This is a genomic window from Arthrobacter sp. P1_A5, from assembly GCF_056406825.1.
Window position 1 is genome coordinate 1 of record NZ_JBFTZL010000014.1, and the last position, 43070, is coordinate 43070.

42 protein-coding genes are annotated in these 43070 nt (G+C 68.0%); 18 read left to right on the forward strand and 24 right to left on the reverse strand.

The genetic code is table 11. The annotated features are described in order from the left end of the window. Positions 1-85 precede the first annotated feature (85 nt). From AC1D1S_RS04745 to AC1D1S_RS04755, 3 genes are all read right to left on the reverse strand, one after another. Positions 86-403, reverse strand: a complete 318-nt coding sequence (locus AC1D1S_RS04745; protein ID WP_243181720.1) for a hypothetical protein — start codon at positions 401-403, stop codon at positions 86-88. 63 nt (positions 404-466) lie between these two features. Then, positions 467-772, reverse strand: coding sequence for a DUF1508 domain-containing protein (locus AC1D1S_RS04750; RefSeq protein WP_028276137.1), 306 nt, complete (start codon positions 770-772; stop codon positions 467-469). A gap of 154 nt (positions 773-926) precedes the next feature. Then, on the reverse strand, positions 927-2714 hold the full coding sequence (locus AC1D1S_RS04755) for a glycoside hydrolase family 15 protein (RefSeq protein ID WP_028276136.1): 1788 nt from the start codon (positions 2712-2714) through the stop codon (positions 927-929). Positions 2715-2817: 103 nt separating this feature from the next. Between AC1D1S_RS04755 and AC1D1S_RS04760 the strand changes: the two genes are divergently transcribed. Both AC1D1S_RS04760 and AC1D1S_RS04765 read left to right on the forward strand, forming a co-directional pair. Next, entirely contained in the window at positions 2818-3573 is a 756-nt protein-coding gene (locus tag AC1D1S_RS04760) for a DUF72 domain-containing protein (protein ID WP_476942828.1), read from the forward strand. 75 nt (positions 3574-3648) lie between these two features. Further along, the gene (locus tag AC1D1S_RS04765) at positions 3649-4716 is read left to right on the forward strand and encodes an App1 family protein (RefSeq protein ID WP_476993856.1); all 1068 of its coding nucleotides are present in this window, start codon (positions 3649-3651) and stop codon (positions 4714-4716) included. 42 nt (positions 4717-4758) lie between these two features. Here the strand turns inward: AC1D1S_RS04765 and AC1D1S_RS04770 are convergent, their stop codons facing one another. Then, the gene (locus AC1D1S_RS04770) at positions 4759-6276 is read right to left on the reverse strand and encodes a glycoside hydrolase family 1 protein (protein ID WP_476993857.1); all 1518 of its coding nucleotides are present in this window, start codon (positions 6274-6276) and stop codon (positions 4759-4761) included. Between the two features lie 123 nt (positions 6277-6399). Between AC1D1S_RS04770 and AC1D1S_RS04775 the strand changes: the two genes are divergently transcribed. Then, a complete protein-coding gene (locus AC1D1S_RS04775) occupies positions 6400-6945 on the forward strand; it encodes a TspO/MBR family protein (RefSeq protein ID WP_476942830.1) in 546 nt (181 codons plus the stop codon). 17 nt (positions 6946-6962) lie between these two features. On the opposite strand, the gene AC1D1S_RS04780 is transcribed toward AC1D1S_RS04775, so the two are convergent. Both AC1D1S_RS04780 and AC1D1S_RS04785 read right to left on the reverse strand, forming a co-directional pair. Beyond that, positions 6963-7328 (reverse strand): J domain-containing protein, encoded by a 366-nt coding sequence (locus tag AC1D1S_RS04780; RefSeq protein WP_243181715.1) that lies wholly within the window; start codon positions 7326-7328, stop codon positions 6963-6965. Between the two features lie 65 nt (positions 7329-7393). Further along, positions 7394-7822, reverse strand: a complete 429-nt coding sequence (locus tag AC1D1S_RS04785) for an Hsp20/alpha crystallin family protein (protein ID WP_476942831.1) — start codon at positions 7820-7822, stop codon at positions 7394-7396. Between the two features lie 136 nt (positions 7823-7958). Between AC1D1S_RS04785 and AC1D1S_RS04790 the strand changes: the two genes are divergently transcribed. Next, a complete protein-coding gene (locus tag AC1D1S_RS04790) occupies positions 7959-8246 on the forward strand; it encodes a MerR family transcriptional regulator (protein ID WP_243181714.1) in 288 nt (95 codons plus the stop codon). A gap of 6 nt (positions 8247-8252) precedes the next feature. Here the strand turns inward: AC1D1S_RS04790 and AC1D1S_RS04795 are convergent, their stop codons facing one another. After that, the gene (locus AC1D1S_RS04795; RefSeq protein WP_476993858.1) at positions 8253-9035 is read right to left on the reverse strand and encodes a phosphatase PAP2 family protein; all 783 of its coding nucleotides are present in this window, start codon (positions 9033-9035) and stop codon (positions 8253-8255) included. Positions 9036-9278: 243 nt separating this feature from the next. Here AC1D1S_RS04795 and AC1D1S_RS04800 point away from each other — a divergent pair, with 243 nt between their 5' ends. From AC1D1S_RS04800 to AC1D1S_RS04810, 3 genes are all read left to right on the forward strand, one after another. Beyond that, positions 9279-10928 (forward strand): purine-cytosine permease family protein, encoded by a 1650-nt coding sequence (locus tag AC1D1S_RS04800; protein WP_476993859.1) that lies wholly within the window; start codon positions 9279-9281, stop codon positions 10926-10928. After that, positions 10925-12091, forward strand: a complete 1167-nt coding sequence (locus AC1D1S_RS04805) for a cyclase family protein (protein ID WP_308197252.1) — start codon at positions 10925-10927, stop codon at positions 12089-12091. Before AC1D1S_RS04800 ends, AC1D1S_RS04805 begins: the two co-directional genes overlap by 4 nt. Positions 12092-12293: 202 nt before the next feature. Continuing rightward, on the forward strand, positions 12294-12503 hold the full coding sequence (locus AC1D1S_RS04810; protein ID WP_028276129.1) for a hypothetical protein: 210 nt from the start codon (positions 12294-12296) through the stop codon (positions 12501-12503). A 139-nt stretch (positions 12504-12642) separates the two neighbouring features. On the opposite strand, the gene manD is transcribed toward AC1D1S_RS04810, so the two are convergent. From manD to AC1D1S_RS04845, 7 genes are all read right to left on the reverse strand, one after another. Continuing rightward, a complete protein-coding gene (gene manD, locus AC1D1S_RS04815; RefSeq protein WP_476993860.1) occupies positions 12643-13872 on the reverse strand; it encodes a D-mannonate dehydratase ManD in 1230 nt (409 codons plus the stop codon). A 157-nt stretch (positions 13873-14029) separates the two neighbouring features. Continuing rightward, a complete protein-coding gene (locus AC1D1S_RS04820; RefSeq protein WP_476944941.1) occupies positions 14030-15061 on the reverse strand; it encodes a sugar kinase in 1032 nt (343 codons plus the stop codon). After that, the gene (locus tag AC1D1S_RS04825) at positions 15061-15732 is read right to left on the reverse strand and encodes a bifunctional 4-hydroxy-2-oxoglutarate aldolase/2-dehydro-3-deoxy-phosphogluconate aldolase (protein WP_476944942.1); all 672 of its coding nucleotides are present in this window, start codon (positions 15730-15732) and stop codon (positions 15061-15063) included. The genes AC1D1S_RS04820 and AC1D1S_RS04825 overlap by 1 nt, the downstream gene beginning before the upstream one ends. A 77-nt stretch (positions 15733-15809) precedes the next feature. After that, positions 15810-16958, reverse strand: a complete 1149-nt coding sequence (gene dgoD / locus AC1D1S_RS04830; protein WP_243181709.1) for a galactonate dehydratase — start codon at positions 16956-16958, stop codon at positions 15810-15812. Between the two features lie 7 nt (positions 16959-16965). Then, positions 16966-17859 carry a carbohydrate ABC transporter permease gene (locus AC1D1S_RS04835; protein ID WP_243181708.1) on the reverse strand — a complete coding sequence of 298 codons (894 nt, stop codon included), beginning with the start codon at positions 17857-17859 and terminating at the stop codon, positions 16966-16968. Further along, a complete protein-coding gene (locus AC1D1S_RS04840; RefSeq protein WP_243181707.1) occupies positions 17856-18824 on the reverse strand; it encodes a carbohydrate ABC transporter permease in 969 nt (322 codons plus the stop codon). The genes AC1D1S_RS04835 and AC1D1S_RS04840 overlap by 4 nt, the downstream gene beginning before the upstream one ends. A 132-nt stretch (positions 18825-18956) precedes the next feature. Next, a complete protein-coding gene (locus AC1D1S_RS04845) occupies positions 18957-20252 on the reverse strand; it encodes an ABC transporter substrate-binding protein (RefSeq protein WP_243181706.1) in 1296 nt (431 codons plus the stop codon). A gap of 140 nt (positions 20253-20392) precedes the next feature. On the opposite strand from AC1D1S_RS04845, the gene AC1D1S_RS04850 reads away from it, so the two are divergent. Then, positions 20393-21157, forward strand: coding sequence for a FadR/GntR family transcriptional regulator (locus tag AC1D1S_RS04850; RefSeq protein WP_243181705.1), 765 nt, complete (start codon positions 20393-20395; stop codon positions 21155-21157). 76 nt (positions 21158-21233) lie between these two features. Here AC1D1S_RS04850 and AC1D1S_RS04855 read toward each other — a convergent pair whose 3' ends face one another. Next, entirely contained in the window at positions 21234-22265 is a 1032-nt protein-coding gene (locus AC1D1S_RS04855) for an aldo/keto reductase (RefSeq protein ID WP_028276120.1), read from the reverse strand. A 19-nt stretch (positions 22266-22284) separates the two neighbouring features. Then, a complete protein-coding gene (locus AC1D1S_RS04860) occupies positions 22285-23157 on the reverse strand; it encodes an NAD-dependent epimerase/dehydratase family protein (RefSeq protein WP_243181704.1) in 873 nt (290 codons plus the stop codon). Between the two features lie 175 nt (positions 23158-23332). Here AC1D1S_RS04860 and AC1D1S_RS04865 point away from each other — a divergent pair, with 175 nt between their 5' ends. Continuing rightward, entirely contained in the window at positions 23333-23803 is a 471-nt protein-coding gene (locus AC1D1S_RS04865) for a universal stress protein (protein WP_230012441.1), read from the forward strand. A 10-nt stretch (positions 23804-23813) separates the two neighbouring features. After that, on the forward strand, positions 23814-24500 hold the full coding sequence (locus tag AC1D1S_RS04870) for an SRPBCC family protein (RefSeq protein WP_253906714.1): 687 nt from the start codon (positions 23814-23816) through the stop codon (positions 24498-24500). 63 nt (positions 24501-24563) lie between these two features. Here AC1D1S_RS04870 and AC1D1S_RS04875 read toward each other — a convergent pair whose 3' ends face one another. Further along, the gene (locus AC1D1S_RS04875) at positions 24564-25928 is read right to left on the reverse strand and encodes a phosphoribosyltransferase family protein (protein ID WP_476993861.1); all 1365 of its coding nucleotides are present in this window, start codon (positions 25926-25928) and stop codon (positions 24564-24566) included. A 118-nt stretch (positions 25929-26046) separates the two neighbouring features. Beyond that, complete coding sequence (mgtA, locus tag AC1D1S_RS04880; protein ID WP_476944945.1) at positions 26047-28782, reverse strand: magnesium-translocating P-type ATPase; 2736 nt, start codon at positions 28780-28782, stop codon at positions 26047-26049. A 243-nt stretch (positions 28783-29025) separates the two neighbouring features. On the opposite strand from mgtA, the gene AC1D1S_RS04885 reads away from it, so the two are divergent. Then, positions 29026-29760 (forward strand): GAF and ANTAR domain-containing protein, encoded by a 735-nt coding sequence (locus AC1D1S_RS04885; protein WP_028276114.1) that lies wholly within the window; start codon positions 29026-29028, stop codon positions 29758-29760. Positions 29761-29785: 25 nt separating this feature from the next. Here the strand turns inward: AC1D1S_RS04885 and AC1D1S_RS04890 are convergent, their stop codons facing one another. From AC1D1S_RS04890 to AC1D1S_RS04905, 4 genes are all read right to left on the reverse strand, one after another. Then, positions 29786-30580 (reverse strand): alpha/beta fold hydrolase, encoded by a 795-nt coding sequence (locus tag AC1D1S_RS04890; protein WP_243181700.1) that lies wholly within the window; start codon positions 30578-30580, stop codon positions 29786-29788. Between the two features lie 170 nt (positions 30581-30750). Then, a complete protein-coding gene (locus AC1D1S_RS04895; RefSeq protein ID WP_243181699.1) occupies positions 30751-30960 on the reverse strand; it encodes a hypothetical protein in 210 nt (69 codons plus the stop codon). 95 nt (positions 30961-31055) lie between these two features. After that, the gene (locus AC1D1S_RS04900; RefSeq protein WP_028276112.1) at positions 31056-31469 is read right to left on the reverse strand and encodes a VOC family protein; all 414 of its coding nucleotides are present in this window, start codon (positions 31467-31469) and stop codon (positions 31056-31058) included. 205 nt (positions 31470-31674) lie between these two features. Next, the gene (locus AC1D1S_RS04905; RefSeq protein WP_243181698.1) at positions 31675-32241 is read right to left on the reverse strand and encodes a type 1 glutamine amidotransferase domain-containing protein; all 567 of its coding nucleotides are present in this window, start codon (positions 32239-32241) and stop codon (positions 31675-31677) included. 174 nt (positions 32242-32415) lie between these two features. Between AC1D1S_RS04905 and AC1D1S_RS04910 the strand changes: the two genes are divergently transcribed. From AC1D1S_RS04910 to AC1D1S_RS04935, 6 genes are all read left to right on the forward strand, one after another. Beyond that, complete coding sequence (locus AC1D1S_RS04910) at positions 32416-34284, forward strand: Na+/H+ antiporter (RefSeq protein WP_476993862.1); 1869 nt, start codon at positions 32416-32418, stop codon at positions 34282-34284. Positions 34285-34433: 149 nt separating this feature from the next. Then, positions 34434-34679 carry a DUF2630 family protein gene (locus AC1D1S_RS04915; RefSeq protein WP_243181696.1) on the forward strand — a complete coding sequence of 82 codons (246 nt, stop codon included), beginning with the start codon at positions 34434-34436 and terminating at the stop codon, positions 34677-34679. A 44-nt stretch (positions 34680-34723) separates the two neighbouring features. Continuing rightward, positions 34724-35731, forward strand: coding sequence for a CapA family protein (locus tag AC1D1S_RS04920; protein WP_476993863.1), 1008 nt, complete (start codon positions 34724-34726; stop codon positions 35729-35731). A 105-nt stretch (positions 35732-35836) separates the two neighbouring features. Beyond that, the gene (locus tag AC1D1S_RS04925; RefSeq protein WP_476993864.1) at positions 35837-37084 is read left to right on the forward strand and encodes a multicopper oxidase domain-containing protein; all 1248 of its coding nucleotides are present in this window, start codon (positions 35837-35839) and stop codon (positions 37082-37084) included. Between the two features lie 239 nt (positions 37085-37323). Then, positions 37324-38691, forward strand: a complete 1368-nt coding sequence (locus tag AC1D1S_RS04930; protein WP_476993865.1) for an ammonium transporter — start codon at positions 37324-37326, stop codon at positions 38689-38691. Positions 38692-38975: 284 nt separating this feature from the next. Further along, complete coding sequence (locus AC1D1S_RS04935; protein ID WP_476942843.1) at positions 38976-40256, forward strand: S8 family peptidase; 1281 nt, start codon at positions 38976-38978, stop codon at positions 40254-40256. 117 nt (positions 40257-40373) lie between these two features. On the opposite strand, the gene AC1D1S_RS04940 is transcribed toward AC1D1S_RS04935, so the two are convergent. After that, entirely contained in the window at positions 40374-41054 is a 681-nt protein-coding gene (locus AC1D1S_RS04940; RefSeq protein ID WP_243181691.1) for a response regulator, read from the reverse strand. Further along, entirely contained in the window at positions 41047-42387 is a 1341-nt protein-coding gene (locus AC1D1S_RS04945; protein ID WP_476993866.1) for a sensor histidine kinase, read from the reverse strand. Before AC1D1S_RS04945 ends, AC1D1S_RS04940 begins: the two co-directional genes overlap by 8 nt. A gap of 122 nt (positions 42388-42509) precedes the next feature. Here AC1D1S_RS04945 and AC1D1S_RS04950 point away from each other — a divergent pair. Next, a partial coding sequence (locus AC1D1S_RS04950; protein ID WP_476993867.1) for an LssY C-terminal domain-containing protein occupies positions 42510-43070 on the forward strand: 561 nt, incomplete at its 3' end.

Here is a 43070-nt window from a genome sequence, read left to right on the forward strand (position 1 = left end):
GCTTTAGCCCGGCTGCGGGGCGGACGGCCGAGCGGCGGGAGGCGCTTCAGCCCGGCTGCGGGGCGGACGGCCGAGCGGCAGCCGCCTAGCGGGAGTCGTCGCCGCGGTCCCGGGCCTGCCGGCCCGTGCGGTAGCCGGACCAGAACGCCAGCAGGAGCAACCCGGTGCTGATCAGCGCGACCCCTGCCCAGATCCACGGGCCCATGATCATGAGCCCCTGCAGCACGACCGGCCCCGTGGCCAGCGGAGCATACGCGACCCAGCCAAAGTCCTCCTGCGTCCCCGGCCGGGCAAGAAGGGCCAGCCCGGCGAGGAGCATGGCCGCGGCAGTGAGCGGCACCGCCACACGGCCCAGCAGATTCTTGCGGGCACGGCCGGAGTTCCGATTCCCCCGCTGCTCCATGGCCATACTGTAACCGTTCGGCGCGGCGAACCGGCTGGGGAAACGGCCTACTCGATGATCAGGTCAGGTACGGGCCTGCGCCCTCTTGCCCGCCAGCGAGCCCCCCAGGGTGGAGTTTGAGCGCCCGGCACCGCCGCGCCGCCCCCTGATCACCCGGGCGGACGATCCGGGCACGGCGGCCCGGCCATCGGCGCTGCGGTCCCTGATCAGGCCGGTTCCGGCGATTTCCCTTGCCTGGGCGACGCCGGCAACGGCGGCTTTCTTGGTGGGAAACGTCACTGAGACTGCCATCAGTTGCCCTGCCCCGTCCATCATCCGAATGCGGTAGCCGCCGTCGGGCGCGTCCACGAGCTCAAAATATCCCGCCATTTGCAACACTCCTAGTTCCCTCGTATCCCCCGCCGGGATATTAGTAAGTGTACTTATTTTACGGTGCGGGGAAAGTGCTGAAGGTCCCGCTCTTCGTCCGTCGGCGGTCGCCGCGGCGGGGCCGCGGGGGCCACTGAGGGGCCGCGGGCGCGGATCACGGAAGCGGGGTGTCGCTACGGCGGACGCCGTCTTCATGCAGTTCCAGCGCGCTCATGACGAGGGCGAAGTGGCTGAAGGCCTGCGGCGTGTTGCCCAGCTGCCGACCGGTCTCGACGCCCCACTCCTCGCTGAGGAGCCCGACGTCGTTGCGCAGCGCCAGCAGGCGCTCGAACAGCTCCCGGGCCTCGTGGCGCCGGCCAGCCCCGATCAGGGCCTCGACCAGCCAGAAGGAGCATGCCAGGAACACCCCCTCCTCGCCGGGCAGCCCGTCATCGCTCTGTGCCGGCAGGTAGCGGCGCAGGAAGCCGTCGTGCGTCAACTCGCGCTGGACCGCGTCGATGGTTCCGATGATGCGCGGATCATCCGGCGGGAGGAACCCCACCCGGGGCAGCAGCAGGAGGCTCGCATCCAGCTCCGGCCGCCCGTAGGACTGCACGAACGTGTTGCGGTCGGCGTCGAACCCGTTGGCCATGACCTCGGCGTGGATGGCGTCACGCAGCTCCTCCCAACGGTCCGCCGGGCCGGTCAGGCCGAAGTCCCGGACGCCCTTGACCATGCGGTCCGCCGCCACCCAGGCCATCACCTTGGAGTGCGTGAAGTGGCGTTGCGGGCCGCGCATTTCCCACAGCCCGTTGTCCGGCTGGCGCCAGGCCGTCTCCAGATGTTCCATGAGGGCCACCTGGACGTCCCAGGCGTCGTCGGTGTGTTTGAGCAGGGAGTTCCGGGTCAGGGACAGGCAATCGAGGACCTCGCCCCAGACGTCGAGCTGCAGCTGGCCGGCCGCACCGTTACCGGTCCGCACCGGAGCGGAGTTTTCGTAGCCCTTCAGCCACGGCAGTTCGAGCTCCGGCATCCGGCGTTCGCCGTGGAGCCCGTACATGATCTGCAGATCCGCCGGGTCCCCGGCGATGGCGCGGAGCAGCCAGTCGCGCCACGCGCCGGCCTCCTCCGTGTAGCCCGCGGCCAGCAGCGCCTGCAGCGTGAGCGTGGCGTCGCGGAGCCAGCAGAAGCGGTAGTCCCAGTTCCTGGTGCCGCCGATCTCCTCCGGCAGCGACGTCGTGACGGCGGCCACGATCCCGCCGGTGGGGGCAAACGTCAGGGCCTTGAGCGTGATCAGCGAGCGCTGGACGGCGTCGCGGTAGCGCCCGGTGACCGTGCACTTCGCCGACCAGCGAAGCCAGAACTCCTCGGTGGACGCCAGGACCGTTTCCGGGTTCACCGACCGCGGCCGGCGGAGGTGGCTGGGGCTCCAGGTCAGCACGAAGGGCACACGCTCCCCGGCCTTGACCGTGAAGTCGCTGACGGTATGCATCCGCTCACCGCGCAGCGGCGCCTCGGTCACCAGATAGGCGGCATCGGGCCCGGCGACGGCGTGGATCCCGAGCTCGTCGTGGCGGACCCACGGCACAATATGGCCGTAGTCGAACCGGAGAGCCAGTTCGCCGCGCATCCGCACCGTGCCGCGGACACCGACCACGATCCGCACGATATCCGCCACCTCGTCCCGGGGCGGCATGAAGTCTATGATCCTGACCTTGCCCTCGGGCAAATCCCACTCGGTTTCAAGGATCAGCGTGCCCTTCCGGTAGCGGCGGCGCGTGCATTCCCCGCCGCCCGCCGGCGCCAGGAGCCACCGGCCGGCCGCGGGGGAATCGAGGAGGGCGCTGAAACAGGCCGGCGAGTCGAAGCGCGGCAGGCACAGCCAGTCGATGGAGCCTTCGGTGCTGATCAGGGCAGCGGTGTGCAGATCGCCGACCATTGCGTAATCCTCGATGCGTACCATGACACTTACAGTGCCACACGGCCGTCGCCCCGGCAGGGTGGAGGGAGCACGGTGGAGGGAGCACGGTGGAGGGCGCACGGCGGAGGGCGGAAGGGGAAGGGGCATGGCAGGGCACGTGGCCGCTGTGCGGATCGGCACTTCCGGCTGGAGCTATGACCACTGGGACGGGGTCCTCTATCCGCCGGGCCTGCCGGCCCGGGACAGGCTGGCATATTACGCGGCCCGCTTCGACACCGTGGAATTGAATGCCAGCTTCTACCGCTGGCCGAAAGAGGACTCGTTCGCCAGCTGGCGCCGCCGCCTGCCCGACGGTTTCGCCCTGTCCGTCAAGGCGCCCCGCGGCCTGACGCATGCCAAGAAGCTTTACGCCCCCGAGGTCTGGGCGGACCGGATCACCCGGTGCTGGCACGAACTCGGCGACAAGCGGGCCGTGCTGCTCGTCCAACTGCCCCCGGGTTTGGCGCGCGACGACGCCCGGCTGGACTACTTCCTGTCGGCTCTGCCCGGCTGGATCCGCGTGTGCGTGGAGTTTCGCCACCCCAGCTGGGACGACGACGCCGTATACGACCTGCTGGAACGTCACGGCGCGGCCTACTGCATCATGAGCGGCGCCGGGCTACCGTGCGTCCTGCGCGCCACCGCGGCGTTCGTCTATATCCGGCTGCACGGCCCCGACCACGACGTCCTGTACGGCGGGTCCTATTCCGATGACGACCTGCGCTGGTGGGCGGACCGGATCCGCGAGTGGCAGGCCGGCGGCAAAGACGTCTACGCGTATTTCAACAACGACGGCGGCGGCAACGCCGTCCGCAACGCCGCCACACTGCGCGGGCTGCTGGGTCAGCCGCCACGCTGGTAATCCGGCGCGGCGGGGGCCCGGGTCCGGGGACCCCGCCGGCACGGCCGGAGCCCGGCACTGTGGGAGAGTGGAGGCATGGAATTGGCCTCGCAACCAGCGCAGCAGCTGCCCGTGTCCGGCAACAGGGCCTTCCGGCTCGCCCACTGGGTGTCGGACACCGTCAACGGGTTCCGGCTCAAGACGGCCCGGCGCTGGAAGTTCAGCCCGCAGACAGTCGCCTATCAGGGCTACGGCTCGACCGAGTGGGTCAGGGTACTGGGCCGGGTGGTCCTCACCAGCCGGCCGGTGCCCGGCGGCAAGGCGGAGCGGCTGGCCCTGAACGGCAACCAGAACTTCCGCGGCTGGCGTGCCTTCACGAGCGTCCCGGTCCAGTTCACCGAGGTGGAGATCCAGATCGGCGGCGTCGCCACCCGCGTGCATGCGGACCGCGGCGGCCTGGTGGACACCCTGGTTCACGTGGCGTTGACCCCGGGCTGGCATACGGCCGTGCTGCGCGCCGAGGGAACGGAACCGGTCGAGGCCAGGATTTTCGTGATCTCGCCGGACACCAGGCTGGGCATCGTCTCGGACATTGACGACACCATCATGGTCACCGCCCTCCCCCGGCCCTTCCTGGCGCTGTGGAACACCTTCGTCCTGAACGAACGSGCMCGGATGGCGACRCCCGGCATGGCCGTYCTGMTGGAYCGGCTCAAGGTGGAGCACCCGGAGGCGCCGGTGATCTACCTGTCCACGGGGCCGTGGAACGCAGCTCCCACCCTGGCCCGTTTTATTGCCCGGAACCTCTATCCCTCCGGCGCGCTGCTGCTCACGGACTGGGGACTGACGCACGACCGCTGGTTCCGCAGCGGCCAGGAACACAAACGGCGGAACCTTGAGCTGCTGGCCCAGGAGTTCCCGAACATGCGCTGGCTGCTGTTCGGCGACAACGGCCAGCACGATGAAGAGATTTACTCCGGCTTCGCGCAGAAGCACCCGGACCAGGTGGCCGCGATCGGCATCCGGCAGCTCTCGGCCAGCGAGGCCGTCTTCGCCGGCGGCCACTCCGACACCGGAGACCACTCGGAGTCCTCCGTCCCGTGGTTCTATTCGCCCGACGGCGCGGGGCTCGCCAAGGGCCTGCAGGACCTGGATCTGCTCTAGGTTGACCCGGCTTGAGGGGCGTCAGGCTGCCGGGTGCGGCTCTCAGACGTCGGCGGTTTCGTCCTGCCTGCCGGCGCCGCCGGGCTGCGCGGCGCTGCCCGGCTCTCCGGCGGACGCCGCGCTGCGGGCCGCAATGACCTCCTGGAGCCAGTAGTAGGAGGCCTTCGGCGTGCGGACCTGGGTATCGAAATCGACGTGCACCAGACCGAACGGCTGCTTGTAGCCGGCGGACCACTCGAAGTTGTCCATGAAGGACCACACATAGTAGCCGCGAAGGTCGATGGCCTCGGCGGCGCCGCCGGGACGCGTCGCTTCCAGGGCCGTGCCGATGTGGTCTGCGAGGTAACGCAGGCGCCGTTCGTCCGGGATTATCCGGCGGTCCGTCCCGACAGGCTGGACCACGACGTCCTCGAAACTGGCCCCGCCCTCGGTGATGAAGACCGGGGGCAGATCCGGGTAGCGGTCGGCCATCTCGGCCAGGGCGACGGATATGAATTCGGGCTTGACCGGCCAGCCGTAGGCCGTGGTCTCGGTGTCCGGGAACTGCGCGATGTGGAAGGGCGCACCGGGTGTCCCGCTGAGGTCGTCCCCCATGGCCTCGGCCATTCCGGGCGGCACGGCCCCCTCACCCGGACCCGCCCCGACAAGGGTGGGCATGTAGTAGTTCAGGCCATAGAAATCCAGGGGCTGGGAAATCAGCTCCATGTCTTCGCTGGACGGGCTGAAGGACGACGAAAAGAAGGTGGCGGCCCGGATAACATCCGGGTATTTGCCGAGCAGCACCGGATCGGCGTAGAGCCGGTTTTGCGCCACATCCATGAGTCCGGCACTGACCTTGTCCAGCGGGTTCGCGGTGGCCGGGACCATCGGTGAGTAGACGTTGGTGATGCCGATGTCGCCCGGCACCTTGGCGGCACGCAGCGCCTGGAGCGCCAGGCCGTGGCCCAGCAGCTGGTGGTGCACGCTGGGGAGGGCCTTGAGCATGAGGGCCTCCCCGGGCGCGTGCATGCCCAGGGCGTAGCCGTTGGTGGTGACCGTGGCGGRCTCGTTGACAGTCACCCAGCGCCTCACGCGGTCCCCGAAGGCAGACGCGGCGATGGCGGCGAAGTCCCCCAGCCGGTAGGCCGTGTCACGGTTCATCCAGCCGCCGGCCTCGTCCAGGGGCAATGGGGTGTCCCAGTGGTAGAGCGTGGCCATCGGGGAAATGCCGTTGGCGAGCAACAGGTCGATCAGCCGGTCGTAGAAGTCCAGCCCGGCAGGGTTCGCGGGTCCGCTCCCGCCGGGCTGGATCCTGGACCAGGACAGCGAAAACCGGTACGAGTCGATCCCCAGCTCCTTCATCAGAGCCACGTCCTCGGGCATCCGGTGGTAGTGATCGCAGGAAACGGCCGGGCTCTGGTCCTCCACGATCGACCCCGGCTTCGCGGCGAAGACATCCCATCCGGAAGGGCCGCGGCCGTCTTCATCGAGTGCACCCTCGATCTGGAAGGCGGAGGTCGCCACACCCAGGGTGAAGCCGGGCGGAAGAAGGGAAGCCAGATCCTTGGCGGAAGCGTTCATCGACGGGGACCTCTATGTAGTTTCGGTGGTTGGTTGACTGATCTTAGGCTCCCCCGGGGGTGAGCGCCACGACCCTGGCCGTTTGACGGACGCGATGCCAACGGCCACTGTTGATCGGTGCACGTGAAAATTGAACAGGGCGTCAACCGCCGGCCGCCGGCGCCGCCCAGCCCCGGCCGGCAGGCGGCAGCCCTCCTTTGCTTCCTGGCGGTTTCCCATGGGGTGTCCTTCGTGGCGTCGCTGGTCATTATCGGCAACGCCGGCGGCTGGTACGCGGCGGCAGAGAAAGCTCCTTGGACTCCGCCGGGCTGGGCCTTCGGAGCGGTCTGGACGGTGCTCTACACGACCATGGCAGTGGCGGCGTGGCTGGTCTGGCGCCGGGGAACAGGACTTCGCTCCGGGCGCGGCCGGGGGGCCATGACCGTCTACGCCATCCTGCTGCTCGTCAACCTCGCCTGGGCGCCCCTGTTCTTCGGCATGTACCCCATGGCCGGCGGGGCCGCGCTCTGGCTGGCCCTGCTGCTCATCGCCGTCCATACGGTGGCTGCCGCCGTCACGGTGGTCCGGTTCGGCCTGATCAGCCGGGCGGCGGGACTGCTCATGCTGCCGTACCTCTCCTGGATCGTGTTCTCGCTGAGCCTGAACGCCTATGCCGCCGCCAGCAACTGATCCCAAGTGTTTCCCGGTCACGGCCCGGGTTCCCAGCGGACGGGGAGCACGCGCACAAGGGGATCCCGACGCCGGATGATGTGCACCGGGATGTCGCGGCTGCCTTGGCCGGCATGGTCGTTCCGGTGATGGAAGGTGTCGTCCTCGACGGCGGGACGCCAGCCGCCGGCGTCGTAGTCCGCCCGGCTCCTGGCGTCCCGCAGCACGGCGAAAGCGTGCAGGATGGCGCCGACATCGGGAGGGTCGGGGTCAGACTGGCCGACGTCGGGATGGTGCCGGCGCATCAGCGCCCGGAAGGCGCGGCCAATCTCCTGCCGGCCCGCCTCCGGCGAGACGTGCAATAGCGCGTAGTAGCCTCGGGGATCAGGGTTCCTGCCGGCCATGGTCGGTCTCCGTTGCCTGCAGCCGGAGCCGGAGCGACGCTGCGGGCGCCGCGCCGGCCCGGGGGCTACTTCCCGATCTCCTGCATCTTGTCCTGCGAACGGGTGACTTCAATCTTCCGCGGCTTGGCGGCCTCCGCCACCGGGATGCGGAGCGTCAGGACGCCGTCGGCGTAGTTTGCCTTGACGTTCTCCGTGTCCAGGGTGTCGCCGAGGATCAGCTGGCGGCTGAACACTCCACGGGGGCGCTCCGAGACCGTCAGTTCCACGTCGGGCCGCGCCGGGTCCCGCCGTTCCGCCCGGACCGTCAGGACGTTGCGCTCAATGTCGAGTCCGATCGAGTCGACATTGACGCCCGGAAGATCGAACGCGACGACGAATACGCCGTCTTCCTGCCACGCGTCCATGGGCATGGGCGCCGGGCGTGCCACCGTCCCGAACACCTGCTGCGCAAGCCGGTCGAAGTCACGGAACGGGTCCGTCCGAATCAACATCATTTCCCACTCCTTCAGCGAGACTTGATCTGCATTCCTTCTACAGCCCACCACAATTTTTGTGTGGTAGTGGGTATAGATTTTTTATAGCACCGGTGAAACACTGATGCAAGGGAATTTCCGGAACGGGAGGAAGACCATGGCGGACCGAGGCGCGAATTCAGGCCTGTACGCCATCTCGGTGGTGGCGCAGCTGGTGGGCACGGGGCAGCAGAATATCCGGCTCTACGAGCGCCGGGGGCTCCTCGCGCCGGACCGCACTGCGGGTGGCACCCGGCAATACAGCGACGCAGACCTTGTGGTGCTGCGGCGGATCGGCCAACTCCTGGCAGAGGGGCTTAACCTGGCCGGCGTGGCCAAGGTGATGGAACTCGAGGCCGCCAACGCCCGGCTGCGGACCGAACTCAAGCGGGCGCGCAGCCGCTGACGGTGCTCAGTCCTGGCTGGTGTCGGCGGTGGAGAGCGTCCCGGTGACCTGTTCGCCCGGAATCCGCGCCGTCCGCCAGGTGTCCAGCGCAATGACGCCGCCCAGGATCACGAGCGAGATCGAGAAGGCGCCCAGGGCATCGGTCATCCAGTGGTAGCCGAGGTAGAGGCGGCTGACGGCGGCGAAGAAGATGCCGATCCCCGCCACGATGAAGGCGATGACAGCGGACATGGGGTTCTTCCGGCGCGAAAAGACCAGATACGTGGTGACCAGCAGGAAGTCGCACGCGCCAAGGACGTGGCCGGACGGAAACGAGAACGTGGAGTCGGCGCCGAAGAGCATGAGGTCGATCGGAGGCCGGTGGCGTTCGACGATGTGGCCGATGACCTGCGCCAGAATGACGCCGGTCAGCATGGCGCCGGCCAGGAGCATCGGCCGCCAGGCGTGCTTGGCGAGCAGGCCCCAGGCCACCGTCACGATTAGGACGATGATTGGCAGGCCGATAGGGCCGAAGATGATCGCAAGGATGATCATGATGATGGTGGTGGGTTCCGCGCGCAGGGTCAGGAGCCAGGTCCGCACGGGCTCATCCGCCGCCGAGATGCCGCCGTGCTGCAGGACTCCGGCGAGGATTACCACGAACAGCACGGCGCCCGCGATCATCAGGAGGACGGCGGTCCGGTAGAGATTCCGGCGCGCCGTCACGCTCATGAAGCGCTCCTCCACGACGAACTTTTCGTGGAAGGTCCGCCACCGTCCCTGGGGTTTGCCTGCTTGAGCCTGTGCCATGTCGCTGTGCCGCCTTTGCGCCGTGTTGTGGATGGTCCCCGTTGAAGATTATCCCTGTTATTCACCGGGCGGCGGGCACATCGGCCGCCCGGGCTTCCCGCGGCAGGGTCCCGGTCCGGCGGCCGGTTGCGTAAACCGCCGGCCGGACAGGGCAGGGCCTTGCTGTGAGCCGCTTCACAGTGTAGCCTCCAACACAACTTGTGATGCTTATAAAGCAACTCTTAGGAATCAATGATGAGCTGGATGGAGAACGACATGGTCGAGGAAAAGCCTGACGGCGCCGGCGCAGGGCGGAACCGCGGCAAGGTCACGGACGTGGAGACCTACGGCATTGAGCGGATCCCCGAAAAGGACCGCAATGCCAGCGCCTTTGACTTGTTCAGGGTTTCGTTCGGCGGTGCCAACACCTTTGCCACCGCCTTCCTGGGCGCATTTCCGATCCTGTTCGGCCTGTCGTTCTGGCAGGGGCTCGCCGCGACGGTGACGGGCCTGGTTGTCGGCGCCCTCCTGCTGGCGCCCATGGCCGTCTTTGGCCCCACGAACGGAACCAACAACGCGGTGTCCTCCTCCGCCCACCTGGGCGTGCACGGCCGGGTGGTCGGGTCATTCCTGTCACTGCTGACCGCGCTGGCATTTTTCTCCATCTCGGTCTGGAGCTCCGGCGATGCCCTGGTCGGCGGGCTGAACCGGCTGGTCGGCCTGCCGCAGGACATGGGCTCGTTCGCCGTCGCCTACGGCCTCTTCGGTGGACTCGTTCTGGTGGTCTGCGTCTACGGGTTCAAGTTCATGCTGCTGGTGAACAAGATTGCCGTCACCGCGGCCACCCTGCTGTTCGTTGTCGGCTTCATCGCCTTCGCGGGCGACCTCAACCTGAACTTCGAGGGTGCCTTCGGAACCGGATTCGACGGCGTCGGCGTCGCAGGGTTCATCCCGGCGTTCATCGGCGCGGCCCTGATCGTCATGTCCAACCCCATCTCCTTCGGCGCGTTCCTGGGCGACTGGGCGCGCTACATCCCGACCGCCACCCCGAAGCGCAAGGTCATGGGCGCGGCGCTGCTGGCCCAGCTGGCCACCCTTATTCCGTTCGTCTTTGGCCTGGCCACGGCGTCCATCATCGCCACCAAGGCGCCGGAATTCATGGACCCGGCGGCGCCGAACTACGTCGGCGGCCTGCTGGCGGTCTCCCCCGCCTGGTACTTCATCCCGCTCTGCGCCATCGCCCTGATCGGCGGCATGTCCACCGGGGCGTCCTCGCTGTACGGGACCGGCCTTGACTTCAGCAGCGTCTTCCCGAGGTTCAACCGGGTCCAGGCCACCCTGTTCATCGGGGTCCTGGCGATCGCCTTCATCTTCGCCGGCCGCTTCGCCTTCAACCTCGTCCAGAGCATTTCCACGTTCGCCACCCTGATCGTGACCTGCACCGCGCCCTGGATGGTGGTGATGATCATCGGTTTCATCACCCGCCGCGGCTGGTACGACGCCGATGCCCTCCAGGTGTTCAACCGGCGCCAGACCGGCGGACGGTACTGGTTCAACCACGGCTGGAACCTGCGCGGCATGGCGGCCTGGCTGGTCAGCGCCGGCGCCGGGTTGAGCATGGTGAACATGCCCGGCCAGTTCCAGGGGCCCCTGGGCAACCTGGCCGGCGGTGTGGACATCAGTCTGCCGGCATCGCTGGGGCTTGCAGCCGTCCTCTACCTCGGGCTGCTGTGGATCTTCCCGGAGCCGCGCGGAGTGTTCCCGGCCGCCGGGCCGCGCTGGATCCCCGCGAAGGACACCCCGGTGCCGCCGGTCATCGATGCGGCTGGAAACACGGTCGCCGCCGGAACACCGGAGGCAGCCGCGCCGGACCTGCACGGCGACTTCGACACGGAACTGGTGGGCCAGCGGTGACGTGGTTCGATCTCAGCGTCCCGCTGCGCACGGGAATGCCTGTCTATCCCGGCGACCCGGAGGTCCGGATCGCATCGGCACTGACCGTGGAGGCCGACGGCGCCAACGTGCTCTCGCTCGGACTGGGCTCCCATTCGGGTACCCACGCCGACGCACCGCTGCATGTGGGCAACGGCTGGGCAGCTTTGGACGAATTGCCGCTGTCCCTTTTCGGCGGCGTCGCCGAAATCGTGGACGTCCGGGACGTGGCCCGCGGCGGCGCCATCACCGCCGCGCACTTGGCGGGAATCGCCCCGGCGGGCTCAGCCGGGGAGCCAGGGAAACCCGGGTATCCGGGCAGTCCAGAGAAGATCCTCCTGCTGCACACCGGCTGCGCTGCGGCGTGGGGAACGGAGGAGTACCTCAAGCACCCGTGGCTGGAGGCTGCGGCGGCGCAACTGATCGTGGACCGCGGCTACCGCGCCGTAGGCCTGGATGCCCTCAGCGTGGATCCCACCTCCCCCGGCGCCACGCACGGCGACCAGCAGGGCAACCAGGACGGCGGCCCGGCCGGCGGCGGTTTCCCCGCCCACGACATTCTGGCCGGGAACGGCTGCATCATCGTGGAAAACCTCACCGGACTGGAGCAGGTCCAGCGGGCCACAGACGCAGGATCCGACGTCGAGCTCTTCCTCTTTCCCCTCCGTATCCCCGGGGCCGACGGCGCCCCGATCCGGGCCGTGGCCCGGCCGCTGCCGGCAGCGGTGCTGCGGCCGGCAGCGCCCCGCGACCTCAGCCGCGAAGAGGTCCAGGAGGCAGCCGACCGCCTGGTCGCCGCCTTCGCCGCCACGGACACCGAGGCCTACTTTGCGGCCTTCAGCCCGGAGGCGACCTTCATCTTCCATCCGGAAGCCCAGCGCCTTGGGTCCCGCTCCGCCTACCGCACCCTGTGGGACAGCTGGCTCGCCGGTGGCTGGCGTGTGCTCGAATGCCGGAGCAGCGAGCAGGATATCCAGCTCCTCGGGGCTACCGCGGTGTTTTCACACCGCGTGGCCACGACGGTCCGGGTTGACCGGGACGGTGGCCGCGATACGAGCGATGAACGGGAGACCATCATCTTCTCCCGCGCCCCCGACGGCGGCATTGTTTGCATGCACGAGCATCTTTCGGCCTGCCCGCAGTGATGCCGGGTGATTAGACTCACTGGGACCACCCGGGCCTGGGTGGATCTGCAGGTCAGCCGCCCGGGCCGCAATGTGCGGGCATTTGGCGTCCGCACGGGCCACGCGCTCATGCGGCGTGGTGATTTGACGGGCCAATAAATATGACGTTACTGTTCCTGAATCCATTGGGGCCGACTAGAAGTACTCCAAGAAAGACAGAGCGATGACCACCATTACCGAGCCCATTGAGATCCAGGTCGACAACCGGCGCGTGCTCGACGACCGACTCAACGACGCCGTCCGCGGGCTGCAGCAGCTCGCCATGACAACCGGGACGCACGGCATTTTGCTCACGCGGCACAAGCCGGGCCACTACACCGCGGCCCTCTCCGACCAGGTCCCCTTCGGCATGACCCGGGAACAGGTTCACTAAGCAACCAGCACACCGGACGCTGAGAGCCGGACTCAAAAGAGCCAGGTCCCGGGCGGCTGAGCATCGACTCGCCGCCCGGGACCTTTTTGGTGCTTAAGGCACTGCCAGCCGCCAGTGCCGGTTACCTGTCGTGGCCGGGTTACCAGTCATGGACGGTGCCGTCGACGAGGCGGTTGTAGGGCAGGTAGGCCTKCTGGTAGGGGAACGCGGCGGCGGCTTCTTCGTTGAATTCGACGCCGATGCCGGGCTTGTCGCCGGGGTGCAGGTAGCCGTCGACGAAGGTCATGGATTGTTCGAAGACCTCGTTGGTTTTGTCCGAGTGCTGCATGTATTCCTGGATGCCGTAGTTGTGGATCGCCAGGCCCACGTGCAGCTGCGCGGCGAACCCGACCGGGGAGATGTCGGTGGGGCCGTGGAAGCCGGACTTGATCTGGTACTGCGCGGCGTAGTCCATCACCTTCTTCAGCGGGCTGATCCCGCCGAAGTGGGTGGAGGCTGCCCGCACGTAGTCGATCAGCTGTTCCTTGATCAGGGCCTGGTAGTCGTAGACGGTGTTGAAGATTTCCCCGATCGCGAGCGGGGTGGTGGTGTGCGCCCGGACCAGGCGGAGGGCTTCCTGGTTTTCGGCCGGGGTGCAGTCCTCGAGCCAGAACAGGTCGTAGGGTTCGAGCGCCTTGCCCAGCTTCGCGGCCTGGATCGGGGTCATCCGGTGGTGCCCGTCGTGCAGCARCGGGAYGTCCGGGCCGAACTCGTTGCGCACGGCCTCGAACACGGTGGGCAGGTGGCGGAGGTAGGCGCGGGTGTCCCAGTCCTCTTCCTGCGGGAACGCGCCGCGTCCGGCCGGTTCGTAGTCGTAGCGTTCCCCGGAGGCCTGGGCCTGGGCCGCGACGCCGTAGACGGCCTTGATCCCGGGCACGGCGGTCTGGATCCGGATCGACTTGTAGCCGAGCTCCAGGTGCTCACGGACCGAATCGAACAGCGAGGGCAGGTCCGCGCCGGAGGCGTGCCCGTAGGCGCGCAGCCCGTTCCGGGACGCCCCGCCCAGGAGCTGGTAGACCGGCATCCCGGCGAGTTTGCCCTTGATGTCCCACAGCGCCATGTCCACGGCCGCGATCGCGGCCATCGTGACCGGGCCGCGGCGCCAGTACGAGGACCGGTACAGGAACTGCCAGGTGTCCTCGATCCGGTGCGGGTCCTTGCCGATCAGCAGCTGCGCGACGTGCTCCTTCAAATAGGCGGCCACGGCGAGCTCGCGCCCGTTCAGGGTCGCGTCCCCGATCCCGGTCACGCCGTCCTCGGTGGTGATCCGCAGGGTCACGAAATTCCGGGAGGGGCTGGTGACGAACACTTCAGCGGCAATGATTTTCACAACAGGTCCTTTTCTGCTCTTACAGGGGGTGTCTTAGTTGCCCGGCGCCAGCGGCCCGGCGCCGGCGGGAACGGTGGGAGCGCCGCCGGCGGCGCCGGACGGCCGGACGCCGGCCGAAGAACCGTCAACGCCGGTACGGCGGGCTTAAAGCGGGGGCTTAGCGCTGGGTGGTTCCGCCCGGCGTGGTCCCGAGCAGTGCCAGCTCCGCACGGCCGGGCAGGCCTTCCCAGTCCCCCGCGGTGCTGACGGCGAAGGCTCCCGCCAGGGCGCCGCGCTGCAGGCGGCCGGCGACGTCGGCGCCGTCGAGCAGGGCGGACAGGTAGCCGGCGGTGAAGGCATCCCCGGCGCCCACGGTATCGATGCTGGTCACAGGCACGGCGGGCACTTCCCACCGCCCGTCGGCGGTGTGGACACCGGCACCGGCGGCGCCGCGCTTGACCACGACTTCGCGGACGCCGCGCTCCAGCAGTTCGGCGGCCATGGCTGTTTCGGCGGCATCTGCATCTGTATCGGCATCGCCGGGGTGCGGTGATCCCTCCGGGCCAGCTCCCACCGGGGCCGCGACCAGCCCGAGCTCATCGTCGGAGGCGATCACGATGCTGGCGTGCCGGGCAAGCGGCGTGAGCGCGGCGCGGGCCTCCTCCCGGGTCCAGAGCTTGCTGCGGTAATTGACGTCGAGGGAGACCTCCATGCCTTCGGCGGCGGCGCGCTCGGCCGCGTAATCCACGGCCTTGCGGGCGTCGGGGCTGAGGGCGGCGGTGATGCCGGTCAGATGCAGGATCCGGGCCCCTGCCGCCAGGGCACGGTCCAGGTCCTCCCGGCCGAGGGTGGACCCGGCGGATCCGGCGCGGTAGTAGAAGGCCCGGGTGACATCCGCGGTGCGCTGTTCAAGGAACATCACCCCGGTGTTCCTTGCCGCGTCAATCCGGTGCCGCAGCCCGATTCCCTCGGCGCGCAGCTGCCGCAGAATGTACTCCCCGTGCGGGTCGGCGCCGACAACCCCGGCCCAGGTGACGCTGTGCCCGAGCCGGGCGACCCCGACGGCCACGTTCGATTCGGCCCCGGCCACGTGCATGCCGAGGCTGCCGCCGGCGGACAGCGGGCCGGTGGACCGCAGCGAGACCATGGACTCGCCAAACGTCAGCAGGTCGACGCCCTCCCCGGCCAAAGCCGGGCCGACGGCGGCCATCACCGCAGGCTCTCCGCGCGCGGGCGGCCGAACCCGGCGGCCAGGGTCACGAAACCGCGGGCCCGCTCCCGCATCGGGGCGAGGTCGCCGCCGGAGCCGGCATCGCCGAACAGCGGTCCGCCGAGCCCCACGGCAATGGCGCCGGCTTCCCAGTAGCCCTCGGCTTCATCCAGCCCGACGCCGCCGACGGCGACGAACGGGATCCCGGGGAACGGGTCGCGGAGTGCCTTGAGGTAGCCCGGACCGCCGATGGAAGCGGGGAAGAGCTTGACGGCCGTGGCGCCGCGGTTCATGGCTTCGTGGGCCTCGCTGGGTGTCAGCGCACCGGCGAGCACAGGCAGTGCCAGCCGGGCCGACTCGGCAATCGACTCTGCCAGCGACGGGGTCACCATGAACTGGCCGCCCGCCTCGGCGACGCGGGCAACGTCCTGGGCCGTCAGCACCGTTCCGGCACCGACGAAGCAGCCCGCGGGGGCGGCCGCGCGGACTTCCCGGATGGCTTCAAGGGCCCGGGGTGTGGTGAGCGCTATTTCGACATACCGGAAGCCCTCCTCCATCGCCGCGAGGGCTGCCTTCGCGGCGGCCGCGCCGTCCGTGCCGCGCACAATGGCCACCAGCCGGCTTTCCTGGATCCCGGCCAGCAGCAGTTCGGGCGTCAGGGTGTTCTCCATGTCAGGCTTCTCCTTCAAGGCAAATACGTCGGGGCAAATACGTCGGGGCAACAGGTCCGGTCCCAGCATTCCGGCGTTCACCACTCGGCGAAGGCGCCGTCGGGGTGCCGCCAGACGGGACCGCGCCAGGCATGCCCGCGCTTGTCCGCGGCCCGGACTACGGCCTCGTCGATCTCGATGCCCAGGCCCGGGCCGGTGAGCCGTTCGATGTGTCCGTCCACGAACTTCAGCGGGGACTTGTCCACCACGTAGTCCAGGACTTCGGCGCCCTGGTTGTAGTGGATGCCGATGCTTTGCTCCTGGATCAGGAAGTTGGGCGTCGCGAAGCCCACCTGCAGGCAGGCGGCGAGCGCCAGCGGGCCCAGCGGGCAGTGCGGGGCGAGCTGGACCTCGTAGATTTCGGCGAGCGAGGCGATTTTGCGGACCTCGGTGATGCCGCCGGCGTGGGAGAGGTCCGGCTGGGCCACGGCGATGCCGGCCTGCAGCGCGGGCAGGAATTCCTGCCGGCTGTAGAGCCGCTCACCGGTGGAGACCGGCGTCGTCGTGGAGGACGTGAACTCGCGCAGCAGGTGCGTGTTTTCCGGGACCACCGGCTCTTCGAGGAAGAACGGCCGGTACGGTTCCAGCAGCGGCGCCACCCGGCGGACGTTGGCGAGGCTGAAGCGGCCGTGGAAGTCCACGGCGACGTCGCGGTGGTCGCCGAGGACCTCGCGGGCGGCGGCGACGCGGCGGACGACGCCGTCGAGCTCGGCCACGGAGGCGATGGGGCTCATCCTGCCGCTGGCGTTCATCTTGACCGCCGTCAGGCCGACCTCCAGCTGCGCGCTGATCTGGTCCGCCACCTCATTGGGCTCATCCCCGCCCACCCAGCCGTACATCCGGATCCGGTCCCGGACATGGCCGCCGAGCAGCTGGTGCACGGGCGTGTTGAAGTGCTTGCCCGCGATGTCCCAGAGCGCCTGGTCCAGGCCGGACACGGCGCTGGCCAGGATCGGCCCGCCGCGGTAGAAGGACCCCTTGGTCATGACCTGCCAGTGGTCCTCGATCCGCAGCGCATCGTTGCCTATGAGCAGCTCCGAGAGCTGGTCGACGGCGGTGCGTACGGTTTCGCTGCGGCCTTCGCAGCTCGCCTCGCCCCAGCCGACGATCCCGCTCTCGGTCTCGACCCGGACGAAGAGCCAGCGCGGCGCGACGAGGAACGTTTCAATCCTGCTGATGAGTGTCATCTGTTGCCTAGCCCTTGGTCGCGCCGGCGGTCATGCCGGAGACGATGTACTTCTGCGTGAAGAGCGCAATGATCATGATCGGAATGGTGACCACGGTGGCGGCCGCCATGAGTCCGCCCCAGTCGATGCTGGCGTAGGAGACGAAGTCGAAGATCGCGACCGGCAGGGTCTTGGTCTTGGAGCCGGAGAGCACCAGGGCGAACATGAAGTTGTTCCACGAGAAGATGAAGGACAGGATGCCGGCGGTGGCCATGCCGGCGACGGAGAGCGGCAGGGTGATGCGGCGGAAGGCGCCGATCGGGGTGAGGCCGTCCACTTGGGCCGACTCCTCCAGCTCCAGCGGCAGGGAATCGAAGTAGCTCATCATGATGTACACGATCAGCGGCAGCGCGACGAACATGTGGCTGAGGATCAGCACCTCGAAGCCGCCCACCATCTTCAGGTTGGAGAAGACGTAGTACCAGGGCACCAGCAGGGAAACGCCGGGGATGACACGGGCCATCAGGACCACAAGGGCCGAGCGGTGCATCGTGAACCGGCTCATGGCGTAGGCGGCGGGCACGCCCAGGACCAGCGACAGGGCAGTGGAGACGAAGGCCACCCAGAAGCTGTTGAAGATGAAGACGAAGTAGTTGTTCCGCTGCAGCACATTGGCGTAGTTCTCGAACGTGGGGGTGAACAGGAACGACTTGCCGGTGTCGTAGATGTCCACGTTGGTCTTGAGGGATGCCAGCAGCATCCAGAACAGCGGGGCGATCAGGAACAGCACCACGGCCACCAGTGCCGCCACGCGGAACACCTTGTACGCGCGGGTGCCCAGCGGCTTCCGGGGGCGCGGCGCGATCTTGGCCGGCACGGCGGCGACCGTTTGGGGTTCGGTGTTTTCGGACACTACGGTCATTTGCTTACCGCTTTCTTGCGCATGGTCAGCAGCCACATGGAGCCGATGATGATCATGAAGAACAGGATCAGCACCGCGGAGGAGAGCCCGTACTGGTTGTAGTCGAAGCTCAGCCCGTAGGCGTAGACGTTGAGCGTTTCCACTTCGTGGAAGGACCCGCCGCCCTTGCCCTTGGTGGCGTAGAGGATGTCGAAGGTCTTCAGGGCGTCGATGCCCCGGAGCAGGATGGCGACGATCACGGTCGGCATCATGAGGGGCAGCGTGATGAAGAAAAAGCGCTGGAAGGCGTTGGCGCCGTCCATCCGGGCCGCCTCGTCGGGTTCCTCGGAGAGCGAGGTCAGTCCGGCCAGGAGGATCAGGACCACCATGGGGGTCCACTGCCACACGTCCATGAAGATGGTGGTGCCGAGCGCCGTGTCCTGGCCGGAGAGCCAGGGCTGGCCGGGAATCCCGACCATGCCGAGCAGCTGGTTGACGAAGCCGATGTTGGGATCGAAGATCAGCCGCCACATCATGCCGACGGCCACGGGAGTGGCGACGAGCGGGAGCAGGATGGCCACGCGGACCCATTTTTCGCCGCGGAACGGGCGCCACAGCAGCAGCGCAATGCACATGCCGAGGACCACTTCGCAGACAAGTGCAACGCCGGTGAAGCTCAGCGTGCGGCCGACGGCGGGCCAGAAGCGTTCGACGTCGGAGAGGACCGTGAGGTAGTTCTGCACGCCGACAAACTCGGAGGCCGCCCGGACGGAGCCCTGTGAATCGGTCAGGCTCAGGTACAGGGTCCAGCCGAGGGGGAAGACGATCAGGACGCCGACAAAGATCATGGCGGGGGCGGCGAAGAGCCATTTGCGGTGCCGGTTGGCCCAGCCGGAGAAGTTCTCGCGTGCACCGGGGGTGCGGGCGCCCTTACGGCCGGACGGCGGCTGGGTCTGGGCGCTGCGGGGAGTGGTCAATACAGACATGGTTCACCTAAGGAGTTGGGGGTGAAGTGAAAAGCTGGCCGCGGCGGGAYGGCATCGGACCGCCGTCCCGCCGGGCTGTTTGGTGCTCAGGCGCAGTGCTCAGGCGCGAAGCCTGGCTGGCGCGCTGGGGCGTTACTTCTTTTCGCTGTCCAGGAACTTCTGGAAGGCGTCGTGCGCCGTGTCGGCTGCGGCGGACGAGTCAGAGCCGGTGATGGTGGCGACGATCGGGCCGCCCACGATTTCGCGGGCCTTGCCTACGGTGACAACCTGGGGACGGTCGTGCCCGACGCCGTTCTTGGCGCTGGCGGAGATGGCCTCGGCGAGGTCCTTCGGGTAGGTGGAGGTGCCGGCCTGGTCAGCCCAGACCGACGCGCGGGGTCCGGGGACTCCGGCCTTCTGTGCCTCGAGGGTGCGTTCCTTGCTGGTGGCCCACTGGATGAACTTCCAGGCGTTGTCCTGGTTGCTGGATGCCTGGTTGATGGCGAGGCCCCAGGACGGGATGTTGTACGGCTTCGAACCGGCGGGGCCGGCGGGCAGTGCGGCGAAGCCGACGGTGTCGGCGACCTTGGACTTGGCCGGGTCGGTGGCGTTCTTGTAGAGCGAGTCGGCCTCCGTGTAGAAGGCGGCCTTGCCCTGGGTGAAGATCGCCATTGCCTCGGGCCAGCTCATGTCGGTGCTGACGTTGTCGGGGCCATAGTTCTTGATCAGGCCGCCGTAGAACGCGTAGGCCTTCTTCGCGGCGTCGGAGTTGACGGCGGACTTGCCGCTGGCGTCGGTGAAGTCGCCGCCGAAGCTGTACAGGAAGCTGGAGAACTGGGTGACGGCGGCGGACTTGCCGGTGCGGGCCACGAAGCCGGCCGTGCCCGGGGAGGCAGCCTTGATGGCCTTGGCCGCGGCCTCGAGCTCGTCCATCGTCTTGGGAACCTCCAGGCCGGCGGCCTTCAGCAGGTCCTTGCGGTAGTAGAGGACTTCGCGCTCGGTGATGATCGGGACGCCGACCACCTTGCCGTCAGCGGTGGTGGCCTTGACCGGGCCCTCCTGGTAGTCCTTCCAGTCCCACGCGGCGTCCGAGGAGACCTTGGACGTCAGGTCCGCGAGGTAGCCGTTCTTCGCGAACGCCTTTCCTTCCTGGAGCGGGCGGTACATCATGACGTCGATCTCGTCGCTGCCGGCGTTGAGCTTGACGTTGTACTGGTCCGAGAGCTGGTCTTCGCCCAGCTGGGTCAGTTCGACCTTGAGTCCGCTGGACTTCTCGAATTCCGGAATGGCTGCCTTGATGCCCTCGGTCCAGACGTGGTTGGCGAGGGTGACCCGGACGGTGCCGGAGGTCTTGGCGTCGGCGCTGCCGCTGGCCCCGCCGCAGGCGGTCAGGCCCAGGGACAGGACGGCGGCGACGGCCGCGTACTTCGCAATTGAACGTCGCTTCATTACGACTTCCTTTGGTTTTCAGGGCTGGGCGTCTCTGTCCAGCCGGCTGCAAATGCATCTTTACATCTGCTCTGGAAGTGATCTTAGGTAAATAAAGCAGATTTATACAAGACCTTGTGGGCCGCCAGTATGATTTATTTATGAAAACTCCAAAGGCGGAGCCAACAGCAGACCTGCATGCCGTGCTGCTCCAGAACCTGGGGCTTGCCATCGCCGAAGGGACGCTGGCACCGCACTCGATCCTGCGCCTGGACGAGATCGAGGCCCGGCACAACGTCTCCCGGTCCGTGGTGCGGGAAGCCACCCGCGTGCTGTCCTCCAAGGGGATGCTGGAGTCGCGGCGGCGGCTGGGGACGGTGGTGCAGCCGGAGGAATCGTGGAACGCGTACGACCCGCAGGTAATCCGCTGGCGGCTGGCCTCGTCAAAGCGGCTGGAGCAGCTGCAGGCCCTGAACGAGCTCCGCGGGGCAATCGAACCGGCGGCCGCCCGGCTCGCTGCCGGGAGGGCTTCCTGGGATGCCGGGAGCGACCTCGTCTCGCTGGCCGCACGGCTGTGGGCATCCGGCCAGCGCGGAGACCGGGACGAGTTCCTGCGGCTCGACATCGAATTCCACGCGTCGGTACTCCGGGCCTCCGGCAACGCCATGTTCGCCCAGCTGCATAACCTGGTGACCGAGGTGCTGACCGGGCGCACCCAGCACGGACTCATGCCGCACTTGCCACACCACGAGGCCCTGCAGCTGCACGTCGATGTGGCCAGCGCCATTCAGCGCGGCGAGGCGGACGCCGCGCACGCCGCCATGAGCAGGATCGTGGAGCAGTCCACGGAGGAAATGGGCGACATCTGGTCCAGCTATCATGCCGGCGGCCCCGCCTCCCCCGAAGGGCAGCGCTTCCCCGAATGACAACGCGGGGACACTTCCGGCCCATCCCCGGACCGGCGCTAAGTGACCCCGCGTTGCCTTGTTAGCCCGTTGCCTGTTAGCGGCCGCCCTCGAGCTTCCGGCTGCGCTGTTCCTGGGCCATCGGCCCGTACGGATAGACGCCGACGCGCGGCCGGCTGGCCTCGGTCAGCCGCTCCGTCTCCTCCGCGGTGAGCCGCAGATCCGCGGCTGCGAGATTGTCCGCCAGCTGCGCGGTGGTGCGGGCGCCCAGGATCACCGAGGTGACCGCCGGCCGGTCCGCCAGCCAGGCCAGCGCCACCTGGGAGGGGCTCACGCCGTGGCGTCCGGCGGTCTGCTCCACCTCGGCAATCACGTCCCAGGTGCGCGGATCGGCGTTGCGGGCCTCCCAGGCCTCCATCCCCCGCTTCGGGTTTTCGCCCAGACGGGTGGCCCCGGCCGGCGGCTGGTCGCGCTTGTATTTGCCGGACAGCCACCCGCCGCCCAGCGGCGACCATGGCAGGAGCCCGATCCCGGCGTCGAGTGCGGCCGGCACAATTTCCGACTCGATCTCACGGACCAGCAGGCTGTACTGCGGCTGCAGCGTCACCGGGGCGCTCCAGCCATGGGCCTTCGCCACATGGACGGCCTTGGTCAACTGCCAGCCCAGGAAGTTGGAGAAGCCGTAGTAGGCGATTTTGCCGCTGGTGACGGCGTCGTGCAGGAACCGGAGGGTCTCCTCGAGGGGCGTGACAGGATCCCAGGCGTGCAGCTGGTAGAGATCGATCTGTTCTACGCCGAGCCGGCGCAGCGAGTCATCGAGTGCCCGGACCAGGTGCCGTCGGGAGGTTCCGACGTCGTTGGGGGCCTGGCCCATCGGGAAGCGGCCCTTCGTGGCCACCACCGCCCGGTCCCGGACCTCGGCCCGGTCCGCCAGCCACCGGCCGATGATTTCCTCCGACACCCCCGAGCTGTAGACGTCGGCGGTGTCGATGAAGTTGCCGCCCGCCGCGAAGTAGTCATCCAGGATCGCGCGGGATTGCTCCTCGGTGGCCTCGGCGCCAAAAGTCATGGTGCCCAGCGCATAGTTGGAGACGACGGCGCCGCTGTTGCCCAGGGTGCGGTATTGCATGGAGCTCCTCAAGTTGGGGTCAGTCTTCCGTGGGGGTGGTGCGCAGCGGGTGGTAGTTCCGCCAGGTGTGCTCCGGCGCGTAGCCCAGCAGCCGCTTGGCCTTGTCGATCGACAGCATGGTCTCGTGCTCGGCCAGGTCCTTGACCACTTTGACGTTCGGGAACACCTCGGCGGCCAGGCTTGCGCTGGAGCGGCTCATCACCGTGTCCTCGTTGGCGATGATGAACGCCTCGAACCCGGGCTTGCCGTGCTCCAGGGCGCGGGCCACGGCCTGGGCGCCGTCCCGGCCGTCAATGTAGCCCCAGAGATTCCATTTGCGCGCCCGCGCGTCGTGGTCGAAGGAGGGGAATTCCTCATAGTCCTCCGGGTCCATCACATTGGAGAACCGCAGGCCGGTGATGCTCAAGGCCGGGTCCCAGCGGGTCAGCTGGATGGCCATCTGCTCCTCAAGATGTTTGACCAGGGAGTACGTGCTTTCCGGCCGGGCGGGGTAGTCCTCATCGACCGGGATGTAGGGAGGGTCGACGTCGAAAGGCAGCCCCAGCACCGTCTCACTGGACGCGTAGACGATTTTCTTGATCCCGGCCCGCCGGGCAGCCTGGAACACGTTGTAGGTGGACTGCATGTTGTTCTCGAAGGTGGCGGCATCCGGGGCATGGCCCGGGGCAGGAATCGCGGCCAGGTGCACCACGGCGTCAAAGCCGGCATGGCGGTCCTCCAGGCCGAGGAACACGTCCACCACCTGGCCGTAGTTGCGCAGGTCCACCTCCGTGAAGCCGCGGCCGCGCACACCGGTGCGGTCCAGGTTGGTCACCTCGTGCCCGTCATCGCTGAGCCGCCGCACGACGTTTCGGCCCAGCTTTCCGCTTCCTCCGGTAACAGCAACTTTCATCAGGAACTCCTCGGGTGGCAGGCTCGGCTGGACGTCATGGTCCGGCCAATGGGGCCGGCACCTGCTCCGGTGCCGGCAATCACCGTTCCACCCTAAGCGGAGGCGGCCGCGGTGCCCAGCCCCGCGTGACTTTCGGCCCTAGGCAGTCCCGGGGGCAGGGGCAAGGCTGGGGACCATGAACGGTGATCAGCGCATTGTCGTGGGTGTGGACGGTTCGGAGTTTTCGACGACGGCGCTCCGCCTCGCCGGGCGCATGTCCACCGCTTTGAACATCCCGTTGGAAGTCATCACCTGCCTGGGAACTTCTGATTTCTTCCTGGCCTCCCACCTGCCCGAGGACAGAACGCCCACCCTCGATGAGCTGGAGGAGACCGCCGAACGCCTCGTGGACCAGGCACTGGAGCGGGCCTTCGGCGAATCGCGTCCGGAAGGACTTAACCGCTCGGTCAAGTTCGGGGCGCCCGCCAAGGTCCTCGTCGAGGAAAGCCAGCACGCCGAAATGCTCGTGGTGGGCCGGCGCGGCAAGGGCGGCTTCCTCCATCAGGTCATGGGCTCGGTGAGCGCGGCCGTCGCGGCCCACTCCCACTGCCCGGTGGTGGTGGTCGGGCCGGAATCGGACGACCCCAGGGGCCGGACCAGCGCATGAGGTCCCTCGCGTGAGCGGTCAGCACGTCCCCGGCCGGTTGCGCGGACCGCTCGCGGCGCTGGCCGCGGCATCGGCGGGCGCAGCCTACGTCCTGGCTGTCCGGCCGCGGCTCCTGCGCTGGGGGGCCACCACCCAGGAGGCCGCCGGCCCGCTCGCCGGGGACGAGATCGTGCCCGCCCCGCGCATGCAAAGCACCCGCGCGATCACTATTGCGGCCCCCGTGGCAGAGGTCTGGCCGTGGCTTGTCCAGATGGGCGCCGGGCGGGGCGGCTTCTACTCCTACGACTGGCTCGAACGCGGCGCGGGTCTGGGCATCCGGAGTGCGGACCGGATTCTCCCGGAGCTGCAGCGCCTGAAAGTTGGCGACGTCGTTCCGCTGTCACCCGACGGCGGCCTTCCGGTCCGGCTCATCCAGTCCGGGGCGGCGCTGGGGCTGGGCGGAACCATCGATCTGCGCACGGGGAGGATGTCGCCGGCAGGGGTCCGTCCCACCGGGCGCCGGCTGGACGTCGGCTGGACGTTCGTGTTGCGACCTGCCGGGCCCCAGGCCACCAGGCTGCTGTCCCGCACCCGCTACGACTTTTCGCCCCTGGCGGAGGGTCTGGCCCTGCGTGCACTGCTGGAACCGGTGCAGTTCCTGATGGAACGGCGGATGCTCCTGGGGATCCGGTCCAGGGCAGAGGGCCGCCGGAGCTAGGGTCCGCGGACTTCGTTGTCCCGGCCTTCCCCGGTTCTGGTCCCCTCAGACACCCGCGCCCCCTCAGACGCCCGCGGCCCGCGCGCCGGCACCGTTCGGCGGCAGCAGGTAGTCGATAAACCAGTCCCGCGCCAGGATGGCCGCCGCCGCGAGCGTGCCCGGTTCTTCAAACAAGTGCGTTGCCCCCTGCACGACGGCGAGCTGGCTGGGACTGCGCATCATCGCCTTCGCCCGGCGGTTCAGTTCCAGGACCTCGTGGTCCAGGCTCCCCACAATCAGGAGCGTGGGCGCCTTGACGGCGGACAACCGCGGGCCGGCGAGGTCGGGGCGGCCGCCGCGGGACACGACAGCCGCGATCCGCGCCGACGGCTCCGACGCCGCCCACAGCGCAGCCCCGGCTCCCGTGCTCGCACCGAAGTACCCCAGAGCGCAGGAGGCCGTGTCCGCCCGGGTGGAAAGCCAGTCCGTGGCCGAGGACAGCCTGCGGGCCAGGAGTTCGATGTCAAAGACGTTGGCGCGGTGGCGCTCCTCCGCCGGCGTCAGCAGGTCCAGCAGCAGCGTGCCGAGACCGGCCTGCTGCAGGACGCCGGCCACGTACCGGTTCCGGGGGCTGTGGCGGCTGCTGCCGCTGCCATGGGCGAACAGCACCACGGCGCTGGCCGGCACCGGAAGGTGCAGCTGGGCCTGGAGCCGCACCCCGCGGGACGGGATCTCCACTTCCTCGTCGACGTCGGCGGCGTTGTCGGCGCGGGTCGCCGTCGAGGTCCAGAAAGGCGGCGGTGCGGCCTCGACGCGTTTGGCCGCAAGATCGAGCAGGCGCAGCACCTCGTCGTCGTCAGTCGGCGAGAAGTCCCGGTAGTGGTATCCGACGGCGGTGAACTGGCGCGGCGTCGCCAGGCAGACCACCTCGTCCGGTTCCGTCAGGTCGGCGAGGGTCTCGGCGGGGGCAACCGGAACGGCCAGGATCACGCGGGCCGCACCCTGTTTGCGGACGACCCGGCAGGCCACGCGGGCGGTGGAGCCGGTGGCGATCCCGTCGTCGACGATCACCGCGATGCGTCCGGTCAGGTCGTGCCGGGTCCGGCCCTTCCTGAACAGGACCACCCGGTTTTCCAGCACGCCGCGTTCGCGTTCTTCGACAGCCTGGAGTTCCTCACCGCTGACCCGCGCATGGGCCAGGACCTCCTCGTCCAGGACTTTGGCGCCGCCTTCACCGATTGCCCCCATGGCGAGCTCGGGCTGGTAGGGAAGCCCAAGTTTCCGCACCACAATCACGTCCAGGGGAGCATCCAGGGCGGCGGCGACTTCGAAGGCCACGGGCACGCCGCCGCGCGGCAGGCCCAGGACCACAATGTCCTGGCCACGCAATTCCGCCAGACGCCTGCCGAGCTGCCTGCCGGCGTCGACCCTGTCTTCAAAGATGCTCATGGGCTATGGCTTTCAAGTCGAAGCGTGGGCCATCGGCCATCAGTCGTGTGCTGCTGAAACTGGTGCGCTCCTACGGGTTCCCCTAACCCGAACAGGACCAGGTGGCCGCTGCCTCCAACTATCCGCCCGCGCCCGAAACCCTGTGAGGGCCTTTGTGCCCGAGTTTGCGTCGACGGCGCCAGCCCGGCCCACGGTGGACGAGCAGCGGCCTGGCCGCCGGGATGCTGAAGCGGGCGGCCCGGCGGGCAATGCGGTGGGTCTGGCCGCGGTGCCGGAGCGCCGCCGGCCCGCGTGAGACAGGCTGCTGGGCGGCCCGGGAGTAGAACCAGACTTTCGCTATTTCCACCAGCACCAGGTACACCACTGCCATCCCGAGCAAGGCGAGGAAGAACGGCACAGGCAGCGGATCGAAGCCCAGCACGCCGGCCAGGGGCGAGAACGGCAGGTATACCCCGAGGGCCACCACGCCCAGGGAGGCCCCGACCAGGCCCAGCGACGGCCTGCTCCGGAAGAAGGGCACGCGCCGGGTCCTGATGACGAAGATGATCAGCGTCTGCGTCACGATGGACTCGATGAACCAGCCGGCCCGGAATTCGCCCGGAACCGCGTCGAAGACGAAAAGCATGAGGGCGAAGGTCGCGAAGTCGAAGATGGAGCTGATGGGGCCAAACAGGAACATGAAACGCCGGATGAAGCCGATGTCCCAGTGCGATGGGGCCACCAGCTGTTCCTTGTCCACCCGGTCGCCCGGAATGGCCAGCTGGCCGGCATCGTAGAGCAGGTTGTTGAGCAGAATCTGGCCCGGCAGCATCGGCAGGAAACTCAACACCACGGAGGCCGTGGCCGCGCTGAACATGTTGCCGAAGTTGCTGGACGTGCCCATGAGAACGTACTTGATGGTGTTGGCGAAGATCCGCCGGCCTTCCATGACGCCCTCGGCCAACACCCCCAGGTCTTTGTCGAGCAGCACGACGTCGGCGGCGTCCTTGGCGACGTCGGTGGCGCTGTCGACCGAGATGCCGATGTCCGCGGCATGCAGTGCAAGGGCGTCGTTGACGCCGTCGCCCATGAACCCGACGGCGCCGCCGCTTAGCCGCAGCAGCCGGATGATCCGAGCCTTCTGTTCCGGCGACACGCGGGCGAAGATGCTCGCCTCCCGTGCGGCGGCGGCCAGCTCCGGATCGGACATGGCCTCCACGGCAGCGCCGCTGAGCGTCCCGCCGGAGAGCACGCCGAGTTCGTCACAGACCTTTTCGGCGACCCTGGCGTTGTCGCCGGTGGCGATCTTGACCGTAATGCCGAGCGCTTCGAGCTGGTCAAGGGAGGCCCGTGCATTGGCTTTGGGCCGGTCCAGGAAGATGAGGAAACCGGCAAGGACCAGATCCTTCTCGTCGGGCGGCGTCAGGTCCTCCAGGCCGCCCGCGGGTCGCGTTCCGACAGCCACCACCCGGGATCCGGCGTCGAACTGCTTGTCCAGCATCGCCTGCACGTCCGCCGGCGTGCCCACGCAGAGGGCCAGGACATCTTCCGGCGAGCCTTTTGTGATGATGCGGGCAGGTCCGTTCGCTTCGCGCACCAGCACGCTGGTCCGGCGGCGCTGGTGGTCGAAGTCTATGACGTCCAGCCGTTCGTAGCGCTCCGGCCGGAAGCCCGCCGCGTCGGGTGATTCCCAGAGTGCGGCATCCAAGGGGTTCAGGCCAACCGTAGAGAGCCTCGCCTCGGCGTATTCGGCCTCTGTCGCCAGCAGTCCGAGCGTGAGCAGCTCAGCGGGCTCGATGCCCGCGCCGACGGGCAGCGCGGCGGTGAAGCTGATCCGGCCCTCGGTCAGCGTCCCGGTCTTATCCGTGACCAGGATGTCCATGTCGCCCAGGTCCTCGATGCAGACCAGGCGTTTCACCAGGACCTTGCGCCGGGCCAGTTGCCGGGTGCCCGTGGCCAGGCTGGTGCTGACCACCGCGGGCAGCAGCTGCGGAGTGATGCCGACCGCGATCGCCAGGGAGAACAGCAGGGATTCGATCACGGGCCGGTGCAGCAGCAGGTTTGCGACGAAGATGAGCGAGCTCAGTCCGATGGCCACCTGCAGCAGCAGGAAGGAGAACCGTTTGAGGCCCAGCTGGAACTCGGTCTGCGGCTGCCGTTCGCCCAGGCCCAGTGCAATCCGGCCGAATTCCGCCCGGCCTCCGGTGGCGACCACCACCGCCGTGCAGCTGCCGGACTGGAGCACGGTCCCCATGAAGACGCAGCTGGTCAGGTCCGCCAGCGGGGCATCCTGCGGCACGGGCGCAGGATCCTTGGCGACCGGCAGCGATTCCCCGGTCAGGATGCTTTCATCACACAGGAGATCTTTGGCCGTCAGCACCCGCATGTCCGCCGGAATGATCGCGCCGATCCCCAGGTGGACGACGTCGCCGGGCACCAGCGCGGTGACGTCGATTTCGCCCGGACTTCCGTCGCGGACGACGACGGCGCGGTGCGTGACGCGGGAATGCAAGGCCTCCGCAGCGCGTTCGGCCCGGTATTCGTTGCTGAACCCCAGCCCGACGCTGACCAACAGGATCACGCCGATGACGATCGCGTTCGTGGCGTCCCCGAGAAACAGTGAAAGCCCGGCGGTGATGAGCAGGAGGAGCAGGATGGGGCTGGCCAGCTGCCGGCCCAGCACCGACCACCCGCTGGCCATGTGGGTCCGCACCGCATTCGGCCCTATTTCCGTCAGGCGCCTGCCCGCTTCGGCACCCGTCAGTCCGTTCCCGCCCGAGCCCAGCTCGTCCAACACGGCGGCAACGGGCCGGCCCGCGGCGCGGGCGATCGCCAGCGGGGCGGAGGGTGAGTCCTTGACGTCCAGCTCTGGCATACGGAATCCGTTCGCGACATTTCGCCTAAGGCACAGCTTATGCCCGGGACGAACGGTTCAGGAGCCGTCGGGTCCGGAGCCCGTGTGGAACCTGCGTTTCCCGGATGTATATACTCTCCCGGTACGGTTTTGCAGCGAGCCGTTGGATTGTTCTTCGATCCGGCCGCTGCCGTATCCGCCCCTTGCCGCGGTGGGAAGCACAGCCGGGTCGTCTTGACCTGAGTGAAACGGCACAACAGATAAGTGGTCAGCGAGTCAACCGCAAATTCAATAAACCAGCAGCTGCATGAACTGGTGCTCAGCAGCTCCGACGTCGAGGATTTCCTCTGGGAGCTGGCCCGCGTATCCGCGCGCAGCCTGTCCGAGCCAGGGGACGAGATCCTGTGCGGCATCACGCTCCTTCGGGAAAAGAAGGCGGCCACCGTCGCGAGCAGCAGCCCCGCCGCGCAGGCCATGGACGAAATCCAGTACACCTTCGGTGACGGCCCTTGCATGACGGCTTCCCGGGAACAGGTAACCGTCCACGTTGAGGACCTTGAACTCGATGGCCGTTGGCCGGAGTACGCCGCGGCGGTGCGGGGGCACGGCTTCCGGTCGATCCTGGCGCTGCCGTTCCTGCTGGAAGGCGAGACCCGGGCCGCCCTGAACCTCTATTCGCACCGGCCGGGCCGGTTCGATCACCGCGCCACGGAGCTGGCCCGTGACTTCGTCCACCAGACCTCCATGGCCCTGCGCCTCGCCGTCCGGTTCGCGCACAGCAGCGATACAGCCGCCAACCTCAAGGCCACCCTGGAGACGCGGACCGTGATCGACGTCGCCGTCGGCATCATCATGGCGCAGAACCGCTGCAGCCAGGACGAGGCGTTCGAGCTCCTGAAGTCGGCCTCGAGCGCCCGGAACATCAAGCTCCACGCCGTCGCGGCCGGCGTGGTTGAGTCACTCGGGCAGGGCCCCACCCGGACCCACTTCGACGTCTAACCCCGGCCCCGGGCAGCCAGTGCGGTCAGGCCGGGCTTCCGGGCAGCGGCTCGCCCGCCGCCGCGCCAAGGCCCGTGAACGCCAGAATGCCGTCCCGCACTTCGAGTGCCCGGTTGTGCTGGACGACGTGACCGGTTCCCTGCACTTCCAGCAGCCGCCCGCGGCTGGCGAGCCCGGCCAGCCGGCGGCACCAGTCTGCATCCGCGATGGGGTCGTTGGCGCCGCGCACCACGAGGACCGGTGCGCTGACGCCGGCGATCTTCTGTTCCATGGGGTACTCCTTCATGACCTGCAGGGTCTTCAAGTACCAGGAGGGACCGCAACGCAGGTAGTCGGTGAAAACCAAGGCGTTCGAGGAGGGGCTCTCGTAGAACAGGCAGTCACGGCCCAGCGCCAGGGCCATCTGTGCCACGGATCCGTGCCTGGGGTCCACCACGGGACCCATCAGCACCACATTCGAGATCTGTTCCGGCTGCTGAAGGGCCGCCTCCAGGGCCATCTGTGTTCCCATTGAGTGCCCCACCAGCACTATTTCCGCAACGCCCAGCTGTTCCATGGCGCCGAGGATGTAACGGGCGTGGTCGGCAATGGACAGCTGGTACGCGGGCTTGGGTGTGGCGCCGAATCCCGGCAGGTCGATGGAGTAGGTCTCCATCGACCCGGCCAGGAGCCGGTGCAGCCGGCGCAGGTAGCGGTGTGACGCGCCGATTCCGTGGATGAGCACGACGGCGGGCGCGGACCCGCCGGCCATTTCGCGCGAGGCGAAGACGTGGCCGGCGTGGCCCGCGGCTGAAATCTCCAGGCGGACCGGACCGGTCATGCTGTGAACGACCGCGGCGGGGAGCACGGGTACAGGAGGGACCGCGTGGCAACTGCCGGGGTCATGAAGGGCTCGTTTCGTCGCCGGGTGGTCAGCCCAGTCTAGTAAGCCTGCTGGCTAGAACCCTGACGCCGTGCGGGGCAGCCGGCCCTTCAGGATGATCCGGCGGATCAGTTGTCCCGCTTGTCCCGCTCCTCGAACTCCTCATCGAGGTCATAGTGCCGGAACTCCGTCTCCGGATTCGGCTCGCCCTCCACCACGTACTCATAGTCCAGTTGGCGCTCGACTTGGCTGTCGAGGACCTGAAGATCCTTGTCCGGCAACTTGCTGAGATCGTCCGGGAAGTCATCTTCCGGGCTGAGGTGCAGCTTCTCGGTCATTGCATGGCTCCCTTGGCCAGGGGATGGACTCGCGCTTGCACTGTCCTGGCTGCATTCAGGATAGCCCTTACTGCCGGCGCGGCCGAGGGCCCGATTTAGGCGGGCTCGGAGCCGACGTTCACCAGCCAGTCCACGCCAAACCTGTCCTTGCACATGCCGAAGACGTCGCCCCAGGGTGCCTTCTCCAGCGGCATGGCGACTGTGCCGCCATCGGCCAGCTTGTCGAAGTAGCCGCGGAGCTCAGCTTCGTTGGATCCGCTCAGGGACACGGAAAAGTTGTTGCCCGCGGTGTAGTCCATGCTGTTGGGCGTGTCCGCGCCCATCAGCACCATGCCGGCGTCCGTCCTGAGCTGGGCATGCATGATTTTCTCCTGCTCCGCCGGGTCTTCGCTGGCGTGGTATTCGGCGAAGGTACTCATGGTCAGTTCCCCGCCGAACACCGACTGGTAGAAGGTCATGGCATCTTTCGCGTTGTCGCGGAAGCCGAGGTAGGGATTGAGCGTAGTCATGTCCGAAACTCCTTGCTGTTGGGGGCGCCGGCCGGGCGGCAACGACGACGGTGCACGGTACAGGGCATATCCTGCCGCAAAACCAACAGCGTGGGTAGGTGTCCGGCCGCGGAACCGGGCAGCCCGGGACTAAGCAGGTGAACGGCCGGCCGAGAGCGTCCGGCGGCGGCCGGTGCCGCCGTCGGACGCTGCGGCGGGATTGCGGCTACGGCGTCTGGCCTGCGTGCTCGCCTTCGGCGATTTCCTCAAGGAGTTTGGCGTTGAAGGCCGGAAGGTCACGCGGGCTGCGGCTGGTCACCAGGCCCTGGTCCACCACGACCTCCTCGTCAGTCCAGATCGCGCCGGCATTCTTCAGGTCCGTCTGCAGCGTGTGGTAGGAGGTCAGGTTCCTGCCGCTGACCACGCCGGCGTCGATGAGCAGCCACGGGCCGTGGCAGATGGCGGCGACGGGCTTGTGCTGCTCGAAGAAGGCACGCGTGAACGCCTGGGCCTCCTTGTCGACTCTGAGGTGATCGGCGTTGACCACGCCGCCGGGGATGACCAGGGCGTGGAAATCGGCGGCGTCGGCCCGCCCCACGGCGAGGTCGACGGCGAACCGCTGCCCCTTTTCGGTGCCGTCATAGCCCTGCAGCTCTCCGCTCTTCGGCGAGACCAGGGTTGGCACGCCGCCGGCTTCCTTGACGGCATCCCACGGGCTGGTCAGCTCCACTTGCTCCACACCGTCCGTCAGCAGGAACGCGACTTTCTTGCCGGAAAGATTGTGCTCTGACATGTGTCCTCCTCGTGCCGGGCGCGGGCCGGGCAAAATTCGTTCAGTGCCGGCGCCAGCGCAGTGTCCCACTTGGTTTGCAGACCTAACTCTAGAAAGCCGCCAAGTCGTAAGCAAGCTGATGATGCATTGCAGGGACCCCGCCGGCACAGGACGGGAAGCTGAGAGAATGGGCCCATGGAAGTCGCTTTCGGGCTGCTGGCCCTCGTCGCCATCGTCTGTGCCTGCAGCGCACTGGGCCAAAGGATCAACATCTCCGTCCCCCTGCTGCTGGTGCTGGCCGGCGTGGTGTGCTCGTTCCTGCCGTTCGTTCCGACCATCGAGCTGAACCCCGAAATCGTTCTGGTCGGGCTGTTGCCGCCGTTGCTCTATGCGGCGGCGCTGCAGACCTCGCTGTTCGATTTCCGTTCCAACCGCCGCTCCATCGGCCTGTTGTCGGTCGGCTACGTCATTTTCGGCACCGTCAGCATCGGGCTGGTGGTCGCCTGGCTGTTTCCCGAGATCCCGCTGGCGGCCGCCATGGCCCTGGGCGCCGTCGTCGCGCCCCCGGACGCCGTGGCTGCGACGGCGATTGCGCGAAAGGTGGGCATGCCCCGCAGGGTTGTCACCATCCTGGAGGGCGAATCGCTGGTCAACGACGCCACGGCGCTGGTCTGCCTGCGTGCTGCCATCGCCGCGATCGCCGGAGCTGTCTCCGCCGCGGAGATTGCCGGCGGCTTCGTCCTGGCGGCCGGCGGGGGCGTGGCGGTGGGCGTTGCCGCGGCCTTCGTGCTCACCGCGCTCCGCAAGCGGATCCGCAACGTGGCCATCAACACTTCCACGTCCCTGATCGCCCCGCTTGTGGCCTACCTCCCGGCGGAAGCGATCCACGCCTCCGGCGTCCTGGCCGTCGTCGTCACCGGCCTGATCATGGGGACCAAGGCGCCGTCCATGCCAAACGGGGCGGCCCGGCTGAGCCAGCGCAGCAATTGGCACACGGTCCAGTTCCTGCTGGAGAACTCCGTTTTCCTCCTGATCGGGCTGCAGGTCCGGACCATCATCGAGGGCGTCCGGGATGACTCGCTGGGGCCGGAACGGATCTGGTTCGGCTGTGCCGCCGTGCTGCTGGCCGTGCTGGTCCTGCGTCCGGTCTGGGTCTTCCCCGCAACATACCTGCCGCGGCTCATTCCCGTGGTCCGGCGCAAGGATCCCGCGCCGCCCTGGCAGTTTGCGGCGATTGTCTCCTGGGCCGGCATGCGCGGCGTGGTGACGCTGGCCGCCGTCCTGGTCCTGCCGGCGGAGCTGGAGCACCGGTCGGTCCTGATCCTGATGGCCCTCGTGGTGGTGGCCGGCACGCTGACCCTGCAGGGTTTCACGCTCCCGGCCCTGGTCCGGCTGCTGCACGTGAAGGGACCGGACCCGCGCGAGGACGCGCTCAACGAGGCGTCGCTGATGCAGATGGCGACGGCGGCGGGCGTGCAGCGGCTCCAGGAACTGCGTTCGGACGCCGATCCCCCCGAAGTCGTGGCGATGCTGAAACGGCGCACCCAGGAGCGCGGGCTGGCCGCATGGGAGCGGCTGGGCCGGCCGGCCGCCGAAGCCGCCACCCCCAGCCAGCGGTACGCCCAACTCCGGCTGGCGATGCTGGACGCCGAGCGCACCAAGGTCCTCGAGCTGCGGCGCGGCGGCGGATACGCGCACGAGGTCCTGGTCAACGTCCTTGACCGCCTCGACGTCGAAGAGTCCATGCTGGACGCCGCACTGGAAGAACCGGACGGCGGCAGCGGCGGCGAGGGAATCGCCCGGCCCCGCGGCGTTTGTCCGCACCTGGAGTCCGCCCCGGATCTCACCGTCCCGTCTGGTCCCTTCTGTGAGGCGTGCGAACGGGAGGGGACGACGACGGTGCATCTGCGGATGTGCCTGCAGTGCGGCAACGTGGCCTGCTGCGATTCATCGCCGGGAACCCACGCGTACAAACACTTCCAGCTCAGCGGCCACCCCGTCATGCGCAGCGCCGAGCCGGGCGAGGACTGGCGCTGGTGCTACCCGGACGAACTCCTTGGCTAGGCCGCAGACGCCGGACAGCGCCGTCCGGCCCCGGGCCCGGGCGCCCCTGTTCACCGCACCCTCCCCTCCGTAGGCTGGAAGGGGACCTGCTGGAAGTGGACCCTGCGAAGAGAAGGCGGGCCGCCGCCGTCGGACGAAAAGAGGACACCGTGGACAACCAAGACATCCTGGAGCGCATCAAGGACCTCGTGGAGGAGGAACACGGCCTCCGCGAAGGCTCAACCCAGTCTGGCGGGACCGGAAGCCCGGACATCCTCCGGCTGCAGCAGGTGGAAGAACAGCTGGATCAGTGCTGGGACCTGCTCCGCCAGCGGCGCGCGAAAAGAGACTATGGCGAGAATCCTGACGAGGCGGAAGTGCGGCCGGTCAGCGAGGTCGAAGGCTACCAAAGCTAGCCCCCGGCCCTGACCTGACAGGCAGGCAGGCGGGCAGGCAGTCCATGCTGATCGCGCTGCTGGGAGACGTCATGCTGGGCCGGCTGGTGAACCGGCACCTGGCAGCGGCCGGGCCTGCCTATCCGTGGGGCGACACGCTGGCGGTCCTGGAGCAGGCCGATGTCCGCGTCGCCAACCTCGAGTGTGTCCTGGCGGCCGGCGGCGAGCCCGAGCCCGGCAAGATCTTCCATTTCCGCTCGGACCCGAAGAATGTGGCCAGCCTCCTCGCAGCCGGGATCGACGTCGTCTCGCTCGCCAACAACCACGTCCTGGATTTCGGCCAGGACGCGTTCGGGGAGATGCTGCCGGCGCTGGACGGCTGCGGCATCCTCCATGCCGGGGCCGGCCCCGACCTGGAGTCCGCCCGCCGCCCGTCCGCGTGGCGCGTGGGCGCCGTCGCCGTCGGATTCATTGCCTTCACGGACAACGAGCCCGGCTGGGAGGCGGGCACCGCGGCTCCCGGGGTCTACTACGTCCCGGTGGAGGATGTTTCCGTTGATGAGGGCGGCCGGCGGGACGGCCGGCGGGACGGACTGCTGGAACTGGTCGCCAGGACCAAGGCCCGCGTCCAGGTCCTCATCGTGTCAGCCCATTGGGGCGGCAACTGGGGCCACGACGTCCCGGCCGGGCACCAGGACCTTGCCCGGGACCTCATCGAGGCCGGGGCCGACGTCGTGTTCGGCCACTCGCCGCACATATTTCGCGGCGTCGGCATCCACCGGAACCGTCCGATCATCTTCAGCGCCGGGGACTTCATTGACGACTACGCTGTGGACCCGGTCGAGCGCAATGACCAGTCGTTCGTGTTCATGCTCGACACCGACGCCGGCGCACCCCGAACGCTTCGGCTGTATCCCACGATCATCGCCGGATTCCAGGCGCGCCTGGCCCGCGAATCGGCACCCGGCATTGCCGCCCGGATGCAGCGGCTGAGCGGTCAGTTGGGCACGCTGGGCTACTGGAACGCCTCCGGCCGCTGCCTTGAGATTCCGCTGGACAGGCCGGCGTTCTAAATCACAGGTTCTGGAATGCAGACCCAAGGTTGGTCAAAGATCCCCCTGTTACCGTTCCGTCAGGCCGTGTCATCCGGCGGGCCGGATTTGAAAGGGGACAGCATCATGGGCGAACACGCCATGACGCCTCAGCAAGCCCGGATGGCACCGTTCTACTGGCCGCGATGGATCGTACTCATCATGGTTGTGGGGATGGTCGCGGTCTTGGCCCCAATTATCATCATCTCCGGATCAGCCACCGCGACGGCGCCGGCCAAGGGGAACTACGTGCCGCAGACGCGCACGTACTTCATCGGCGCGGATGAGGTCGACTGGAACTACGCGCCGACCGGCAGTGACCAGATCACGGGTGAGCCGTTCGACGAAACCGCCGCCGTCTTCACTCAGCAGGGACCGCAACGCATCGGCAGCACCTACATCAAGTCCCTGTACCGGGAGTACACCAATTCCTCATTCAGGACGCTCAAGCCCCGGACCGCTGCCGATCGGCATCTAGGCATGCTGGGGCCGGTCATCCGCGCCGTCGTCGGAGACACGATCAAGGTGGTCTTCAAAAACAACCTGGACCGCCCCGTCTCCGTGCATACCCACGGCGTCTTCTATGACAAGGGCAGCGAAGGTGCCCCGTACAACGACGGGACCAGCCCGGCAGATCACCGGGACGACGCTGTCGCCCCGGGGACCGTTTACACCTATAGCTACAAAGTTCCGGACCGTGCCGGCCCCGGCCCGATGGACGGCAGTTCCGTAATGTGGATGTACCACTCGCACACGGATGAAGTTGGCGATGACTACGCCGGCCTGGTTGGTCCCATGGTCATAACGAAGGCCAGCGCCGCGCGCACGGACGGCACCCCGGAGGATGTGGACCGCGAATTTTTCGTGCAGTTCAAGGTCAGCGACGAGAACGCCAGCCCATACCTGCAACGCAACATCACCAGGTTCGCCGGGGACCCGGCTTCGGTGGACCCGGGCAATGAAGAGTTCGGGGAGAGCAACTTGATGCACTCCGTCAATGGCTACGTCTTCGGCAACCTGCCACTGGACGCCATGACCATGAAAAAGGGCGAACGGGTCCGCTGGTACCTTATGGGCATGGGCACTGAGGTGGACCTGCACACCCCTCACTGGCACGGCAACACCGTGACGGCCCTGGGAATGCGCACCGATGTAGTGAGCTTGCTCCCGGCGACCATGGTGACGGCCGACATGGTCCCTGACGACCCCGGCACGTGGCTGTTCCACTGCCACGTCAACGATCACATCAGCGCCGGAATGCTGGTCCGCTACCGGATAACCAACGCATCGGCCCCCCGCAACGGCAACAGCGTCCACTCCGGCCACACGTCGTAACCGGAAATTCGTCGCGCCGGTGGCCCCCGGCGCGTCCTGCGTCCGGCGGCCACATGCGGTCCTGTTTACATTCCTGAAACATGCCGGTCACGCGAACTTCACGCCGTCGCGATTCCCGTAACGTGCCCGCAACTTTTCACCTCACTGCCGGAAACATGGCTCCGCGAGGATTAAATCCGGATCGGGGGGCCGGCGGCGACGTGTCCCGGTACGGAAGACTGACGAGAAGGGACCCGCCGGTGGAGCTCACTGCTGGAAGCGTCTGGATGATTGTGTCGGCAGCGATGGTTCTGCTGATGACCCCGGCCCTGGGCCTGTTTTACGGCGGGATGACCCGGGCCAAGGCCTCGCTCAACATGATGATGATGAGCTTCGTCTCGGTGGGGATCGTCGGCGTGGTGTGGGTCCTCTGGGGCTACTCGATGAGCACCGGGCAGGGTGTCCTCGGCGTGTTCGGCAACCCGTTCGCGAGCTTCGGCCTGAGCAGCCTGATCGGTTCGCCGGACCTGATCAAGGCCGGCTACAGCGCCACTTTTGCCATCCTCACCGTGGCCCTCATCAGCGGCGCCATCGCGGACCGCGCGAAGTTCACCTCCTGGGCCCTCTTCGTCCCCATCTGGATCACCCTTGTGTACTGTCCCCTGGCCTTCATGGTCTGGGGCGGAGGCCTCATGAGTGCCGGCGGCGCCGTAAGTGCCGTCTTCGGCCAGGTCATCGACTTCGCCGGCGGCACCGTAGTGGAAATCGCGTCCGGAACCGCGGCGCTGGTCCTGGTCCTGATCCTGGGCAACCGGCACGGCTTCGGCAAGGACCCCGGCCACCGCCCCCACAACATCCCCTTCATCATGCTCGGCGCGGGCATCCTGTGGTTCGGCTGGTTCGGTTTCAACGCCGGCGCCGCCACCACCGTGGAGCAGGCCGGCCTGATCTGGGTGAACACCCTGGCCGCCCCTGCCGCAGCCATGATCAGCTGGCTGGTGACGGAGAAGGTCCGCCACGGACACCACACCTCCTTGGGCGCGGCGTCCGGCGCCGTCGCCGGCCTGGTGGCGATCACGCCGTCGTGCGCCAACATCAGCCCGCTCGCCGCGCTGGGCCTTGGGTTCGTGGCCGGTGCGGCCTGCGCCGTGTTCGTGGACCTGAAATTCAAGTTTGGCTTCGATGACTCGCTCGACGTCGTCGGCGTCCACCTCGGCGGCGGCCTGATCGGCACGCTCGCCCTCGGTTTGATTGCGCTCCCGGTGGACGGTGCCGGCGGCGGGCTGTTCTACGGCGGCGGGCTCCACCAGGTCATCGCGCAGGCCGTAGCCGTCCTCATCACGGTGGCCGTTTCCGGCCTCGGGACCGCGGTGATCGGACTTGCCATCCACAAGACGCTGGGTTTCCGGGTCAGCCGCGAGGACGAACTCGCCGGAGTCGACCGGTCCGAGCACGCCGAGACCGCGTATGCCTTTGCCGAACTGGGTTTCAGCCGGTTCAACCCGTTCGGCCGCCACACCGGTGCGGCCCACGCCGCGACATCGGCCCAAGCGGCGACGTCGGCCCACGCGGCCGGCCGGGCACCGGAAAACGCATCCGCACGCGCAAAGGAAGACAGCCTCGTTTGAGCAGGCTGCCGGGGCCGGCTCAAGTTTTTCCAAAGGGCCCGGGTGTAAGACGCGGTCGGAGGCTTAAGATATGGGCGGGGGGCACTCGAATTAGCGAACTCGCTTAATGGGAGGCCACGATGTTCAGCCAAGCCAGCCGCAAGGCATCAAAACCGAAGCTAACATCGGTGGCGCGGACCCCGCGCAGACACCGGCGCAGCTCCCTTCCCAGACCGGACACATTTTGGTTCGGGCGCGGGCTGGCCTCGCTGGCGGCCTTTGCCCTGGCGGCTGGCGGCGGCCTGGTGGCGGCAGCCCCTTCGAACGCCGTCAACCCGGCACAAAACTACATCGTGGTGCTCAAGGACGGGGTCGTGGACGCCGGAGCGGCGGCAGCCGCCCAGCAAAGCGCCTACGGATTCACGGCATCGAAGGTCTACCGCAACGCTGTGAACGGTTACTCTGCCAACCTGACGGCGGCCCAGGCGCAACGCGTCCAGGCCGACCCCAACGTCGACTTCGTCACGGCGGGCCGGACCTTCCAGCAACCGCGGGATCTTGGAACCGCGGCCACCCAGGAGACGCCGTTGTGGCGCAAGCGGATCGCCGGAACCAGCTCAGACGTCCGGAAGGCCCTCGACCGGGGGCCAAGCCGGATCAACGTCAACGTCGCAGTGATCGACAGCGGCATCGATGCGACCCACCCGGACCTGAACGTCAAGGGCGGCGTTGACTGCCAGTCCGGCTCCCCCGTCGATGTGACCCCCGTTGACGTCCTGGGGCACGGAACATTCGTCGCGGGCGTAATCGGCGCCCGGAACAACCGCCTGGGCGTCATCGGGACCGCCCCGGGCACTCCGCTCTGGTCTGTCCGTGTGGTTGACGACGCCGGCCTGATCTCCGAGGAAAGCCTGATCTGCGCGATTGACTGGGTGACCTCGACGCGCAAGGACCATGACGACAGCAACGACATCGCCGTGGCCAACATCAGCATCGCCGGCGGCGCCGCGGACACACCCAACTGCGGCAAGGGCACGGACCCAATGCACTACGCCATCTGCCGCTCGGTCCGGGCCGGTGTCACCTATGCCGTCGCGGCCGGCAACGCCGGTGAGGACTTCGCCAACACCGTGCCGGCCACGTACGACCAAGTACTGACCGCCACCGCGATGGGCGATTTCGACGGAAAGTCCGGCGGGGATGCCGCCCCGATCTGCGGCCCCGACGACTTTTCGAAGTACGGGCAAAAGGATGACCAGCCGGCGTTCTTCTCCAACTTCGCCACCACTAGTGACGACAAGGCCCACACGGTCGCCGGCCCCGGCGTGTGCATGCTCTCCACCTGGCCCGGCGGCTACAACGTAAGCAACGGCACCAGCTTCGCCAGCCCGGCCGTGGCAGGGTCCGTGGCCCTCTGCATCAGCCAGAAGGCCTGCACGGGTTCAGCCGAGCACGTCATGGAGCAGTACCTGGACCTGACAAAGTCGTACTCGAAGCGGCACCACGACTACGGCTTCGGCGGCGATCCCATCCACCCGATCTCGGGGCAGTACTACGGATACCTGACCCAGACGGTGAGCTTCTGACGCTGCGGCGGTGAGGAATCCGGCGGCGCAAGTCGCCGCGCCAGCGGCCCTCGGCGAGTCTCAGCCGAGGGCCCAGCCGGGTTTCAGCCCAGCCGCGTTTCAGCCCAGCAGCGGGTTTCAGCCGAGCAGCCGGCGTTCATAGGCGAAGGCCACCAGCTGGAGCCGGGTCCCGAGGCCCAGCTTGCCCAGCACGCTCCTGAGGTGTGTCTTGACCGTCGCCTCGGATACGAACAGGCTTCCGGCGATCTCACCGTTGGCCAGCCCCTTGGCCGCGAGTAGGAAGACGTCCCGTTCCCGGGCAGACAGCACCTCCAGCGCGGACAGGTCCGGTCCCCCGGCCGGCACGGTCCGGGCGGCATGCTGGAACAAATCCTGCACTGATCCCGGCGCAATCACGGAGTACCCGGAGTACACCGTCCGGATCGCGGCGAGCAGGAACTCCGGTTCGGCGCTCTTGAGCAGGTAGCCGCTGGCCCCGGCGTGCACGGCGTCAACCACCGCCTGGTCCCGGTTGAACGTCGTCAGGGCGATGATCTTCGGCGCGCCGGTGCCTGCGGCCTCCGCCTGCCGCACGATCCGCCGTGTGGCGCCGACGCCGTCAAGGACCGGCATGCGCAGGTCCATGAGCATCACGTCGGGGCACCGTTCGACGGCGAATGCCGCCGCCTGCGCGCCGTCGCCGGCTTCCCAGGCCATCGCCATGTCGGGTTGGCTCTCCACCAGCATCCGGATTCCCGCCCGGAACAGGGCCTGGTCATCGACAATCGCCACGGTAATGGCCGCCCCGGCATCAGCCACGGTCGCCGGCTTCGGCCAGCGGCATTCCCGGGCGCGCTGCAGGGCTTCCCGCGGGAACCAGGTCCGGCTCCGCGCTGGCGGCGGCAGCGTCGGCCTCGGACGTCCTTGTGCCGTAGGGGATAAAGACGGTCACCCGGTACTGCTCGCCATCCGGGCCGGACGTCATCCAGCCTCCTGCGAGGTGGGCGCGTTCCCGCATCCCGGCGAGGCCGCGGCCCACCCGCGTTTCGGCGGCGGGGTCCGGGCTGTCCCTGCCGGTGGTCTCCGGGATCCCGGAGGCCGCGTGCAGGGTCAGCCCCGGGCCGCTCCAGTCCAGGTGCAGCCGCACCGCGGTGCCGCGGCCGCCGTGTTTCAGGGCGTTGGTCAGGCATTCCTGGATGATCCGGAATACGGCGAGCTGCTGCCCGGCGGAGAGCTCGGCGGGCGTGCCGGACTCGCTTTGTTCGATCTCGAGGCTGCCCTGCATGCGCGCCACGAGGGGCCCGACGTCGCTGAGCCGGGGCTGGGGCGTGACCATGCCGTCGTCGTGCACCCCCTCGATGACGCGCTGCGCGTCCACCAGGGCGCTCCGGGCCGACGTCGCGATGTTCTCCAGGGCGTTTAGCACTGACCTCGGCTGGTCCTTGCTCAGGTAGCGGGTGCCATCCGCCTGCGCCGCGATCACGGCGAGTGAGTGGGCCAGGACGTCGTGCAGGTCCCGGCCGATCCGGGTCCGTTCCTGCTCCACGATCAGGTCCACTTCGGCTTCCCTGAGGCTGGTCTGGGCGATGGTCCTGGCCTGGAACAGGCTGCCGCGTTCCTGGTACATCGCCAGCAGAAGTCCGACGGCGGCGCAGGCTGCCGCGATCACCAGCAGCAGCGAAAAGAGTTGCCAGCCGTAGGCTTGAAAGGTCCACCGGTCGCCCATGTACAGCGGAAGGAACCAGCCGACGCCGTTGCCGTAGCGCCAGGACAGCATCAGGAAGGCCATGGCGCCGGCGAACACCACGTTGGCGGCCGCGGCGATGAAGCGTGTCCTTCGCCGGGCCGTCCATTGGATGAAGGCCAGGGACACGAACGCCCCGAGGTAGATGGCCCAGTGGTTGGCGTGCATCGCGGGAATGGCGTACCCCAGTTGGCCCGCGAGCAGCCCTGCCGTGAATCCGAGCGACGCGTAGGGCTTCCAGGCGGCGCAGGCAATCGCTGCCGTCATGAGGATCAGCGGCCACGTCCCCTCCCAGGTGTGGAGGCCCGGGCCCATCCGCCCGGCCTCGGCCACGCACCACAGCGTGAAGAAGAGAACGGCCGCCGCGGGGGCGCCCCAATGCCGCAAAACTTTCAGTAGTGGTTCCATGCTGTCACCCTATCCACGGCGGCTGTCACAGGCAGGTCACATCCGGCCGCGCTCCACCTTGGGGCCAGAAGATTCATCTTTCGAGCCAGCCCTCCGTCGATAGCGGGCGTAGTATGGCGGCCATGACCAAGGCAGCGGTTGAGGTCACAGCTCCCGCCGAAGCGGTGCCGTACTCCGTGCTGGACAGCGTGTTCTTCGTGGTGGGCGGCGTTGCGGCTGTGTGGCTGACCGTGCTGCTGGTGCAGTTGAGCTTCGAATGGGGCTGGGCGCAGGTCTGGTTCCTCTTCATCTTCTGGGCCCTGCTCGCCTATCTGGTGCTTCCCCGTCTGCACCGGATCCTGACCCGGCTCTACGTTCCGGACTACTTCATCGGCCGGGCGCGCACCAGCGACGGGCTGCTGGGTGATCCCGTGAACATAGCCCTGCTGGGATCGGAACCGCAGATCCATGGCGTGATGCGGTCCGCGGGCTGGACAAGGGCCGATGACGTGACCCTGGCCAGCAGCCGGCGGATCGTCTCCTCCACCCTCCTGCGCCGCAGCTATCTCGAGGCCCCGGTCAGTCCGCTGTTCCTGTTCGGCCGCCAGCAGGATTTTGCCTACCAGCAGGAAGTCGACGGCACCCCGGGCAAACGGCACCACGTCCGCTTCTGGCGGTGCCCGCCCGGCTGGCTGCTGCCGGGC

Coding starts and splice junctions, on each gene's coding strand:
- AC1D1S_RS04745 (WP_243181720.1), bottom strand. CDS start 403: ATGGAGCAGCGGGGGAATCGGAACTCCGGCCGTGCCCGCAAGAATCTG.
- AC1D1S_RS04750 (WP_028276137.1), bottom strand. CDS start 772: ATGGCGGGATATTTTGAGCTCGTGGACGCGCCCGACGGCGGCTACCGC.
- AC1D1S_RS04755 (WP_028276136.1), bottom strand. CDS start 2,714: ATGGTACGCATCGAGGATTACGCAATGGTCGGCGATCTGCACACCGCT.
- AC1D1S_RS04760 (WP_476942828.1), top strand. CDS start 2,818: ATGGCAGGGCACGTGGCCGCTGTGCGGATCGGCACTTCCGGCTGGAGC.
- AC1D1S_RS04780 (WP_243181715.1), bottom strand. CDS start 7,328: ATGGCCGGCAGGAACCCTGATCCCCGAGGCTACTACGCGCTATTGCAC.
- AC1D1S_RS04785 (WP_476942831.1), bottom strand. CDS start 7,822: ATGATGTTGATTCGGACGGACCCGTTCCGTGACTTCGACCGGCTTGCG.
- AC1D1S_RS04790 (WP_243181714.1), top strand. CDS start 7,959: ATGGCGGACCGAGGCGCGAATTCAGGCCTGTACGCCATCTCGGTGGTG.
- AC1D1S_RS04795 (WP_476993858.1), bottom strand. CDS start 9,035: ATGGCACAGGCTCAAGCAGGCAAACCCCAGGGACGGTGGCGGACCTTC.
- AC1D1S_RS04800 (WP_476993859.1), top strand. CDS start 9,279: ATGGAGAACGACATGGTCGAGGAAAAGCCTGACGGCGCCGGCGCAGGG.
- AC1D1S_RS04810 (WP_028276129.1), top strand. CDS start 12,294: ATGACCACCATTACCGAGCCCATTGAGATCCAGGTCGACAACCGGCGC.
- AC1D1S_RS04820 (WP_476944941.1), bottom strand. CDS start 15,061: ATGGCCGCCGTCGGCCCGGCTTTGGCCGGGGAGGGCGTCGACCTGCTG.
- AC1D1S_RS04825 (WP_476944942.1), bottom strand. CDS start 15,732: ATGGAGAACACCCTGACGCCCGAACTGCTGCTGGCCGGGATCCAGGAA.
- dgoD (WP_243181709.1), bottom strand. CDS start 16,958: ATGACACTCATCAGCAGGATTGAAACGTTCCTCGTCGCGCCGCGCTGG.
- AC1D1S_RS04835 (WP_243181708.1), bottom strand. CDS start 17,859: ATGACCGTAGTGTCCGAAAACACCGAACCCCAAACGGTCGCCGCCGTG.
- AC1D1S_RS04840 (WP_243181707.1), bottom strand. CDS start 18,824: ATGTCTGTATTGACCACTCCCCGCAGCGCCCAGACCCAGCCGCCGTCC.
- AC1D1S_RS04845 (WP_243181706.1), bottom strand. CDS start 20,252: ATGAAGCGACGTTCAATTGCGAAGTACGCGGCCGTCGCCGCCGTCCTG.
- AC1D1S_RS04850 (WP_243181705.1), top strand. CDS start 20,393: ATGAAAACTCCAAAGGCGGAGCCAACAGCAGACCTGCATGCCGTGCTG.
- AC1D1S_RS04855 (WP_028276120.1), bottom strand. CDS start 22,265: ATGCAATACCGCACCCTGGGCAACAGCGGCGCCGTCGTCTCCAACTAT.
- AC1D1S_RS04860 (WP_243181704.1), bottom strand. CDS start 23,157: ATGAAAGTTGCTGTTACCGGAGGAAGCGGAAAGCTGGGCCGAAACGTC.
- AC1D1S_RS04865 (WP_230012441.1), top strand. CDS start 23,333: ATGAACGGTGATCAGCGCATTGTCGTGGGTGTGGACGGTTCGGAGTTT.
- AC1D1S_RS04875 (WP_476993861.1), bottom strand. CDS start 25,928: ATGAGCATCTTTGAAGACAGGGTCGACGCCGGCAGGCAGCTCGGCAGG.
- mgtA (WP_476944945.1), bottom strand. CDS start 28,782: ATGCCAGAGCTGGACGTCAAGGACTCACCCTCCGCCCCGCTGGCGATC.
- AC1D1S_RS04890 (WP_243181700.1), bottom strand. CDS start 30,580: ATGACCGGTCCGGTCCGCCTGGAGATTTCAGCCGCGGGCCACGCCGGC.
- AC1D1S_RS04895 (WP_243181699.1), bottom strand. CDS start 30,960: ATGACCGAGAAGCTGCACCTCAGCCCGGAAGATGACTTCCCGGACGAT.
- AC1D1S_RS04900 (WP_028276112.1), bottom strand. CDS start 31,469: ATGACTACGCTCAATCCCTACCTCGGCTTCCGCGACAACGCGAAAGAT.
- AC1D1S_RS04905 (WP_243181698.1), bottom strand. CDS start 32,241: ATGTCAGAGCACAATCTTTCCGGCAAGAAAGTCGCGTTCCTGCTGACG.
- AC1D1S_RS04910 (WP_476993862.1), top strand. CDS start 32,416: ATGGAAGTCGCTTTCGGGCTGCTGGCCCTCGTCGCCATCGTCTGTGCC.
- AC1D1S_RS04920 (WP_476993863.1), top strand. CDS start 34,724: ATGCTGATCGCGCTGCTGGGAGACGTCATGCTGGGCCGGCTGGTGAAC.
- AC1D1S_RS04925 (WP_476993864.1), top strand. CDS start 35,837: ATGGGCGAACACGCCATGACGCCTCAGCAAGCCCGGATGGCACCGTTC.
- AC1D1S_RS04945 (WP_476993866.1), bottom strand. CDS start 42,387: ATGGAACCACTACTGAAAGTTTTGCGGCATTGGGGCGCCCCCGCGGCG.